Raw genomic sequence first — 56,537 nt, forward strand, 5'->3', positions numbered from 1 at the left:
GCCGGGTCGACCGGCTGACGAGCGCCGTCCCGGCCGGTCGCCAGGCTGCCCGAGATCGAGTGCACCAGGAACAGCTGGTCCCCCGGCGTCAATCCCACCTTGAGTGCACCGCCGGACACCGTCGCGGGGGTGCCGGAGAAGTCGGTGTTGAAGTCCGCTGCGCTGGTGAAGTCCCAGGCATCGCCGAACGCGTCGCTGGCGTAGTCGGCCGCCTCGGACTCCGTGGTCGCCGCGCTCGCCCGCACCGGCGCACCGACCACCGCGCCGAGGGTCAGACCGACCGCGACCGCGATCGCCGTGGCGACGGCCGCGGCTCGTCGCTGCCCCGGTGCGCGTGGCGCCAGCGGCTGGATGGAGGTGTCGTCGTGCATCTGTCGTCCCCTGCCTGGTCGTCCGGGGCCCGGTGACCGGGCGAACCGGTGGACAGACGACACGGCCGTTCCGACCCCCGGTTCGGGGTCGGCACGTCGGGAGCGCACGAGGTCGTCGACCGGAGCCTACGACGCCGTCCGCCGCAGCGGAAGGCGGACGGTCCACGGCGCGCAGTCGTGCGGTCCGGGCAGCCGCCGGACGTGGTGCGTCCTAGTGGAACCAGTCCTGTGCGCGGATGTCCCGGAGCGCCTGCCGGCGGGTCTCCGGGTCGAGGGTCATCACGTAGACGGTGCCGTCCAGGTGGTCGCACTCGTGCTGCAGGGCCTCGGCCATCAGTCCGGTCCCCTCGAGCTCCACCGGCTCGCCGTCGACGTCCACCCCGCGGACCCTGGCGTACGGGAAGCGCTTCGTCGGGTAGGCCAGGCCGGGCACGGACAGGCAGCCCTCGTCCATCAGCTCGGGCTCGCCGGACGTCTCGACGACCTCGGGGTTGAGGACGTACCCGACCTCCCCGTCGACGTTGTACGAGAAGGCCCGGAGCCCGACGCCGATCTGCGGCGCGGCGACGCCGGCGCGGCCGGGCTCCTGGACGGTGTCGATGAGGTCCTGCACGAGCTCGCGGACGCCGTCGGACCCGATGCGGACCGGGTCGGCGGGCGAACGGAGGACAGGGTCGCCGAACAGGCGGATGGGACGGACGGTCACGTTACTGCAGCACCACCAGGAGGTCGCCGGCGTCCACCTGCTGGGTCACCGGGATCGCGAGACGGCCGACGGTCCCCGCGACGGGTGCCGTGATGGCCGCTTCCATCTTCATCGCCTCGATGCTCGCCACGGCCTGACCGGCCTCGACGACGTCACCGACGGCGACCTTGAGCGTCACGACCCCGGAGAACGGGGCGGCGACGTGCTTCGGGTCGGACCGGTCCGCCTTCTCGGCGGCCTTGGTCTCGACGACGACCGACCGGTCGCGCACGGCCACCGGCCGCAACTGGCCGTTCATGGTCGCCATGACGGTCCGGATGCCCCGCGCGTCGACCTCGCCGATCGCCTCGAGCCCGACGAGCAGGTTCACGCCCCTGCCGAGCGGCACGACGTGCTCCTCGCCCGCCCGCAGGCCGTAGAGGTAGTCCACGGTGGGCACGACCGACAGGTCGCCGAACTCGTCGCGGACCTGCTGGAACTGCCGGGTCGGCTGCTCGAACAGCAGACGGTTCAGGGCCTGCTGCCGCGCGGTCCCCGGGGTGTCGAGCGCGGCACGCTCGTGCTCCGGCACCGGCGTCACGGCGATCCGGACGTCGCGGCCGGCCAGGACCTTCGACCGGAACGGCTCCGGCCAGCCACCGGGCAGGTCGCCGAGCTCCCCCGCCATGAACCCGATCACCGAGTCCGGCACGTCGTACTTCTCGGGGTGCTGCTCGAAGTCCGCCGGGTCAGCGTCGACCGCGGCGAGCTGCAGGGCGAGGTCGCCGACGACCTTCGACGACGGGGTGACCTTGGGCGGGCGTCCGAGGATCCGGTTCGCCTCGGCGTACCAGTCCTCGACCTGCTCGAACCGGTCGCCGAGCCCGAGCGCGATGGCCTGCTGGCGGAGGTTCGACAGCTGCCCGCCGGGGATCTCGTGCTTGTAGACGCGGCCGGTCGGCCCGGCGAGCCCGGACTCGAACGGTGCGTAGACGCGGCGGACCGCTTCCCAGTAGGGCTCGAGGTCGCCGACGGCACCGAGGTCGATGCCGGTGTCCCGCTCGGTGTGCGCGAGCGCCGCCACCAGGGCGGACATGCTCGGCTGGCTGGTCGTGCCCGCCATCGGCGCCGCAGCGACGTCGACCGCATCCGCGCCGGCACGGGAGGCCGCGAGGAGCGTCGCGAGCTGCCCGCCCGCGGTGTCGTGGGTGTGTACGTGCACCGGCTGGTCGAACCGTTCCCGCAGCGCGGCGACGAGCTTCTCGGCCGCCCCTGCGCGGAGGAGACCCGCCATGTCCTTGATCCCGATGACGTGCGCACCGGCGTCGACCATCTGCTCGGCGAGCCGCAGGTAGTAGTCGAGCGTGTAGAGGTCCTCGGCCGGGTCGAGGAGGTCGCCGGTGTAGCAGAGCGCCGCTTCCGCGACGGCCGTGCCGGTGGCGAGCACGGCCTCCAGGGCGGGACGCAGCTGACTGACGTCGTTCAGCGCGTCGAAGACCCGGAACACGTCGACGCCGGTGGCGGCGGCCTCGGCCACGAACGCGTCCGTCACCTCGGTCGGGTACGGCGTGTAGCCGACCGTGTTGCGGCCACGCAGCAGCATCTGGATCGGGATGTTCGGCATCGCCTGCCGCAGTGACGTCAGGCGTTCCCACGGGTCCTCGCCGAGGAACCGGAGGGCGACGTCGTAGGTCGCTCCGCCCCAGGCCTCGACGCTGAGCAGCTGCGGGGTGAGCCGGGCGACGTACGGGGCGACCGCGACGAGGTCCTTCGTGCGGACCCGGGTGGCGAGGAGCGACTGGTGCGCGTCCCGCATCGTGGTCTCGGTGACGGCCAGGGCGGTCTGTGCGCGGAGCGACCGTGCCCACTCGGCCGGTCCGACGCGGAGCAGCAGGTCGCGCTGCCCCTCGGGGAGCGGCGCGGTGAGGTCGGCGGTCGGCAGCTTCAGTGCCGGGTCGACCACGTGCGCGGCGGGCGAGCCGTTCGGCTTGTTCACCGTGACGTCCGCGAGCCAGTTGAGCACCTTCGTGCCGCGGTCCTTCGACACGTGGCCGTCGAAGAGCTGCGGACGCTCGCCGATGAACGCCGTGGAGACGTCACCGCGGGCGAAGTCCGGGTCCTCCAGGACGGCCTGCAGGAACGGGATGTTCGTGCTGACGCCGCGGATCCGGAACTCGGCGAGGGCGCGACGCGCGCGCGCGACCGCCGCCGGGAAGTCACGACCGCGGCACGTCATCTTCGCGAGCATCGAGTCGAAGTGCGGGCTGATCTGCGCACCCGTGGCCACCGTGCCGCCGTCCAGGCGGACGCCGGCACCGCCCGGGCTGCGGTAGGTGGTGATGCGGCCGGTGTCGGGCCGGAAGCCCTGCGTCGGGTCCTCGGTCGTGATGCGGGTCTGCAGCGCCGCGCCGTGCACCGACACCGTGTCCTGCGACAGCCCGAGGTCGGCGAGGGTCTCCCCCGCGGCGATGCGCATCTGCGACTGGACGAGGTCGACGTCGGTGACCTCTTCCGTCACGGTGTGCTCGACCTGGATGCGCGGGTTCATCTCGATGAAGACGTGCTGGCCGGCCCGCTCGCCCACGGTGTCGAGCAGGAACTCGACCGTGCCGGCGTTGACGTACCCGATCGACCGGGCGAAGGCCACGGCGTCCCGGTGCAGTGCCGCGGCGACGGCGGGGTCGAGGTTCGGCGCCGGGGCGATCTCGACGACCTTCTGGTTCCGGCGCTGCACCGAGCAGTCCCGCTCGAACAGGTGGATCGTGCCGGCGTCGGTGCCGGAGGCGTCGGCCAGGATCTGGACCTCGATGTGGCGCGGCCGCAGCACCGCCATCTCGAGGAACATCGTCGGGTCACCGAACGCACTGTCGGCTTCGCGCATGGCCTCTTCGAGCGCCGGCCGGAGCTCGGCGGGTGTCTCGACGCGGCGCATGCCACGACCACCACCACCGGCGACGGCCTTCGCGAACACCGGGAACCCGATCGCTTCCGCACCCGCGACGAGTTCGTCGACGTCGCGACTGGCCGGGGTGCTCGCGAGCACCGGGACGCCCGCGGCGATGGCGTGCTCCTTCGCGGTCACCTTGTTGCCGGCCATCTCGAGCACGTGCTCGCCCGGGCCGATGAAGGTGATGCCGGCCGCAGCGGCCGCGGCGGCGAGCTCCGGGTTCTCGGACAGGAACCCGTAGCCGGGGTAGATCGCGTCCGCCCCCGACTCGCGGGCCACCCGGATGATCTCCGAGACGTCCAGGTACGCGCGGACCGGGTGGCCGCGTTCGCCGATCAGGTAGGCCTCGTCGGCCTTCAACCGGTGCAGGGAGTTGCGGTCTTCGTACGGGTAGACCGCCACGGTCCGGGCACCGAGTTCGTACGCTGCACGGAAGGCCCGGATGGCGATCTCGCCACGGTTCGCGACCAGGATCTTGGTGAACACGAGGTCCCTTTCAGCCCGGGTTGAGGTCTCACAACCTTACTGGCGGTAACGTTGCTCATCGTGCATGTACTCAGCGTGAGCTCCCTCAAGGGCGGTGTCGGCAAGACGACGGTGACGCTCGGCCTGACGTCAGCGGCGTTCGCCAAGGGTCTGCGCACCCTCGTGGTGGACCTCGACCCCCAGTCGGACGTCTCCACGGGCCTCGACATCAACCTGACCGGTCACCTCAACGTGGCCGACGTCCTCGAGAACCCGAAGGAGAAGATCGTCCGCCAGGCCATCGCGCCGTCCGGCTGGACGAAGGGTTCCCAGGGCAAGATCGACGTCATGGTCGGCTCGCCCTCGGCCATCAACTTCGACGGGCCGCACCCGTCGATCCGCGACATCTGGAAGCTGGAGGAGGCGCTGGCGAACGTCGAGGCCGACTACGACCTCGTCCTCATCGACTGTGCCCCGTCCTTGAACGCGCTGACCCGCACCGCGTGGGCCGCCTCCGACCGGGTCTCCGTCGTCACCGAGCCCGGACTGTTCTCCGTCGCCGCCGCCGACCGTGCCCTCCGCGCGATCGAGGAGATCCGTCGGGGTCTCTCGCCGCGCCTCCAGCCCCTCGGCATCATCGTGAACCGCGCTCGGGTGCAGTCGCTCGAGCACCAGTTCCGCATCAAGGAGCTCCGCGACATGTTCGGGCCGCTCGTGCTCTCGCCGCAGCTGCCGGAGCGCACGTCGCTCCAGCAGGCGCAGGGTGCGGCCAAGCCCCTGCACGTCTGGCCGGGCGAGTCCGCGCAGGAGATGGCACGGAACTTCGACCAGCTGCTCGAGCGGATCATGCGCACGGGCAAGATCGGGCCGTACGCGGACGGCGCGGGCGCCATCGCCTGACGTTCCTCCGTCGCTCGGAGGGTCGCCCGCGGGCGGCCCTTCGTCGTTCCCGGGGGGGCCCCGGCGATGCCACGTCCTGGGGTGGTGGCCGGTGTCGGCCGCGATCACCTGCCGACCGGACGGAACCAACGCGGTCCTCCGCGCCTCCCGAGGTCGCGCAACACGCCGCGTGACCGCTGCCGACGTCGCACGAACTGTCGGCCCGCAGCCGTGGAGGCGGCAGAACACGCGACCTCGCCGAGCACACGCGGGACGGGAGGGGCGGGGCGCGGCAGTCAGGCGGGCGTCGGAACCGGGATGGTCACGACACGACAGCCGGGACGGTCAGGACGCGCGGGTGGCGCGGCGGGCGGCGAGCTCGTCGCTCGGGTCCTCCGCGGGGGTGGCGTCGAGCTCCACCAGGGAGGACTCGACCTCGCGCAGGACCTTGCCGACGGCGATGCCGAAGACACCCTGTCCGCGGGAGACCAGGTCGATGACCTCGTCGTCCGAGGTGCACAGGTACACCGAGGCGCCGTCGGACATCAGGGTCGTCTGCGCCAGGTCACTCACGCCGGCTTCACGGAGCTGGTTGACGGCGGTGCGGATCTGCTGCAGGGAGATCCCGGTGTCGAGCAGGCGCTTGACGAGCTTGAGGACGAGGATGTCGCGGAAGCCGTAGAGCCGCTGCGACCCGGAGCCCGCAGCACCGCGGATCGTGGGCTGCACGAGTTCGGTGCGGGCCCAGTAGTCGAGCTGTCGGTAGCTGATACCGGCTGCCTTCGCGGCGACGGTGCCGCGGTAGCCGTTCTGCTCGTCGTGCTCGGGCAGGCCGTCGGTGAAGAGCAGCCCGAGGTCGTACCGCGTCATGTCAGACGGGGTACCGGGGACATCGTTCCCACTCATCAGCTTGCCTTCCACGACGATCGAGCTCCCACCCGAAGCTTCAACAGCGGGTTGAGAGTTGTTCCGAGGTCCACGGTAGCGAGTCGGGCGGCGTGGAAGCGGGACATCCGCACCGGCGCGTCCGGCGTGTCGAGGATATGCCCCGGCACCGGCCGCCGTCGAGGGTCCGACCCGCCCGGGCCGCTCACGAGTCGAGCCGACCGATGGCCGCACGGATGAGTGACGAGCGGATGACCTCGAGGTGTCCGGCGATCTCCCGGGCGAGTTCGAGCGCCTTCGCGCGGGACGTGGCGTCACCGCGACGGGACACCGGCATGAGCGCGGACTCGATGAGGCCGACCTCGCGCTCGGCGGTGCTGCGGAAGGTGCGGAGGTGCCGGGGCTCGATGCCGGAGCGCTGCAGCTCGACGAGGGCCTTCAGCACACCGACCGAGTCCTCGCCGTAGGTGTCGGACGCCGGGATGAGCGAGGCGGACACCGCGTCGCCCACGAGCATCGGCGACGCCCCGGCAGCACGCTGCAGTTCGTCGCGGGAGTACCGGCGCTCGCGCCCGAGCATCGACGGCCGCGGCGCGTCGCCACCGCCCGGGAGGGTCGGTTCGCGTCCGGCGTCGAGGTCGGCCAGGTAGTCCTTGATGACCTTGAGCGGCAGGTAGTGGTCACGCTGCAGCCCGAGCACGATGCGCAGCCGGTCGACGTCGGCCGACGAGAACTTCCGGTAGCCGCTCTGGGTGCGCACCGGTGTGACGAGCTCGCGCTCCTCGAGGAAGCGCAGCTTGGAGCTCGACAGGTCGGGGAACTCCGGCTTCAGGCGGGCGAGGACCTGCCCGATCGTGAGCAGGTCCGGCGCCGGGGACACCGCCCGCGCCGCAGCGGAGCGGGGTGCCACTACGCGTTCGCCAGGCGCGCCAGGTCGACCCGGGAGGCGTAGAACGTCAGCCGGAACTTGCCGACCTGGACTTCGGAGCCGTCGACGAGCAGTGCTTCGTCGATGCGGACACCGTCGAAGTACGTCCCGTTCAGGGAACCGAGGTCCTTCACGCTGAACGACGTCCCGCGACGGACGAAGTCGGCGTGCTTGCGCGACACCGTCACGTCGTCGAGGAAGATGCTCGCGTCGGGGTGTCGGCCGGCCGTCGTGACGTCGGAGTCGAGGAGGAACCGCGCACCGACGTTCGGGCCGCGACGGACGACGAGCAACGCCGAACCCGACGGCAGCGCCGAGATCGCGTCGCGTTCTTCCGCTGTGACTCCGGCCTCGGGCGTGAGCGCCGCGGCGTTCTCCATGCTGAAGGTCAGCGTGGTGTCGACCAGCCGCTGTTCCGGACGTCCCGGCTGCGGGACCACTGGATCTGGCATCGTGGACCTCCTCCTCTTGGTCGCCCAGCGTATCGGAAACGAGCGCGTCAGCGAGAGCCCCGTCCCCAGGGGACACGGGAGGCTCCCCACCGGCGGGTGGGGAGCCTCCCGTCCGTCAACCGGCGGACCCCGCCGGGGCGGCCTTCCCGGACCCCACGTCGTGCAGGATCTCCTGGACCTCGGAGTCCTTGAGGCGCGTCCAGGGCGAGCCGTCGGGGTCGCTGGTCGAGGCCTCCGGGCTGTCGCCGGTGTTCCACCACTTCGCCTGGTACGGCGTGCCGTCGAACAGGACCCGGTCGCCGGTGTCGTAGGTCGTGGTGCCCGACCACGCCGGGTACGTCCCGGTCGGCAGGCTCACGGGCGCGACCGGCTTCTCACCCGGCAGCACCGGGCCGACGAGCTGCCACGGCGTCTCGTACGAGCTGAGCACGGCGTCGTCGGGCAGGTCACCGGAGGTCCACCACTTGGCCTCGTAGACGTTGTGGTGCCAGACGGTCTTCGTGCCCTCGAGGTAGGCCGACTCCTTGTCCCACACCGGGTAGGGGCTGGTCGACGGGTCGTCCGACGGCTGCGTGGTCGAGGACGGCTCGGCCTTGGTGACGTCGCCCGAAGCCGCGACGATGCCGCCGCCGAAGCCCTTGCCGAGCACGTCCGCGAACAGCTTGCCGTCCTGGTCGACCCCCGAGCACGAGTTCGACACGGTGGACAGGTTCACGTAGTTCGAGCCGCAGGTGGTGTCACGGTTGAGGGACCACATCGACATCCGACCGAGCCCGGTCTGGCGCGCCCAGGTGTTGAGCTTCGCGGCGTCGGACATCGTGAAGACCTCGTCCTGCACGTCGTTCTGGCCGATCATCGGCGTCGCGCCGATCTTGTGCCAGAGCGTGCCGTCGCCGAGCGGGGTGCCGGCGCGGGTGTACAGGATGCCGAGCTGGCGGTGCACCTGCTGCAGGGTCTCGACCGAGGCGGAGTACATGCTCTGACTCGAGCCCTTGCTGGTGCCGTAGTCCATCGTCATGGCGTTGACGCCGGCCAGGTCGACCCCGGCTCGCAGGAACTGCGACACCGCCTTCGTGCCGTCGGCGGTCAGGCCGCCCGGCGCGGCGGGCAGGGTGAGCCACACGGCGAGCGGGTGCCCGGCGCCGCGACGCTGCTCCTGCAGGGCGGCGACGGCCTCGGCGCGACGCTTGCTGGCGTCCGCCTTGGTGAGGTCGTCGCTCTCGATGTCGAAGTCGACCGTGGAGACGTCGTAGCGCTTGACCACGCGCTGGTACGCCGACACGAGCTTCTTCGGGTCGGTGCAGGTCGAGGCGAGTTCGTCGTTCGCCAGGCCACCGAAGGACACCCCGACGGCGCCCTTCTGCTGCTCCAGTCGGGCGATGCGGCGGTCCAGGTCGAGCTGGTCCCCTGCTTCCTCGAGCCCGTAGGCCGCGCCCCACGTCGGCGTGCAGGCCTCGTCGTGGTCCGCGACGACGAAGGACAGCATGACGTCGCGGCCCTTCGCGGACTTGACGTCCTCGAACGGGAACGTCGGGGTGACGGTGACGTCGGTGTAGGCGGCGAACCAGGGCTCCACCGTCTCGGATGCCTGGGCGCTCTGCCACCGGTCGACGCCGGCGTACCCGCCGACGGCGACCGCGAGGGCGACCACGGTGGCCAGGGTGACCCGGACCGGAGAGAGTCGTCGTGTGGTGCTCATGGTCAGGCCGCCGTCTTCTCGTCGTGCTGCACGGCGAGGCCGTGCCGGGTGCCGGTGGTGCCGGTCCCGAGGTGGTCGGTCCCCAGGTGTTCAGGGATGGTGGTGCCGCGCTGGCCGAAGTAGAGCACGGAGCGCCAGTCCTCGGTCGCGGGTGCCGCCGCCGGGACGAGACCGCGACGGACCGCCTTCGCGGTGGCGCGCTCGTCCTTCCGGGCGGCACGGCGTGCGGCGCGGGCGGACGGGTCGTAGAACATCCACCTCGTCGCCCAGATGAAGACGTCGACGACGGAGTTCCACAGGCCGATGTAGGCGACGATCGCGTACATCGCGAGCAGGGCGTTGAACGCGGCGAACACCGCGTTGCCCCAGTTCTGCGCGCCGAAGTCCCGCACGAACGTGAACACCGAGAACGCGACCATCGCGTACGGGGCCAGGACGTAGAGCGCCGGCGAGGCGGTGCGGTCCTTGACCTTCGGCGTCCGGGCGAACGGGATCTTCTTCGCGGTGAGTGCCTGCTGCACGCTCTTCAACACGCCGGCGACGTTCACCGGCATCAGGACGAGGTTGAAGCCGTAGATGCGCAGGATGTCGGTGCGCTTGTAGCCGCAGTACCGCAGGTCGCTCGCGAAGAGCCAGAAGTACGGCAGGGCGGCGAGCAGCACCATCGGGCTGAGCAACCGCGAGTCGTACGGGTACGCCAGCAGGAAGATCAGGCCGAGCGAGCCCCACGCGATGGACGCCATGTAGTTGACGCGGAGTGCCATCTCGACGACGCTCACGCGCTCACCTCGGGCCCGGCGCTCGCGCACCTGGCGGATGTACTTCGGCAGGATGAGCAGGCCGCCGTTCGCCCAGCGTCGCCGCTGCACGATCAGCGAGCCGAAGTCCGGCGGGGTCGCGCTGTAGGACAGCCGCTCCGGGTAGTTGACGAGGGTCCAGCCGTGCATGCCGAGGTCGACGCTCGACTCGGTGTCCTCGATGACCGTGCGGTCCTGCACGTACCGCTTCACCTCGAAGCCGCCGACGGTCTCGGTCTCCTCGATGTCGCGGAGCGCCCGGGTGCGGATGACCGCGTTCGCGCCGACCCAGAACGTGGCGCCGTACTTCGACATGCCCTGGTGCAGGATGTGCTGGATGTCGGTCGTGGCACCGGCGAGGCGCTCGATGCGGGTCGCGGCACCGCGGAAGGACGAGTACGGCGTCTGGGTGACGGCGACGCGCTCGTTCTCCGGCTGCTCGAGGAAGTAGACCAGGCGGAGGCAGTAGTCGCGGAGCAGCACCGAGTCGGCGTCGAGCGTCAGCACGTAGTCGGACGCGGGGACGACCAGGTCGGCGTCGGCCGGGTCGGTGACGGTGCGCAGGACGGTGCCGGACGCGGTCTCCTCGTGGCGGTAGGCGCCGCCGAGCAGACCGATGTACGAGTTCAGGTTCATCGCCTTGTTCGCCTCGTCCGAGAGGTTCGCGAAGCGCTTCCGCTCGAAGGTGGTCAGCTCGGCGGTGAAGGTCCAGGCCAGGCGACGCTGCAGCTCAACCGCGCGCGCCGAGGTCACGTCGGTGGACTCGGCGTCCCCGGCGTCGGTGATCGCGGCGTCGAGCGCCTCGGCCGTCAGGCGGAACTCGTCCGCCAGGCCGACGAGGACCTGGTCGGTGAAGAAGTGGTCGACGTGGTCGGCGACACCGTGCTCGCGGGCGTGGCGGCGGAGCCAGGCGTCTGCCCAGCGGTGGTGCGCGACCAGGGTGCGCACGGCCTCCACGGAGGCGTGCGGGGCGCCCGCGGCCTCGATCTCGGCGGAGAGCAGGGCCTCCTGGAACCGGCGGGACGGCGCGGCGAGCTGCGCCTGGATGGTGTCGGCGACGGCGCGGGTGCGTTCGAGCTTCGCGGCGGTCTCCGGGTCGTTCGGGAACGGCGAGTCGTCGACGAGCAGCACGATGCGGAGGTTCGGGTACTCCTGCAGTGCGGCGGACCACAGCGTGGTCGCGACGACCTCGGGCTCCTCGGCGTAGCTCGGGACGAGGACGGTGAGCGGCGACTCGTGCCCCTCGGCGAAGTGCCGGTCGAGCTCGGCGCGTGGGACGCGGACGTGGGTGGCGAAGCGCTCGAGTGCCCCCTGGCGGGCGACCAGGTGCATCAGGGCCGAGAAGGTCAGGAAGGTGACGACGACGGTGTACGAGATCGCCTCGGTGGTGAACCGGAAGCTCTCGGTGCCGGAGTCCAGGAACTGGCGGATCACGGTGTAGACGACGTAGGCCAGCCAGAACGCGATCGTCAGGATGATGGCGACCCGGCCGGAGACGAGCTTCCGGTCGGAGGGGCGGGCGTGGATCGTGTCGAGCGGCTGGGTCCGCCGCTCGGCACCCCACTGGCGGCGGCGCATCGGGGCGCCGTCGAGCTGTTCGGGCATGCTGTCCTTCGTTCGTACCGGACCAGCAGCCGTCGGGTGTGGGCGCTGTCGGGAGTCCGGTGGTCGTCGCTGACGGTACGGCGACGGCTGTCGACGTGCGGACCCTCGGACGGGGGGTTCCGGGCACCTCGTGCGGGATCCCGCAAGCCTGCGCGCGGACCCGCAGCGACCCCGCGTCCGGGGGTGACGCGGCGAGTCCGACTGCTGGCTGGGCACGGCCTGGAGGCACGCTGCACGACCTGAGACCGGCTGCGGCCAGGCGGTGGGCGGGTTTCAGCGCCCGCGGGCGAGCAACCAGAGCAGGTAGGGCGCTCCGACGAGTCCGGTGACCACGCCGACCGGCAGGGTCACGCCCGGCAGCACGAACTGCGCCGCGAGGTCGGACCCGAGGGTGACCACGGCACCGACGGCCGCGGCCGGGCCGAGGGCGATCCTGCCGCCGCCGACGAGTCGCCGGGCGATGGGCGCGGCCATCAGTGCGACGAACGAGACCGGTCCGGCGGTGGCGACGGCACCGGCGGTGAGGAGCACCGCGGTGAGCAGGAGCAGCACCTTCGCCCGGTCCGGTCGGAGCCCGAGGGACGCCGCGACGTCGTCCCCGAGCGTCAGCACCGCGAGCCGCGGTGACTGCAGGAGGGCGAGCGCCATGAGCACGAGGAAGCCGACCAGGAGCGCGCCGACGACGGTGCTGTCGACGGCGTTGAGGCTGCCGGAGAGCCACAGGAGCGCAGTTCCGGCCTGCTGCACGCTGCCGCTGGTGAGCAACCAGCCGGTCACGCTGAGGGCCATCGCGCCGACGCCGACGCCGACGAGGACGACCCGGTTGCCGGTGATCCCCCGCCGCCAGGCCAGCGCGGCGATGAGCACCGCGACGGCGACCCCGCCGACGAGCACCACACCGAAGAGCAGCACGCCGGAGGCGCCGAACAGGACGATCGCCACGAGGCCGGAGGCGCTGGCCCCGGCGGTGATGCCGATGATGTCCGGGCTGGCGATCGGGTTGCGGACGACGCTCTGCACGATGGCCCCCGCCGCACCGAGACTGGCCCCGACGAGGACGGCCGCCAGGACGCGCGGCCCACGGAGCTGCCCGAGCACGAAGTCCGAGACCGTGTCGCCGTGCCCGACGAGGGCGCCGAGGACCTGCGCGGGCGAGAGCGGGATGTCACCGACGCCGAGTCCGACCAGGACCAGGACGACGAGCGCGGCCACGGCGCCGACGAGGACGACGAGCTCCCGGCGGAGCGTGCCCCGCCGACGGTCCGCCACGGTGCCGCTCACAGTCCTCGCACCGCCCGGGACCGGACGAGGGCGATGAAGACCGGGGCGCCGATGAGTGCGGTGACGATGCCGACCTGCAGCTCCCCCGGGTACGCGACGACCCGGCCGATGACGTCGGCGACGAGCAGGAGCGCGGGGGCGACGACCGCGGACAGGAGGATCGTCCAGCGGTGGTCGGGCCCGGACAGTCGGCGGACGGCGTGCGGCACGGCGAGCCCGACGAAGGCGACGGGTCCGGCGGCGGCGACCGCGGAACCGGCGAGGAGCACGGTGACGACGGCGCCGACGGCCCGGACGAGCACGACGCGCTGTCCGAGCGACGCCGCGAGCTCGTCGCCGAGCGCCAGGGTGTTGAGCGAGCGTCCGAGGCCGACGGCGATGACGAGCCCGACGACGACCGGCGTCACGACGACGCCCGCGGTGCCGAGGTCCCCGCCGGCGAGGGCCCCGACCTGCCAGAAGCGGAGCTGGTCGAGCAGGCTGGCATTGGTGACGAGCACCGCGGTCGTGACCGACGAGAGCGCGGCAGCCGTGACGGCTCCGGACAGGGCGAGCCCGACCGGGGTCAGCCCACCGCGGGCGACGGCCGCGATGCCGTACACGAGCAGTGCGGCGAGGGCAGCCCCGGCGAACGCGAAGGGCAGGTAGGTGGCGGTGCCGCTGATGCCGAACACCGCGATGCCGACGACGACCGCGAGCGCGGCGCCGGCGTTGACGCCGAGGATGCTCGGGTCGGCGAGCGGGTTGCGGGTGATCCCCTGCATGACGGCCCCGGCGACGCCGAGGGCAGCGCCGGCGAGCAGCCCGACGACGGTGCGGGGCACGCGGTTGCCGAGCACGATGAGTCCGATCTCGTCGTGTCGCCCCGGGTGGAGGAGCGTGTCGACGACGACACCGAGCGGGATCGGACGTGACCCGACGGCGACGCTCAGCGCGCAGGCGACCGCGAGCACCACGACCGCGAGGACGGTGGCGAGCACCAGCCGGGACACGGGAGCGGGCGCGGGCGGCGCGACGGATCGGGATCGCATGGGAAGTGAGGCGAGCCTAACGGATGGCCCTCCGGGGGCGGGTCCGCGGGGCCACGGTGCCGCTGTCGGCAACCGTCGAGCAGCTGCTCGGCACCACCATGGTCGGTTCATAGGGTCGTCATGGGATCGAGGCCTGTACTGACATCCATCGGCGGCCGACGGGGCCGCGAGGACCGACCGGAGAGCACCGATGAACGAGACCCCGAACCCCACCCCGGACGACGAGCGTCGCGAGCCGGGGCACGTCCAGCAGCCGGAGCACACCCCGCAGCAGGAGCAGCCTGCGTCGTGGGAGCAGCCGGCGTCGTGGGAGCCGCCGCACGCGGACCGGTCGGCCCTCCGCCCAGCCTTCGCCTTCGACGGCTCCGGTCCGTACCTGTACGGGCCCGACGGCTCCGGTCCGTACGCCTACTCCCCCGACGGCCGTGGCCCGTACCTCGTCGGCAGCCCGGCGCTGGGTGGGACGCATCAGCACGGCGGGCAGTACGCCGGGCAGTACGCCGGGCAGTACGGTGGCGCGCAGCACGGCGCAGCGGACCCGGTGGCGCCGCATGGCTGGACCGGGGCGTTCGGCACGGCACCCGGCACGAACCGGCGCTCCCGGAAGCTGGCACTGGTGATCGGCTCGGGCATCACGGCGCTCGCGATCGTCGGCGCTGCCGGTGGCACCGCGCTCGGGCTGTCGTCGGTGCACACCACGACGACGTCGAGCCAGACCCAGGGCAGTTCCTCCCAGGGCACCACCACGACTCCGGGGAACGGCACGACCCCGGGTGACGGCAGCGGTACGAACGGCTTCACCGTCCCCGGCCAGGGGACCGACGGCTCGGGCACGGACGGGACCGGCGGCACCGGCAGCACCGGCAGCACCGGCAGCACGTCCGAGTCCGCAGCCACCCCGGCGACCGCCGCGCAGAAGAAGGGCGTCGTGACGATCGACACCGTGATCGGCTACGACCAGTCCCAGCAGGCCGCCGGCACCGGCATGGTCCTGACCTCCGACGGCACCGTCCTGACGAACAACCACGTCATCCAGGGCGCCACGTCGATCCGGGTCACCGACGAGACGACGGGCAAGCAGTACACCGCCGACGTCGTGGGCGCCGACGCGACGAACGACGTCGCGGTCCTCAAGCTGCGCGACGCCTCCGGGCTGTCGACCGTCACCCTCGACGACGACGGCGGTGCCTCGACCGGTGACACGATCACCGACGTCGGCAACGCCGAGGGCACCGGTGACCTGGTGGCCGCCGAGGGGACCGTGACCGCCACCGACCAGGACATCCAGGTGCAGAGCGAGTCGGGCACCGGGACCGAGTCCCTGACCGGTCTCCTGCAGCTCGCCGCACAGGTCGTCTCGGGCGACTCCGGCGGGCCGGTCCTGGACAGTGAGGGCGAAGTCGTCGGCATGGCGACCGCGGCGTCCTCCGGGACCGCCGACGTCACCGGGTTCGCGATCCCGATCAGCACGGCGAAGTCGATCGCGGACGAGATCCTGGCGGGCGACTCCTCGGGCACGATCACGATCGGCCTGCCGGCGTTCCTCGGTGTGCAGATCAGCAGCACCGCGACCGGGACGACCAGCGGCGTGCCGATCGCCGGCACCGTCGAGGGCTCCGGGGCCGCGAGCGCCGGACTGGCCGCGGGCGACACGATCACGAGTGTCGACGGCACCGCGGTCACGAGCTCGGACCAACTGACGGAGCTCATCAGCGGGCACGACGTCGGCGACCGGGTCTCGGTCGGCTACACGACGAGCGACGGCACCGCGACGACCGCGACCGTCACCCTGACGGCCGGTCCCGCCGCCTGACGCACCTGCAGCACGACACCCGTGCCTCCCCGCGCGGGTGTCGTGCCGTCAGGGGCGGTGCAGCGCGTCAGAGCGCTCGGGGGCCGCAGCTCAGCCGAGCAGCGCGCGGACGAGGGTCCGGTAGACGTTCGCCGACGCCTCCGCCGTGAACGCCGTCGTCCCGCCCTCGGTCCGGCCCACGCGGGCGAAGCCGATCCCCTCGGCCGAGACCACGACGAGCGGCCGGGGTCGGCCCGGGCGCAGCAGCGCCGACACCGTCCACGGGGCCGACCAGAACGCGGCCAGGGTCGGGTCCGCCGATGCGACGGCACCCGGCAGGTCGGGAGTGGACTCGCCGCCGGCCAGGCGTCGGTCGAGCAGGTCGCCGGGCAGGACCGGGGTGCGGAACGGCCAGGTCCACGTCGGGCGGATGCCGAGCCTCCCGGCCAGCAGTCCGACCACCCGTTCCGGTGGGACGGACGCGACCACGGACCGGCCGTCGGCACCGGTGTCGACGACGGTGCCGGACCAGGCCTGGAGGCGCGTCACCCGCCCGTCGTCGTCGTGCTGGTCCAGCGTGGTCGGCTGCACCCCGTCGGCCCAGGGGGCGAGGACGGTCGCCGTCTCGGGCGGGACCGTGCCGAACCGGCCGACCAGGTCGGCGGCGACGAGTTCGCGGCCGCCGTCGGTGCGGAGGAGGGCGGGGTTCCAGCGGCGCCCGGCGAGGTTCTGCAGGGTCGAGACGGCCTCGGCACCGAGGGACGGCCCGGTGAGGGTGGAGCCCGCGAGCAGGACGGGCAGGGGCTCGAGGGTGCGGGACTCACTGGCGGTGACCCGGTCGAGGACCCGGACGGAGTCGAGGACGGCGAAGACCGAGTCGTCCGTCGCGGTCATCCGGGCGAGTGGCCGCTCGACCGTCAGGTCGACGCGGTGGCGGCCCGTGACCAGGAGCAGGTGCGCGCCGGCGACGTCACCCTCCTCGTCGGGGCGGACGTACTCGACCAGACGCGCGGGCGCGCCGGCGGTGGTCCAGACGTCGCAGCCCACGAGGAGCAGCCCGTCGACCGAGCCCGGCAGCCGTTCGAGCAGCGAAGCGTTCTCGTCACCGATCGCCCGGTCGCTCGGGCGGGAGCGGACGGTGAGGACGACGTCGTCGCCCCGGACCCGGAGGTCGGCACCGGCGGACTCCTCGGTGCGCCATCCGGTCGGACGGACGAAGCGGACGCGGGCGGTGCGGTCCTCGGTCTGCCCGGCAGCGGCGGCGGGTGGGTCGGGGACGAGCATGCTGCGAGGCTACGTGCGCGCCCGTGGCCTGCGCTCAGCGGCTCGCCGGGGTGGCGCGGATCACCCGGTCGTCCGGCGCGGGCGCGGCGGTGGTGGCGGCGGGACGGGCTTCGCGGCGACGACGTCGGCACGTCGGACCGTGACCGGACCCCGACGGGTGGCGACGGTCACCGTCTCGGTGGTGCGTCCCGTCAGCTCGCCCAGGGCGTCACGGGCACCGTCCCCGTCGTGCGCGCGGACGACCAACCGGTCGCCCAGCGCTGCGGCGTCCAGCGCGGCGAGGGCCCGGGCACGCGCGATCTCGGCCTGCGACAGAGCGGCGGCCGGTGCACCGTCGAGGTCGAGGTCGGCGTCGGACATGCCTCGAGGGTACGGCCCGGGCTCCGCCCGACCGCCACGGCTAGGGTGGCCGGATGGACAAGGCCCGGGTGGACAGCTGGATCTGGGCGGTCCGGATCACCAAGACCCGGTCCGCTGCGACGACGGCGTGCAAGGCCGGCCACGTGAAGGTCAACGGCGAGCGGGCGAAGCCGTCCCAGCCGGTCGGACCCGGCGACGAGGTCCGCGTCCGGCAGGCCGGGTTCGACCGGATCGTCGTCGTGAAGAGCATCATCCTCAAGCGGGTGAGCGCGGCCGAGGCGGCGAAGCACCTCGAGGACAACACCCCGCCCCGCCTCCCCCGCGAGGAGGCCGGCTTCGTCCCGATCCGCGAACGAGGCGCCGGGCGGCCGAGCAAGCGGGAGCGCCGCGACCTCGAGAAGCTCCGCGGGTACTGACCGGCCCGACCGGGCAGGTGCGCCGACGACCAGGTGCGCCGGCGACCAGGTGCTCCGACGGATCAGACGAAGCGGACGGTCTGCTGCAGGCGGTCCCGGATCGCGAAGACGTCGACCGAGCCCTCCGGCGACCAGTTGCCGGCGAGCACCTGCACGAGTGCACCCCGTCGGACGATGAGCGCCGTCGGCTTCCGGGGCGTGCCGATGAGTTCGACGTCCTCGTCCACGGCGGAGTCCGGCACGACGAGCAGCCGCCCGGTGAAGCGCACGCGGGTCTGCTTCTGCACGGCTCGGGCCGCGCGGACGAGCTCCTTGACCGGGCGCTCCCCTGGCTCGAGGGTCTCACCGACGACCTCACCGTGCTCGATCGCGACCGGGCCACCCCAGTCGATCGACTCGACGGCCCAGAGCCCGGTCGGGGTGAGGACGGCGTGGTCGAGCTTGCCCTCGGTGCCGGCGTCCAGGTCGTGCCACACCGTGACGCCGATGCCCATGTCGGCGATGATCGCCGCGGTCGCCTCTTCCGCCAGCGCCTCACCGAGCAGCCGCCGGACGGACCGCGGTGCCGAGCGGACGAGGGCGGGGTCGTAGGGGTCCTCGATCGGGTCGCCGAGTCCGACCCACTCGCGTTCGGCGGCCAGGAAGACCTCGCGGGACCGGCCGCCGGGGTGCCCGTGTGACCGGGCCCGCGGGCGGGAGTCGCGACGCGCTGTCGGGGGTGCGTAGTCGTCCCGGCCGGATCCGCTCCTCCAGGCCGTCGAGCCGGACGGTGCCGACGACGGCGAGGACGAGCCGGACCGGACCGAACCGGTGTCGTAGGCGCGGCGAGCCGCCGGGGTGCCGATCCGCTCCCAGGCGATCTGCACCCGGCGGAAGCGCTGCGGGTCGCCGCCCAGGTCGGGGTGGCTCTCGCGGGCCGCGCGGCGGTAGGCGCGGCGCAGGGTCTCGTCGTCGGCGGTCACGGGGACGCCGAGGACTTCGTACGGGGTGGCGTCGGCCGGGCTGTCGGTCATGGCCGGAGGAACGCTACCCGACGCCGGGTCGGTGTCCGCCGCGAGCGGGCTGGGCGGGCGCTGAGCGGTGGCGCCGTTCCCGGCTCGGACCGACCGCGTCAGACCAGGGCGGCCGTGATCGCGTCCGCGTGCTCCTCGAGCCAGGCGACGTCGGCGCGGTAGAGCTCCGCGTGGCCGTGCGCCAGGTCGCTGACGAACTTCGGGTTGCCGGCGGCGGCCTCGGTCTCGATGGTCGTGACGAGGGACACCAGGCTCCCCGTCATCGTCTCGACCAGCACGCTCCGCGAGCGGGTGTCCAGGCCGTAGGCGCGGCAGAACTCGGCGGCGCGGGTCAGCCGGTCGGCGAACTCGGGCACCGGTGCCCCCTCGTCGGCGCTGCTGGTGAACGGGGCGAACCGGTAGACCGCACTCGCGACGTCCCACACGCGCGGGCCCGGGTGCGCGGTGTCGAAGTCGATCACGCCGACCGCCGCGATGCCGTCGTAGACGACGTTGTACGGGGCGAAGTCGCCGTGCACGATCGTCTCGACCGGCAGACGTCCGGCCTGCGACCACACGTCGGTCATGTCGTCGCGCGGGAACGAGGCCGCGGCGTCGTGGAGCTGCCGGAGCAGGCGTGCGGTGGTGACGAGGGCGGCCTCGCTCGCGACGTCAGCGGTCCAGGGGTACTCGCCCGCCTCGCCCGGCACGAACGTCACGGTCTCGAGTTGCTCGCCGAGCGAGATCGGGGCGGGCGCCGCGACGAAGCCCTGCTCGTGCAGGTGTGTCAGCAAGCGGTGCACGGTGGGGGTCCACGGCCCGGCAGGCCGGTGCACCCGGTCGTCGGCCTTGGTGATCCGTTCCATGGGGGAACCTCCTGAGCGTCGTCGTCGACGTGCTCGCCACTGTAGCGGCCGGAGCCCACTGTCGGGCGGGTCGCCGGGCGACCATCCGATCGGCGCGCCACGAGCGGCACCGGCAGGCGCAGGCCGGACAAGCCGGACTCAGTCGGGCAGGAGCTCCCGCAGCCAGCCCGGGCCCCGCACGGCGGCGCCCAGCGCCTGTACCCGGTCGCGCAGCCCACGGTCGGCGGTCACGACGACGACCGGGGCGTCGTCGGCCGTGACGGCGGACTCGACCACGGCGACGACCGCGTCGTCACCGGACGCCGCCGCCCGCTCGATCGTCACCGGCGGCAGACCGGGCCGCGGGGCGGACGGAGCAGGGACCGTGGCCGCGCTGCGGGCCTCCCCCTCGAGCACGACGGTCCACCGCGGCCACCAGGCGGTCGACGGCAGGTCGAGCGTGGACGCGGGGACGCCGACTGCGGCGAGCGCGCGGACCTGCTCGACGAGTCGGGCGGCGGCGCCCGCGCGGTCCTTCCACCAGCCGTCCGGGACGCTGCCGACGACGTTGGCGGCGTCGACGACGACGTGCGGGGTGCGGTCGAGCGTGGCGCGGAGGGCGGCCCAGGACCGGCCGAAGCCGGGGTGCAGGTCGAGGGACTCGACGTCGGCGACGGGCACCCAGGCCAGGGCGAGGCTCTCGCGGTCGGCCATCACCGGTTCGAACGGTCGGGAGGCGCGCCCCACGACGGTCGTGTACGTCCAGAAACCGAGGTCGAGGACGGCGGTGTGCCGGAGGTCGACGGCGTCGTCGGGGACACCGGCTTCCTCGGCGGACTCGCGGAGGGCGGCGGTGACGGGGTCCTCGTGCTGGTGGCGAGCCCCGCCGGGGATGCCCCAGGTGTCGCCGTGGTGGCTCCACTCGACGCGGTGCTGCAGGAGGACGCGGCCGTGTCCGTCGTCGACGAGCAGGCCGGCGGCGCCGAAGCGGCCCCAGGCCTTCGTGCCGTCCTCGCCGTAGGCCCAGGCGTCGCCGGGGTCGCGGGGACCGGAGGGGGGTCCGGGCGGCGGTCCTGCCGGGGTCGCGGTCCGTCGTTCGTCGTCCACGTCTCCACCCTTCCACAAACGCCCGTCGGGTGACCCGGGACGACGACGGGGATGCGTGTACGGTGTCGTCCGAGACACGGGGTGCCGCATCCGAGCGGCTGAGATCACACCCGTCGAACCTGCTCGAGCTCGTACTCGCGAAGGGATCGTCCATGGAGAACGCTGCGCCCACGACTGACTGGGCCCACCTGACCGCCGAACTGCTGGAGGCCGTCCGCACGCGGGCGCCGCTGGTGCAGTGCATCACGAACACGGTGGTGCAGAACGTCACCGCGAACGTGCTGCTCGCGCTGGGGGCGTCGGCCGCGATGGTCGACGTGCCGACCGAGGCGGGGCCGTTCGCCGGCGTCGCGGACGGGCTGCTCGTCAACACCGGCACCCCGCACGCCGAGCCGTACGCCGCGTCGCTCGAGGCCGCGGCCGCCGCGGTGGTCGCGGGGACGCCGTGGGTCCTCGACCCGGTGGCGGTCGGGTCGTTGCCGGTCCGGACGGCCCTGGCGCGGGACCTCCTCGCATTCCGGCCGACGGTCCTCCGGGGGAACGCGTCGGAGGTGCTCGCGGTCCTCGGCGCCTCGGCCGGCGGTCGCGGGGTCGACAGCATCGTCGGGACGGAGGACGCCCGCGACGCTGCGGTGACCGCCGTGCGGGAGGAGACGGTCGGGGCCGTGGCGGTGTCCGGGCCGGTCGACCTGCTGGTGGCGCCGACCGGGCTGGTGCGCGTGGCGAACGGGACGGAGCTCCTCACCCGGATCACCGGCGGTGGGTGCGCCCTCGGCGCGGTCGTCGCGGCGTTCGCCGCGGTGACTCCGGGACGGCCGCTCGACGCGGCCGTCGCGGCGACGGCGGTGCACACGATCGCGGCCGAGCTGGCGGCGCGGGAGGCCGGCGGCCCCGGTACCTTCCAGCCGCTGTTCCTCGACCGGCTCGCCGCACTGACGCCGGAGGACGTCGTCCGGGAGGCCCGGATCACCGCCGACACGTCGGCTGCGGTCCCCGGTGGCTCCGTCGGCGGTGCCGCCTGATGCCCGGCAGGGACGGGTTCGGTGTCTACCTGGTGACCGACACGGCCCTGGCTGCTCGGCACGGGCACGGGGTGCTCGGCGTGGTCCGGGCGGCGGTGGGCGCGGGAGTCCGGATCGTGCAGGTGCGTGACAAGACCGCTTCGGCGCGGGACCTCCTGTCGCTGACCACCGCGGTGGCCGACGCCGTGGGCGACCGGGCCCTGGTGGTCGTGGACGACCGGCTCGACGTCGCCCTGGCCGCACGGCACGCCGGGCACCGTGTCGCCGGCGTGCACCTCGGCCAGTCGGACGTCCCGGCGAGCGCCGCCCGAGCACTGCTCGGTCCGGACGCCCACGTCGGGTTGACGGCGAACACGACACGGCACCTGGTCGAGGTCGCGACGATGCCCACGGGTTCGGTGGACCTGCTCGGGGTCGGTGTGGTGCACCCGACGAGCACGAAACCGGACCACCCGCCGGCGCTCGGGGTCGCCGGGTTCGGGCGGCTCGCGGCCACGACGACGGTGCCGTGCGTGGGCATCGGCGGGGTGACGCTCGACGATGTGGGGCCGCTCCGGCAGGCGGGCGCTGCGGGGGTCGCCGTCGTGTCGGGGATCTGCGCGGCACCCGATCCGGGCGCTGCCGCTGCGGCGTTCGTGGCCGCGTGGGACGGAGCGGTGCGGTGAGCGGGCAGACGGGCAGAGCGACGTCCCCGCTGCCGCGGGTGCTGAGCATCGCCGGCACCGATCCGACGGGCGGCGCCGGGGTGCAGGCGGACCTCAAGTCGATCGCTGCCCAGGACGGGTACGGCATGGCGGTCGTCACGGCCCTGGTCGCGCAGAACACGCTCGGGGTCCGGTCGGTGCACGTCCCCGACACCGTGTTCCTCCGGCAGCAGCTCGACGCGGTGTCGGACGACGTCACCGTCGACGCGGTGAAGACCGGCATGTTCGGCACGGCCGAGGTGGTGCGGGTCGTCGTCGACTGGCTCCGCGAGCACCGACCGGCGTGGGTGGTCGTCGATCCGGTGATGGTGGCGACGAGCGGCGACCGCCTGCTCGACGCGGACGCCGAGTCGGCCATGACCGAGCTGTTCGCCCTGGCCGACCTGGTGACCCCGAACCGGGACGAGCTGCGGGTCCTCGCCCAGCTCGCCGACGCCCGGACGACCGAGGGGATCGAGGCCGCTCGCGCCGTCGCCCGACGGTGGGACGTCCGGGTGCTCGCGAAGGGCGGTCACGACGACGGTCCGTCCTCGGACGACGCACTGGTCTCCCCCGACGGCAGCGTCCGGGTCTTCCGCGGGCCTCGGGTCGCGACGACGAACACCCACGGCACCGGGTGCTCGCTGTCGAGCGCGGTCGCCACGCTCGTCGCCCGGCACGGCGACTGGGAGCTGGCGGTCGGGGCGGCGAAGACCTGGTTGACCGCGGCCCTCCGGGGCGCCGATGCCCTGCGGGTCGGGCAGGGCCACGGACCGATCGACCACAACGCCCTCGTGCGCTCGGCACTCCCGACACCGCGGCTGACCGAGGCCTGGTGGACCGATGCGGCCGAGGTGCTCGACGAGACGCTGGACTGCCGGTTCCTCCGGGGCCTGGCCGACGGCACCCTCGACCCCGAGGTCTTCGCCGGCTACCTGGCGCAGGACGTGCACTACCTCCGGGCGTACGAGCAGCACCTCGCCGCGGTCGCCGCCGGGTCGACCGGGGACGCCGCCGCGTTCTGGACGACCGCCAGCGAGGGCTGTGCCGCGGAGGCCCGCGACCTGCACCACCGTCGGCTCGCCGGGTCGCACGCCGACGACCCCGTGCACCCCGTGTGCGCCGGGTACCTCGCGCACCTCGCCGACGCGGCACGGGACGTCTCGGTGCTCGCTGCGGCGGTGCTCCCGTGTTTCCGGGTCTACGCGTGGGTCGGGGAACGGCTCGGCACGGCGCCGGTCGGGCACCCGTTCGCGGACTGGATCACGGCCTACGGGGACCCCGGGTTCGCAGCGTCGAGCGCGCGCGCCACGGAGCTCGTCGAGGAGCTCGCCCGGCGGGCCGACCCCGCGCTGCGCGGGCGGATGGCGCGCGCCTTCCGGCAGTCGGTGGCGCAGGAGCTCGCCTTCTTCCGGATGCCGGAACAGCTGGGCCAACCCGAACAGCCCGGCCACGCGGAGCAGCCGGGCGAGCCGGTCTGACGGAGGTGGGGCGGGCCTCCCGGTCGAGTGGTCGAACGGCTGGGTCAGGACGCTTCCGGCGAGGCGACCAGTCGGATGCCGTCCGCGCCGGGGGCGCGGCGGACCAGGGTGACCCGGATCTCCGATCCGTCGACCTTGCAGCGCATCCAGGTGTGGTCGGGCTGCCGGCGGCGGTCCGTCGGCGAGCCGGGGTTGAGCAGGCGCATCCCGTTCGGCGCGGTGGAGTCCCACGGGATGTGCGAGTGCCCGAACACCAGCACGTCGACGTCCGGGTGGTCCGTCTCGGCTCGACGCTCGCGACCGGTCGCCGCCCCGGTCTCGTGCACGACCGCGAAGCGCAGTGACTCGACGCGACGGGCGGCGACCAGGGGCAGGCGCTCCTCGAAGCCGAGGTCGTTGTTGCCACGGACCGCCAGCAGCTCGCGGGATCGGGCCTCGAGCAGGTCGACGGTCGCCAGGTCCACCCAGTCACCGGCGTGCACGACCAGGTCGGCGGCGTCGATGTCCGCCCAGAGCTCGGGCGGCAGGTCCTTCGCCCGCTTGGGCAGGTGGGTGTCCGACAGCAGGACGAGCGAGGTGCTCACGGCGTCGCCCTCACTCGTCGGGTGCGCGGGCCGGCATCGGCAGAGCGACCTCGTCCGCGGCACCGAGTCGTTCGAGCATGCCGGCGAGCAGGGCCACGTCGTCGTCGGACCAGTCGGCCAGGCGTTCGACCAGGGCGTCCCGGTGCAGCTGCACGGACCGGGCGAGCGCGAGGCGGCCGGCGTCGGTCGCCTCGAGCGGCTTGGCGTTGCCGGAACCACCGTCGACCGTGCGGACCAGGCCCGCGACGAGCAGACCCGACAGCTGCCGGGAGATCGTCGACCGGTTCAGGCGCAGGTAGCGGGCGATGTCGATCGCCATGCACCCCGGGTGCTGCACGACGAAGTCGACGAGCGACTGGTCGACGATGCTGAGCACGTCGTCGGTGCCGCGCGCACGGACGCTCGCGCGGCGGGTGATGCGGGAGAGCTCGGTGTACGCCCGTCCGATGTCCGCTTCGCGGATCCCGGGGCCCCTCGGGTCGGCCATGGTGTTCCAGTCTGTCGTCCGGCGTGGGCCGGAGGTCGGTCGCCCCTGGTCAGGGCGCGGTGCTGCGCGTCGGTCCCCGCATCACTGACGCGGGTCCCTCCGCCGACAGTGTCGACCAACGACAACCGGGTGTCCACCGAAGAGGGGACATGTGACCGGCTGCCGATGATCAGGGCTCAAGCCAGAGCGCCTGCGGCCCGGAGTGCGGCGATGTCGAGCTTGACCATGCCCCGCATCGCCTCGTACACGCGGCCGGCAGCCGCGTGGTCGCCGCCGGCTGCCATCAGCTCGCCCATCATCGACGGGGTGACCTGCCACGACAGGCCCCAGCGGTCGACCAACCAGCCGCACGCGACCGGGTGCCCGCCTTCGGCGATCAGGGCGTCCCAGATGCGGTCGAGCTCCTCCTGCGTGTCCACGTCGACCTGCAGCGAGAGCGCGTCGGTGAACGGATGCCCGGGGCCGCCGTTCATGGCCCGGTACGGCTGCCCCATCAGGGTGAACTCGATCACGAGCACGGACCCGTCCGGCGCGCGCCCGATCCCGTCGATGCGTGAGTCGGGGAACAGCTCCGTGTAGTACTCGGTGGCGTGCTGGGCCTGGTCGTCGAACCAGAGGAAGGGGACGATGCGGGGCATGGCGGGTCTCTCGGTGGGGTCAGTCCGCGACGCCGCGGCTGAGGAGGTCGTTCTTGTCGGGGTGCTCGTCGAACCACTGGCTGACGAACCAGCACATCGGGACGATGCGCTTCGTCGACGTCGTCTCGACGTCGGACACGGCGTGCTCCACGAGCTCGCCCGCGTACCCGTGACCGCGGTGCGCGGGCACCGTGTACGTGTGCGGGAAGGCGATCGCGTCACCGTTGACGCGGTAGTCGAGCACGCTCACCAGGGTCCCGTCGACGTACATGGCGTACCGGTCTCGGTCGGCCTCGTTCCGGAACTCGTGTGTCATGCCGCCATCCTGCACCGCCGCTCAGGGTCCGGTGTCGCCGCACGCCGAGGAACGCCAGACACGCGCAGCGGAGCACACCGACGGAATGACCACCGGGTCACCGTGTTGCACGGAGCATGACCACCATCGGAATCATCGGAGCAGGCAACATCGGATCCCAGCTCGCACGCCTGGCCGTGCAGCACGGCCACCAGGTCGTGATCGCGAACTCGCGCGGGCCGGAGACCCTCACCGACCTCGTCAGCGAGCTCGGTGAGCACGCCACCGCCGGCACCCGCGAGGACGCCGCCACCCGGGGCGAGATCGTCGTCGTCACCGTGCCGCTCGGCGCGATCGAGACGATCCCCGTCGAGCCGCTCGTCGGCAAGGTCGTCATCGACACGGACAACTACTACCCGCAGCGCGACGGCCAGATCGCGGCCCTCGACGAGGAGACCACCACCACGGCCGAGATGCTGCAGGACCACCTGGTCGGTGCGCACGTCGTCAAGGCCTTCAACCACATCGGCGCGGACCACCTCACCGAGCACGCCACCCCGGCCGGCACCCCGGACCGTCGCGCCCTCGTCATCGCTGGTGACGACGACGCCGCCAAGCACACCGTCGCCGACCTGATCGACGAGTTCGGCTTCGACACCGTCGACGCCGGCCCGCTCGCCGAGGGATGGCGCATCCAGCGGGACACCCCCGGCTACGGCCCGCGCCTGAACGCCGACGAGCTCCGCGAGGCACTCGCGAGCGCGAAGCGCTACCGCGACATGTGACGTCGACGCACCGCGCGCTCGACCCCCTCTGACTGGGGCTCTCGGCCGCTGTTCCTCCCGAGTAGAACTGACGATGGATCAATCCAGGGAGAGGAACAGCGGCCGTGGCGTCTCATCGCATGCCCGAGTCCGAGCGACCCCGCCGGGCGGTACCCGCATGGGTCACCGCTCCGCCGGAGGACGCCCGTCCTGCGGAAGCCGCGCTGACCGGGGCGAGCGCTGGCGCAGTCCCCACCGTCGCCACGATCCCCGCTGCGGGCACAGTCCCCGCCGTCGGCGCGGTCCCCGCCGTCGGCCTGGAGGCGCACCGCACCTCCGCCCCGCCGGTCCTGGACCCGAACGCGGTCGCCCCCGACTACCCGCCGGCGCAGGAGCTGTTGCCGCCGGCCCCGACGTCCCCGAACGTCGACACGATCCCCTTCGCTCCGCTCTCCGGCGCACGCGTCGTCGGTGCGTCCGCGGTCGGCGCCGCCGGCAGTGGTGTGACCGTCACCACCGCCGCCGCGGGCAGCTCCGCCGTCGGCCGCCACGATGCCGGCCAGCACGCGTCGCCCGGACGCCGCGACGCCGCTGCGGCCGCGGGGATGGCGTTGCCCGTGCCTCCCGTCGTCGGAGCCCACGCCGTCGGGAGCCGGCCCACCGGTGCTCCCCCCGTCGCCCCGGAGGTCCAGCGCCCGCCGCTCGGCCCCGTCGTCGCCGACCCGCCCGGTGAGCCCGCCAACTGGTACACGCCGCAGGCCGGCTCGCTCGCGGTCCCCGAGGCGCTCTCGCCGTCCGCTGAGGCCGGCCGCACCACGCCCGGGACGCCCGGCCCGCACGCCGACACCACTGCATGGTCAGCGCCTGTGCCGACCACGCCGCCGGTGCCGGCGATCCCCGTCGTGCCCGCAGCGGGTCAGCCGCGGTTCTCGGTGCCCGGCCTCGAGCACGTCGTCGTCGAGGGCGGCGAGCCCGAGCCCGTCGGCCCGATCGGGTACCGCACCCCCGCACGCTTCGCTCGACAGCAGGCCCGGGTCGTCCCGCCCGCCGTGACGGCTCCCCCGACGTTCGACGCCCTCATCGGCGCTCCGGCCCCGACGACGGCCACCGTCCTCGGCGGCCCGTCTCCGGTCGTCGGTGCGCCGGCCGTCCCGCCGCTCGCCCCGGTCCTGCCGTCCGTCACCCCGACCAACGCCCAGGCCTCGGTCAGTAGCGCTGCCGACACCGCTGCCGACGACACCGCTCCGCCCGTCGAGCCGACTCCGGCCCGGGAACACCGGAACGCTCGTGGGCGCGGCACCCCCGGCCGCCGTCCCTTCCGCTCCCGCCGGACCGTCGAGGAGCCGCCGAAGCGTCGTTCGACCGCCGTCCCGCTCCCCGCGCCCGCCGAGGCCGGGACCGTCGCGACCGCCACGACGGAGGGTGCGGCGAGCCTCCCGTCCGTCGCCCAGCCGTCCATGGCACGTGCCGGACGGTCACTCGGACCGACCCCGGGTGCCGTCCTCGGCGCCGTGGCCGGCCTCGGGACGATCGGGCTCGCGGCGTGGTGGTTCACCGCTCCGGCGACCGTGCACGCCGTCGGTGTGGTCCTCGGCCTGCTCGCGGTCCTGGTGTCCGTCGTGACGATGCGGAACCCGCTGACCACATGGCAGCGGCCGGTCGCCCTGCTGGGCGCGGTGCTCGGCACGGTCGGCACCCTCGTGCTCCTGTGGGCGGTGGCCTCGGCGCTCGGCGCTCCGCTGCCCGACATCACCGGCACCGGTACCGTCCCGGCGATCGCGCCCTGACCTCGGCCGTTCGCCCTCGGTCGGTCAGGCTGTGGGCGTTGGCATCGTGAACGTCCGGAGCGCGGACCGGAAGCGCTCGACATCGGTCCGCACCGGCATCGACAGCAGGAGCGTCGACGCCGAGAGCCGCACGGCCATCGTCTCCGACGTCGGCACGACGACCAGGTTGCGCAAGCCGACGGCCCAAGCGGCGACGAGGTCGCCGAGCACCCGGTCGTCGTAGCTGACGTCAGCATCGTCCGGCGACGCAGCCTCGAGCCACGCGTCGTACGCGTCGTGGACGTCCTCGTCGAGGACGGCGCTCCCCAGGTGCTCTGCGAGTTGCTGGCGCCACGAACTCGTCTGCCGCAGGAGTTCGAAGTCCTCCGCCCATGTGTCGGGGCGCGTCGCGAGTGCAGCGATCGACGAGGACCAGGCCGCGAGCCAGCTCCCGCGCTCGACTCCCACTGCGCTTCCCAATGCAGACGCGAGGAAGAGGAGCATGCACAACGTGTGCTCCCGCCGCTCCTCAGTGAGGAGCATCTCCGGTGGCCAGATCGACGAGTCCCCGAGATCATCCGCTTGCACGAGTCGCCTCCTTTCTCCGGCTTCGCGTCAGTCTCCGTCTCGAGGTCATCCCCAGTTGCTGGTTGCTCGTCCCGCGTGGCAGATCGCTCCGTTGGACAGCGTCGCGAACGACCCGACATCGATCTGACCGAATCCCGAACTCCACCCGTAGACGCTCTTGAAGTGCGTCGCACTCCAATGTGAGCCCGTCGTGAGGCCCGAGAAGGGCTCTGTGTACACCTTCCCGACACCGGTCGCTCCGGTCACACCCCAGTGATGTCCGAGGCTGGTTCCCTTCACCACGTAGCTCGTCTGGATGTTGATGCCCTGTCGCGCCTTGTTCTTCGTGATGGTCAGCGTCGCGGTCCCGCAGTTGCCGGACACGGTGTTCCGTCCCGCGCCTGTTCGACGCTGCTCCGCGATGGCTTCGGCGCTCACGGGGACGGAGATCAGGGCACCAGCAGCGCTCCTCTCGATCCGGTACCCGTTCTGCTCGGCGATCTGCGGGTCGAAGTCAACGATCGTCATGGCTTCGGTCTCGTTGCTCACCACGCCATCGGCGGTTGCTGGAAGCGGATTGGTCAACGCTGCAAGCAGCGCCGACAGCGCGATGACACCGGCGGTCGTCCGGACGTTGCGTGGAGCCAAGATTCCTCCTCGATCGATGTACGGAGATACTGGCATCCTGCATATGAGTACGCAACCCCTCCGATTCGTCAGACGGCGCGGACGACCCCGCGCGAGAGGATCGCGTTGGTGAGGGCCTCGATCGGCTCGCGCTGGACGGTCGGGTTGGCGATGAGGACGTAGTCGACCGCCGGCAGGTCGGGCAACGACAGCCGCTGCGACACCTTCACCAGGTCGGCGGGGATCAACGAGTGCGGGAACACCGCGACGCCGATCCCGGCACGGACGGCTGCCAGCACCCCGTTCACGTCACGGGTGTTGCAGGTGATCCGCCAGGTGCGGCCCGCCGCCTCGAGCGCGTCGATAGCCATCTGCCGGCTGATGCTCGGCGCCTGGTAGGCGATCAGCGGGACCGGGTCGTCGGCTTCGAGCGCGATGCCGTCCTGTGCCATCCAGACCATCTGGTCCGAGGCGACGCGGGTGCCCTCGGCGGACTCCCCCGCGGTCCGCTTGATGAACACGAGGTCGAGTTGGCCGGCGTGCACCCGGCGGAGCAGCGGTGCTGACTGGTTCACCGTCAGCTCGAGGTCCACCTGGGGGTGCAGCTTCCGGAAGTCGCGGAGGATGCGCGGCAGCTGCGTGATCGCCAGGTCGTCGGCCGCACCGAAACGGAGGCGGCCACGGGCGGCGACGCCGGAGAAGTAGGCGTCGGCGGTGGCGTGCGCCGCGAGGATCGTTCGGGCGAACCCGGCCATCGCGTCACCGTTGTCGGTCAGGCGGACGCCGCGGGTGTCCCGGGCGACGAGCGTCCGCGCCACGGTGGACTCCAGTCGGCGGACGTGCTGGGAGACCGTCGGCTGGCTGACGCCGAGCTGCACGCCGGCCTGCGTGAAGCTGCCGGTCTCGGCGACGGCCAGGAAGGTCTGGAGCAGGACAGGATCGAGCACGGGAGGCTCCTCATTCGACTTTGCTATGGAGTGATGCCGATCATAGGAGGATCGAATGGACCACCATCGATTAGTTTCGTGTGGGTACCGTTCCCACCCTCGACAGCCGGAGTCCCCCGCACCGTGCGATCGTCATCGACGACCATCCACCCGCCCACCGAGCCGCTCCCGATCAGCACCGTCCGCCCACCGTGGCGCCGGTCCTTCATCGCCCTGTCCGTGCCGAACTTCCGGCTGTTCACCGCCACCAACCTCGTCGCGATGACCGCCGGGTGGATGCAGCGCATCGCCCAGGACTGGCTCGTGCTGCAGCTCACCGGGTCGGTCGCGCAGGTGGGCATCACGGTCGCGTGCCAGTTCGCGCCGATGCTGCTGTTCGGGCTCCTCGGCGGGGTGTTCGTCGACCGCTACTCGAAGCGCGCGCTGATGATGATCACGCAGGGCGCGTTCGCGGTGCTGTCCCTGCTGCTCGCGGTCCTGACCCTGGCCGGGGTGGTGCAGGCGTGGCACATCTGGGTGATCGCGTTCCTGGTCGGCATGGTCACGGTCATCGACAACCCGGCGCGCCAGGTGTTCGTCACCGAGATCGTCGGACACCAGCACCTGCGGAACGCCATCAGCGTCAACTCGTCGGTGTTCCAGCTCGGCGGCATGATCGGCCCGGCGCTGTCCGGGATCCTGCTCGTCGCCGTGGGAGCCGGGTGGTCGTTCGGCATCAACGCGGTGGCGTGCGTCGCGGTGGTCGTGACGCTCGGGTTCCTCCGCGTGTCCGAACTGCACCGCACCCCGTCGGCTCCGCGGTCGAAGGGGCAGCTCGTCGAGGGCCTCCGCTACGCCGCCGCGAAGCCGACGATCATCGTGCCGGTGATCCTGGTGGCCTTCTTCTCGGTGTTCGCGCTGACGATGCCGGTGCTGCTCTCCGCCTTCGCGTCGAAGGTCTACGACGTCGGCGCCGGCGGCTACGGCCTGTTCAACTCCGCCGTCGCGGTCGGTGCGCTGACCGGCGCCGTCCTCTCCACCCGGCGCGCCGTGGTGCGGCTCCGCACGATCGTCGGCGGGGTGTTCTGGACCGGGGTGCTGCTCGTCGTCGCCGGGTCGACGCCGACCATCGCGCCGTTCACCGTGCTGCTCGTCGTCGTCGGCCTGTCGCAGCTGCTCTTCCAGACGGCGTCGAACTCGCTGGTCCAGCTGTCCTCGAACGTCGCGATCCGCGGGCGCGTGATGTCGCTCTACGTCCTCGTGCTGCTCGGCGGCCAGGCCATCGGCGGTCCACTGATGGGCCAGGTCGTCGACCACTTCGGCGCACACGTCGGGATGATGGTCGCCGGCGGTGTCCCGGCCACGGCGGCGGCCGTCATCGCACTCGTCCTGGCGCGGCGCGGCGGGCTGCACCTCGAGGTGCGCATGCGCCACCACCTGCCGCTGCCGGCCATCGTCGGCAACCGCTGACGCGCCTCCCGTCCGTCGGGTCCTCGACGCCGGACACCGGTGTCCGTCCGTCGCATCGCGCTTCCGCGCGGCGTGACCGACGAACACCGGTGTTCCGCAGAGCCCGCAGGGCCCGCAGAGCCGGTCGGCTCAGTAGGCGACGCCGAACCGCGCCTGGTGGTGCTTCGGCTGCTCGATCTCGTCGACGACCGCGATCGCGTAGTCGGCGCCCGAGATGTCCGAGTTGCCCTCGGCGTCGGTGAGGAGCACGTCGTCCGACGTGCGGTACGTGCCCCGACGCTCGCCGGGGTTGTAGCCGCCGAAGGCCGCGGCGGGGCTGACGTAGAACCAGTCGACCGAGGTGTCGCCGGCGCGTAGGGCCTCGAGGATCTGGCCGTGGCTCTTCGCCTCGGCCTTGAACGCGTCCGGGAAGTCCGGGGTGTCGTACAGGGCGGGGCCGCCCTCGGCGACGAGCATCGATCCGGCACCGCCGACGATGCCGAGCCGTGCACCCGCGGCGGCGGCTGCGTCGACGAAGTGCTGGAACTGGTCCTTGAGCTCACTGCCGTCGGACTGGACCGCGTGCAGGGAGACGATGAGGACGTCCGCGCCCTTCGTCACGTCGGACACGAAGGCGGCGTCGAACGCGTCACCCTGCGCGAGAGTGAGGTGCTCGGCGGCATCGAGCTTGGAGGTGTCGCGCGCGACGGCGACGACCTCGTGGCCGCGGGAGAGGGCTTCACGGACGATGGCGGAGCCGGCGTAGCCGGTGCCTCCGAAGACGACGATGGTGGACATACGAGCTCCTTCGTGGTGGTGGTGCCGACGCGGTGACGCGCCGTGCCACTCACTGTACGGGTGTTACTCTCTTTCGGTAAGCAGGCACCTCACGGTGCGTGCCCTGCCCGGGCGCGTCGTGCACCGTGCCCCACGGAAGGTCACCATGAGTGCGCTCGAGTACAGCCCCTACGCGGCGGACTGCCCCTCCCGACAGCTGCTGGACCGGATCGGGGACCGCTGGAGCGTCCTGACGATCGGCGCCCTGGCCGACGGACCCCGTCGGTACTCCGCCATCGCCACCCGTGTGCAGGGCGTCTCGCAGAAGATGCTCACGCAGACCCTCCGCGCCCTCGAACGGGACGGCCTCGTGACCCGGACGGTGTTCCCCGAGATCCCGCCGCACGTGGAGTACGAACTCACCGACACCGGGCGTTCCCTCCGCACGGTGCTCGTGCCGCTCGAACAGTGGGCGATCGACCACATGGACGGCGTCACCGAAGCGCGCTCGGGGTACGACGCGCGGGCCTGAGCCCGTCGCTCCTGGAATCGCGTCGGCCCGCCGGTGGTTGCGTGGAGGCATGCGATCGATCGTCTACTCCCAGCCCGGCACGTCCTCCGTCCTCTCCCTCGCCGACCGACCGGTCCCCGAGCCGGGCGACGGTGAGGTCCGCGTCCGCGTGGTCGTCTCCGGGGTGAATCCCACCGACTGGAAGGCGCGGCAGGGCGGCACCTACGGCGACGGCCTGCCGTTCCCCGAGATCACCCCGAACCAGGACGGCGCGGGCATCGTCGACGCCCTGGGCGCCGGGGTCGAGGGACTGTCGGTCGGCGACCGCGTCTGGCTGTTCATGGCCGCGGCCTCCCGCCCGACCGGCACCGCGCAGGAGTACACCGTCGTGCCCGCCACCCGCGTCGCACCACTGCCCGAGGGCGTCTCCTTCGACGTCGGCGCCTCGCTCGGCGTCCCGGCGATGACCGCCCACCGCGCCCTGACCGTGCACGAGGAGGGTCCCACCCGCCTCTCCCCCGGCGCCCTGTCCGGTCGCACCGTCCTCGTCGCCGGAGGCGCGGGTGCCGTCGGGCACGCCGCCATCCAGTTGGCGCGGTGGGCCGGCGCGACCGTGATCGCGACGACCAGCTCCGACGACAAGGCCGCCCTCGCCACCTCGGCCGGGGCGCAGCACACCGTGAACTACCGCGACGCCGACGCCGCCGACCAGATCCGCGCGATCGCCCCGGACGGCGTGCACATCGTCGTCGAGGTGTCGATCCCCGCGAACGCCGACCTCGACGCGGCCGTCCTGGCGAACCACGGCGTCGTCTCGATGTACGCCGACAACGGTGGGGACGCAGCATCCATCCCGGTGCGGCCGAACATGGGCATCAACGCCCGGTACCAGTTCCTGCTGCTCTACACGATCGGCGACGTGGCCCTCGCGGCCGCTGCCGAGGACGTCACCGCAGCCCTCCGCGACGGCGTCCTGCCGGTCGGCGAGGAAGCGGGTCTGCCGCTGCTGCGTTTCCCGCTCGAGGAGACCGCTGCGGCGCACGACGCCGTGCAGGGCGACGCGGTGGGCAAGGTGCTCATCGACGTCCAGGCGGAGTAGCGCCGGCGCCGGCACGCTGTGCCACACCGCTGCGCGGTCGCACTGCGGCACCTGGTGCGCTTCGGCGCCGCACAACGGCGACCGGTTCGAACCACGGACGTCCGCGGTTCGGATCGGCTTCCGTTGTGCCCGTTCGGTCCGCGCCGTGGTGCTGGGGAGGTCAGTCCCGCCGGCGCCTACCGGTCGCCCGCGCCAGCTGCGCCCGCGCCGCGGCCGTCGCCCGCTGCAGGTTCGCCGCGACGACGCGCGGGTCGTCGTAGTCCTGGTCGTCGCTGCCGGCGGACCGCGGGGGCGCCACCCGCGCGCGGCCGAACCGGGCCGCGCCGGACGGACTGAACGTCGTCATGGCGTCAGGGTACGTCGAGTGCCCGACAGCGGCTCGACACCCGCCTCGGGCACCGGCGGGAAGGCCAGCACACAGGCCGTCGCCACGTACTCGGCGATGACGGCGACGTTCCGCACGTCGAGGTCGGTGAACGCACCCGGCGCGGGACTGTCGACCGTGAGCATGCCGAACGAGTAGTCCTCGGACCGGACGACGACCGCCACGTAGGACCGCCAGCGGGGTGCGAACTCGGGGTCGTCGTCCTCGGCGTCGACGTCGGACTCCCGGTCCGGGACGACCCGGGGCGGACCACCCTGCAGGACCCACTCCAGGTTCCGGTCGCCGTACGGGGTGCCGGCGCGGAAGGTGCCCGCGGTGTCACCCGCTCCGCCGTGCCCGATCGGTTCGAGGGCGTCGAGCGCCGTCGACAGCAGGTACACGTTCGCCCGGACGTCGGGCACGTGCGGCAGCAGGTAGAACGCCAGTGCGGCCGCGGCCCGGTCGGCGAACCCGCCGAGTTCGATGCGCCGGGTCACCGGGTCGTGCGTCGCGAACCGGGTCAGCCGGGTCGCGATCTGCCCGAACCCGTACTGCACCGCCACCTCGTACGCCGCGAGCGCCGCAGCACCTGTGTCCTCCGCCGAGGCCCGTGCACGCGCGCCGCGACGCGCCCGGAGCACCTGCCAGACGACGACGGCGACGAACACCGCCAGCGCCGACACGACGAGCCACACGCGCTCGACCGGGACGCCGACGAGGTTGGGCACCTGGAACACCGCCGTCGGCAACGCCGCCGCCACGATCGGCAGCACCACGTCACCGGCGCGCCCGCGCCGTCCGTTCCCCTGTCCCACACGAGCACGGTAGGGCCGACCACCGACGGACGGGAGGCGCGGGGCGGGGGTGATCCGTGCCTCCCGTCCGGGTCGTGGTCGGGTCCGCCGAGCGGACGTGGTGCGCGTTCATCGCCGGACTTGGTATGCAGGAGGCATGACCGATGTTGCACAGCCCACGCCCACGCCCGGAACACGCGCCATCATCCTCGGAGGCGGTGGGGTCGCCGGCATCGCCTGGGAGCTCGGCGTCCTGTCCGCACTCGAGGACGCCGGGGTCGACCTCGGCGCCGCGGACCTGGTGGTCGGGACGAGTGCGGGGAGTGTCGTGGGGACGTTCCTCCGCGCCGGCGCGGTGCAGACGGCCTACGAGCAGCAGTCGAGCCCCCTGCCGACGACGTACGAGGAGCCGGCGGCCGTGGACGTGACCGCGGTCGAGCAGCGGTTCGCCGCCGCGATGCAGGGCGCCACGTCCGAGCAGGACGCCCGTGCGCGGGTCGGTGCTGCGGCCCAGGAGGTCACCACCGGCCAGAGCGACGACGAGCGCGTGGCCACCTTCCGGCAGACGCTGCCCGATGCCGAGTGGCCGGAGAAGCCCTACGCGGTGACGACGGTCGACGCGGTGGACGGGTCCTTCCGGGTGTTCCGCGCCGAGGACGGCGTGCCGCTGGAGCGTGCGGTCGCGGCGAGCTGCTCGGTGCCGATCGTCTGGTCACCCGTGCGCATCGACGGGCACCCGTACGTCGACGGTGGGGTGCGGTCGGCGACGAACGCCGACGTGGCCGCCGGGTACGAGCGGGTCCTGGTGATCGCGTGCAGCCCGGAGGGGCCGTCGCCGCTCGGGCCGTGGCTCGACCGGTCCGTCGCAGCCCTCCGCGACGCCGGGTCGCAGGTGGAGGTCCTGGTCGCCGACGAAGCGTCGCAGCGGGCCTTCGGGACCAACTCGTTGGCACTGTCGACGCAGCGGCCCTCGGCGGAGGCCGGGCGGGCCCAGGCGGACCAGGTCGCGGAGCGGGTCGCGTCGTTCTGGGCGTGAAGCGGTGACGGGTCAGACGAACGCGGCCTGACCCGTCACGGCGCGACCGACGATGAGCGTGTTGACCTCACGCGTGCCCTCGTACGAGTAGATCGCCTCGGCGTCCGCGAAGAACCGGGCCACACCCTTGTCGAGGACGATGCCGTTGCCGCCCTGCACCTCACGGCACCAGCCGACCGTCTCGCGCATCCGGGCGGTGGCGAAGGCCTTCGCCATCGCGGAGTGCTCGTCCCCACCCAGTCCCTGGTCCTGCAGGGCCGACGCCTGCGTGCAGAGGGCGATCGACGCGGTGATGTTGGCGAGGGACTTCACGAGCAGGTCCTGGATGAGCTGGTGCGAGGCGATCGGCTTGCCGAACTGCACACGCTCGCGGGCGTAGCGCAGTGCCGCCTCGTACGCACCGACCGAGATGCCGACGGCCTGCCACGCCACCTCGGTGCGGGTCAGGCGGAGCACCGTCGCGGTCGACCGGAACGAGTCGGCGTGCTGCAGTCGGCGGGCTTCGGGGACGCGGACGTCCTCGAGTGTGATGTCGGCGTTCTGCACCGAGCGGAGGGCGATCTTGTCCTCGATCTTCGTCGCGGTGAAGCCCGGGGTGTCCGAGGTCACGAGGAAGCCCTTCACCTGACCGTCGGCGACGTCCTTCGCCCAGATCACGACGACGTCGGCGAACGTGGCGTTGCCGATCCACCGCTTCGCGCCGTTGAGCACCCAGGTGTCGCCCTCGCGACGGGCGGTGGTCCGCAGACCGCGGGCGGAGTCACTGCCGGACAGCGGCTCGGTCAGGCCGAAGGCGCCGACGATCTCGCCGGAGGCCATCCGGGGCAGCCATTCGCGCTGCTGCTCGTCGCTGCCCGCAACCGCGATGGAGTTCATGGCCAGGCCGGACTGCACCCCGATGAAGGTCGCGACGCCGGCGTCGACACGGCCGAGTTCGAGTGCCGCCCAGCCGCGGTAGACGGCGGAGTTCTCGAACTGGCGGACCAACGGGACCCCGGGGCCGTACATGCCGAGCTCGGCGAGCGGTGCGATGACCTGCTTCGGGAACTCGGCGCGGGCCCAGTACTCGTCGGCGATGGGTGCGACGTCACGCTCGAGGTACTCGCGGAGCTTCCCGAGGGAGGCGCGTTCCTGGTCGGTCAGCTGCTCCTGGAACCGGTAGAAGTCGGATTCCAGCAGGGGCGTCTGCGCAGCCGTCGTTGACATGACCCCAACGATGCATCATTCTCGAAAACGTTGCAAGACGGGTACGACGACTCGGGGGGGAACCGTGAGCAGGCAGGCACTCGGCGCGCTCGGCTCGGCTCTCGTCCCGAGTGCCCTCGCCGCCCGACTGGAGGCCCACCCCGACTCCCAGCGTGCGTTCCGTGCCGCGCGCCACAGCTTCATCGACGGCGCCCGTATCGACATGGGGGCGCTCGCGTCGTCGCTCGGGGTCGACCGCACCTCGCTGTTCCGCTGGGTCGGGAACCGCGACCAACTGCTCTCGGAGATCCTCTGGTCGCTCGCCGTCCCCACGCTCGACGCCGCCGGCCGTGCCGCAGCCGCGTCGGGAGCAGCGCGGATCGTCGACGTCCTCGACCGGTTCACGGCGGACCTGATCCGGGCGCCGTACTTCCGGGCGTTCCTGACCCGGGAGCCCGCTCGTGCACTGCGCCTGCTCACGACGACGGACAGTGACGTCCAGCGGCGGTTCGTGGCGGTCGTCGCCTCCCTGATCGCCACGGAGCAGCACGCCGGCGCGTTCGACCCGGCACCGCTCTCCCCCGAGGAACTCGGACGGCTGCTCGTGCGTGTCTCGGAGTCGTTCACCTACGCGGACCTGATCTCCGGCGAGACGCCGGACCCCGAGCGGGCGCGCACGACGTTCGAGTACATCCTGCGTCCCACCCGGTGAACGGGCGGAGCGACCGGACAGCTGACCGCCCGCTACCGGAAGCCGTTCTCCTCGAGGAGGTACCGCGGCAATCCGTGTCCGGTGCAGCGGTCACGACGGCGGACGCCCCGGAGGACGTCACGCACGTGCTCGCCACACCCGGTCCAGGTGGACTTCCCGCACACCGGGCACTGCGCTGACTCACACATGCACCCGTTGTAGCGACACCGACCCCGGAGCGCTCCGAGGCCGGCGTCGATCGGCTACCCGCGCTGCCGTCGGCGACAGCAGTCGTCAGATGAGGTCGTCGGACAGGTGGTTCGGCGTGCCGAACCGATGCGCCGTGATGGACACCGCCTGCTCGCGGAGGAACGGCAGCATCTCGATGCGTCCGGCCTCGGTCACCGGCTCGGCGTACACGGCGAGGTCCGGTCCGCCGTTCGTTCCGACGGCGAGCGCAGCGGCGTCCCCGGCGATGAGTCGGACACGCGTGGACGGGCCGGCAGCGATCCGGGCGGCGAACGTCTCGTCCGACTCGGTCTGCCGCACGGACTCGACGAGCGGGAGCCCGCGGAGCGCGGTGGCCACCGCTTCCGGGAGCGCGGCGGCCGTGGAGACCTGGACGGAGGTGCCCGCACGGAGCGCCGCGGCGACGACCCGTACGAGGCCGTCGACGTCCGACTCACCCTCGGCAGGCGAGGCCAGGCGGACGTGGACGCCCGGGAACGGCAGGTACCGGAAGACGTTGCGCTCGGCGGAGAGTGCGGACACGTCGGCTGCGGTCCCGAATTCCGAGGTCCACGCGAGTTCGTCGGACGCGATCGCACGGTCGACGGACTCGGACGCCACACCCGTCGCCCGGACGAAGGCCGACACGTCCGACGACGGCGTCGAGCCAGCGCGGGCGACGGCGGGCTCCCACGAGCCGAGGCCGACCAGGTAGTTCACGCCACCGGCCTTCGTGCCCGCGCCGACCGCGGACTTCTTCCACCCACCGAACGGCTGGCGGCGGACGATCGCGCCGGTGATGCTGCGGTTCACGTAGAGGTTGCCCGCCTGGATGCGACGGAGCCACGTGCCGATCTCGCCCGGGTCCAGGGAGTGCAGACCCGAGGTCAGGCCGTAGTCGACCTCGTTGACGATGTCGATGGCTTCGTCCAGGGTCTCGGCGGTCATGACGCCGAGGATCGGGCCGAAGTACTCGGTGCGGTGGTAGTCCGAGCCCCGCCGGACGCCCTGCCGGACACCGGGGCTCCAGAGCTTCCCGGTCTCGTCGAGCTGCTTCGGCTCGACCGCCCAGGACTCCCCCGCACCGAGCGTCGTCAGGCCGTCGAGCAGCTTGCCCGATGCCGGTTCGATGATCGGCCCCATCTGGGTCGTCGGGTCGGTCGGGTAGCCGATGGTCAGCGAGGACACGGCGTCGAGGAGCTGGTTGCGGAAGCGCTTGGACTTCGCGACCGAGCCGACCATGACGACGAGCGACGCGGCCGAGCACTTCTGCCCCGCGTGGCCGAAGGCCGAGGCGACGACGTCCTTCACGGCGAGGTCGAGGTCCGCCGACGGGGTCACGATGACGGCGTTCTTGCCGGACGTCTCGGCGAGCAGCGGCAGGTCGGGACGGAAGGACCGGAACAGCTCGGCCGTCTCGTACGCGCCGGTCAGGATCACGCGGTCGACGAGCGGCGACGCGATGAGGTCCTTGCCGAGCTCGGACTCCTCGACGTCGAGGAACGCCAGGACGTCGGCCGGTGCACCGTGCGCGTCGAGGGCGGTCTCGATGACCGACGCCAGGACGGCACCGCTGCGCGCGGCCGGCGGCGCGGGCTTCAGCACGACGGCGGACCCGGCTGCCAACGCGGCCAGCGTCGACCCGGCCGGGATCGCCACGGGGAAGTTCCACGGCGGGGTGACCAGCGTCAGGGCCACCGGGGTGAAGGAGGCGCCGTCGACGGTGTCGAGGGAGGCCGCGAGTTCGCCGTAGAAGTGCGCGAAGTCGATCGCCTCGGACACCTCCGGGTCGGCCTGGTCGATGGTCTTGCCGGTCTCCGACGCCATCACCTCGATGAGGGCGGCGCGGTTCGCCTCCAAGGCGTCGCCGACGGCGTGCAAGACCGCGCCGCGGGCGGCACCCGACCACGAACCCCAGGTCGTGCCCGCGGCACGGACGCGCCGCAGGGCGGACTCGAGGGTCGAGGCGGAGGTGATCCGGGCCTCCCGGACGGCCGAGACCCCGAGCGTCGACGAGGCGATGCGGGCGGTGATGCCGGCGCCCCACTCGCGGACCGATCCGACGGACGGGTCACTGTCCGGCGTGTTCTCGAAGTGGCCGGGCGCCGGGCGGTCGACGGCGGCGTACCGGTCCGCGACGCGGTGCGGTGCCGGGGCGTCGAGTCCGCCGGGCAGGGCGAGCGGTGCCAGCGAGTCGCGGAAGCGGGCTTCCTCGCGGGCGAAGAGCGTCGGGGAGGACGCGAGCGAGAACACCGCGGACATGAAGTTGTCCTGCGACGCGCCCTCTTCGAGACGGCGGATCAAGTAGGCGATCGCGACGTCGAACTCCCCCGGGTGCACGACCGGCGTGTAGAGCAGCAGCGAACCGACGGTCTTCTTCACCGCGGCGGCCTGCCCCTGCGCCATGCCGAGGAGCATCTCGAACTCGATGCCGTCCCGGACTCCGCGCTGCCCGGCCAGCAGCCAGGCGTGCGCGACGTCGAACAGGTTGTGCCCGGCGACGCCGACCCGGACGTTCGCGATGCGCTCCGGCGTCAGCGCCCAGTCGAGCACGCGCTTGTAGTTCGTGTCCGAGTCCTGCTTGGTGTGCCAGGTCGCGAGCGGCCACCCGTGCACCGACGCCTCGACCTGCTCCATCGGCAGGTTCGCGCCCTTGACCAGGCGGACCTTGATGTCGGCTCCCCCTCGGGCACGACGGGCGGCGGACCACTCCTGCAGGTGCTCCATGGCGGCGAGCGCGTCGGGCAGGTAGGCCTGCAGCACGATCCCCGCTTCGAGGTCGGCGAACTGCGGCTCGTCGAGGAGCTTCGTGAAGACCGCGATGGTGAGGTCGAGGTCCTTGTACTCCTCCATGTCGAGGTTGATGAACTTCCTCGGCGATGCCGCTGCGGCGCGCTCGAACAGCGGGCGGAGCTGCTCGACGATGTCGTCGACGGCGTGGTCGAACGCCCATGGCGAGTGCGGATGGACCGTCGAGGAGACCTTGATCGAGACGTAGTCGACGTCGTCACGGCTGAGGAGCGCGTGGGTGCCGGCGAGACGCCGTGCGGCTTCGCGTTCGCCGAGCACGGCTTCGCCGAGCAGGTTCACGTTGAGGCGGACGCCGTCCTGCTTGATCCCCGCGATCGCGGGGCCGAGCTTCGCGTCCGTCGCGTCGACGATGAGGTGGCCGACCATGTTCCGCAGCACCCGTCGGGCGATCGGCACGACGACGGTCGGGAGGCTCGGTGCCAGTCCGCCACCGAGGCGCACCAGTCCGCGGAGCGCGGCGGGCAGGAACCCGGGTGCGTCCGGCGCGATGGCGCGGAGCTTGCGGGCCGCGACGGCGAGGTCCTCGGGGCGGACGACGCCGTCCACGAAGCCGACGGCGAAGGCGAGGCCCTTCGGGTCGGCGAGGACGCCAGCGAGCTGCTTCGCGGAGCCGTCGACGGGGTACGTCTCGGCCTCGGCGAGCCACTGTCGGACGAGCGCGACGGACGCGTCGGCGAGGTCGTCGTGGACGGTCGGGGCGGCAGCGTCGGAGCGCGGCTGGACGTCGGTCATGGGGACAGTGTGACGGGCGCTCTTTCGGTAGCGGAAGCAACCGTTCCTGATGCATTCCGTTCAGCTCAGCTACGCTTTCGACATGCTCGACGTCCGTCGCCTGGTGCTCCTCCGCGAGCTGTCGATCCGGGGCACGGTCGCAGCCGTCGCCGAGGCGATGAACTTCACCCCGTCGGCGGTGTCGCAGCAGCTCGCCGTGCTCGAGCGCGAGGCCGGCGTCCAGCTGCTCCGCCGTGCCGGGAGACGCCTGCAACTCACGCCGCAGGCCGAGGTGCTGGTAGCGGCAGCGGGCGAGGTGCTCGACACCCTGGAGCGTGCGCAGGCCTCGGTCGAGTCGACGCTGACGAGTGTGCAGGGGCGCATCCGGGTCGCGGTGTTCCAGTCGGCCGCGCTCGCGCTGATGCCGTCCGCGCTCCGCACGATGGCGCTCGAGCACCCCGACGTCCGGGTCGAGATGGTGCAGCGCGAACCGGAGACAGCGCTCAACGAGACCTGGGCTAGGGACTTCGACATGGTGATCGCCGAGCAGTACCCGGCGCACGCGGCACCGCGGTTCCCGGGCCTCGACCGGCGCGACCTGACGACGGACCCGGTGCGGTTGGCGCTGCCGCCGGTGGCGACGGCGCTCTGGCCGGTGGCCTCGCTCGAGGAGGCCGCGACGCTGCCGTGGGTGATGGAACCACGTGGTGCAGCCTCCCGGCACTTCGCCGAGCAGACCTGCCGACGTGCCGGCTTCGAACCCGACGTCCGGTACGAGACCGCCGACCTGCAGGCGCAGATCCGGCTCATCGAGTCCGGCAACGCGGTGGCCCTGATGCCGGACCTGGTCTGGGCCGGCCGGTCGACGAGTTGCCGACTGCTCGAGCTGCCGGAACCGGGACGCCGGACGCTCTTCACGGCGCAGCGCATCGCGAGCGCCGAGTCCCCGGCGGTGTCGGCGTTCCGGGCGGCGCTCGAGCGGGCGGCCGGCGCTCCCCGATCCTGAGGGCACCATGTCGGGAAATCCCCGATCATGACGGGTTTCCGAGCACTTTTTCCGTGACGGTTTCGTGACCATCCCGGACGGTTCCGCGACACTTCTGCGCCGTACGCTCTGGCCACGGGCCAGCCACTGGGCGGCCCGCTCGCACGTCATCCCAGGGGGGAACCCAATGCACAAGACCTGCCTGTCGCCGATCCACCGGATCGCGGCCATCGGCTCCGCCGTCGCCATCGTCGCGGCGTCCTCAGCGTTCGGCATCGGCGTCAGCGTCAGCAGCGCCTCCGCTGACGAGTCGGTGCCGGACACGAGTGTCGTGATGTCCACGGGCGCCGACGCGGCCACCGGGGTCGGCGCGACCACCGGGGTCGGCGCGACCACCGGGGTCGGCTCGCCAGCGACCGGTCCGACCGATCCGGCGGTCGGCTCGACCTCGGGTGCCGACGCTGCGCCGGGAGAGACCGGCCGCGATCACGGTGTACCCACTCCGGCAGCCACGCCCGCGCCGACAACGACACCGGCTGCACCGGCTGCACCGGCTGCACCGGCTGCACCGACCGTCCCTCGCGCAGCAGCGACGACCACGACCGTCACGCCGGTGGCCGTCACGCCGGTGGCCGTGACGCCGACCGCAGCCGCCGCCCCGTCCGCGACCGCAGCCGGCACCGTCGCGATCACCGGGACGGCCACGACCTGGCACACGCTCCGCGCCGTGACCGACGGCTGGCCTGCCGGCACGACCTTCGCCTACCAGTGGACCCTGTCGGGGCCGGTCGTCGGGACGCGCGTCATCGCCGGCGCCACGAGCGACACGTACGTGCTCGGCCACCCGGACGCGACGAGCGACCTGACCGTCGCGGTCACCGGCACCGCACCGGGCGAGGACCCGACGACCGTCACCAGCGCCCCGGTCCACGCGGACTTCAACGACGAGACGACGTTCACCGGCGCAGGTGTCCGCGAGCTCACGGCTCATGCCGGCGAGACGATCTCGGTGCCGATCCAGGCGCTGACCGGCGACCAGGGAAGCCTCCGGTACGGCGTGAGCTCGTCGGCCGACGGTCCGATCGACGCCGCAGCCCTCCCCGCGGGGCTGACACTGTCCAGCGACGGCGTGCTCTCCGGGTCCACCACGACGGCCCAGGTCGTCGACTTCTGGGTCCTGGCCCGGACCTCCCAGGAACCCGCGGGAGCGCCCGGGCAGCACGTGCAGCTGACGGTGGGCCTGGCGGCGGACACGCAACTACGAGCCTTCGTGACGGACTATGACCCGCCGCACTCCCGCTCCTGGACGGTGTCGGCCGACGGGACGACGGAGTACCTCGACGCGCTCTCGGACGACCAGGCGCCGGCGTCCACGCCCATCACGTCGACGGTGGGCTCGACCATCACCGTGAACACCGGCCTGGTCGACCGCTACGGCAACCGCCAGCCGATCCCGGTCATCGACGACGACTGGGCTTCCTCGGTCGCCGGTGACACGCTCGGCAAGTACGACCCGGGCACGGCGGTCACGTTCTCCTCGCCCGGCGTCCGGACGCTCACGGGGACCGCCCCCGACGGCCGGACGATCAGCTTCACGGTCGGCGTGGCGGCGACGGCAACGACTGCCACCCCGACGACCCCCGCGGCCGCCGGTGGCACCGCGTCCGGAACGGGCAGCCCCGGCAGTGGCTCGGCGCCGTCCGGCCACCTCGCCTTCACGGGTGCCGACGAGACCGGGCCGATCGCCTGGGCCCTCGGTCTGCTGGCGGCCGGAGCGGCGCTCCTCGTGGCACGGGTGCGTCGACGTCGAGCCTGAACGAGCAGCTGGAGGGGCGTGTCCGAGTCGGGCACGCCCCTCCAGTGCGCCCCGGGGCACCCCGGGGCACCCCGGGGCACCCCGGGGCACCCGTCGGAACACCGGAGCCAGCTCCATCCGACCGAGCGGCGCGATCCTGAGGGCACCATGTCGGGAAATCCCCGATCATGACGGGTTTCTCGGCACGTTTTCCGTGACGGTTTCGTGACCGTGTCGACCGGTTCCGCGGCCTCTGCGGACCCTACGATCTGGCTACGGGCACGCCATCGGGCAGCCCGGCCACACGTCATCCCAGGGGGGAACCCAATGCACAAGACCTGCCTGCCGCCGATCCACCGGATCGCGGCCATCGGCTCCGCCGTCGCCATCGTCGCGGCGTCCTCAGCGTTCGGCATCGGGGCGGTCAGCGCCTCGGCCGACGAGCTCGCACCGAACGCTGCCGTCGGGACGTCCACCAGCGTCGACGCACCGGCCGACGGCCCGACCGCCGACTCGGCTGCGGGCCCGGCGAGCGCTGCTGCGGGCACCCCGGCCGCGACGACCCCGCCGGCCCCGACGGCCACGCCCGCAGCGCCGACGCTCCCGGAGGCTGCTGTCCCGGCCACCGTCGCCCCCGCTGCGGCGACGCCCACGCCGAGCGCGGACGCCCCGACGGCGACCCCTGCCGGCACGGTCGCGATCGTCGGCACGACCCGCGCCTGGCAGACCATCTCCGCGGACACGGCCGGCTGGCCGGCGGGCACGACCTTCACGTACCGGTGGGACTTCCACCACCCGGTCCTCGCGAACCGCGACCAGGGCACCCAGCGGACCTACGTCGTGGACCCGGAGCAGGCCGACGGCACCTTCACGGTCACCGTCACCGGCACGGCTCCCGGCATGACGCCGACGTCGGTCACCAGTGCACCGAGCAGCACGGTCGTCGTCGAGGACTCCGACCGGCGGTTCATCTACGGCCAGCGCGTCGTCCCGGTGACCAGCGGTGAGCCCTTCTCCGTCGACCTCGCTCCCGTTGACAACCCCGACCTGTCCTTCTTCGTGAACGGCTCCATCAGCGGCACCGCGGACCCGAGCGTGCTGCCCGCGGGCGTGACCCTCTCGGAGGACGGGGTGCTCTCCGGGACCCTCGAATCCTCGACGCCGCTCCGCGACCAGATCTGGGTCCACGTCACGACGCCGTACCACCCGGGCGGTGGGCTGTCGGAGCGGATCCTGCTGTCCGTCGCCCCGGCGGAGGACGACGGCGGGCTGTCCTTCACCGGCGGCACGACCGAGGACCACGCCGTCCAGCTCCTCGCGCAGGCCGGCAAGGCGTTCTCGCACACGTTCCAGGCTTCCGGAGGGCCCGTCGACGAGCCGGTGCGCTACTCGATCGTGCGGCCGGACGGGCAGCCGTTCCCGGCCTCGGACATCGGCGCCTCGTTCCCGGCGGGCATCACGCTGGACCCGACCACCGGGGTGCTCAGCGGCACGGACACCCAGGCGGCCCACTACACGTTCGCCGTCGTCGCGACCTCCGGCGAACAGACCGCCACGCAGTACGTCGACCTCCGCACGGCCCCCGCTCCGGCGGTCGGTGCCCTCGTGACGGTGACCCGCCCCGGGGACCTGCGGGAGCAGCGCACCTGGACGATCCAGCCCGACGGCTCGGTGGAGACCACCTGGTTCCCGAACGGACCGCAGCACGACATCGAGCGGACGACCGGTGGCCGCCCGACCGTCCCGCAGGGCGGCACGCTGCGGATCGCAGCGGCGCCGGTCGACGCCTTCGGCAACATCACGGTCCCGCTGGACGGCGACTGGGACGGCAGGACGCCCGACACCGTGACGAGTGACGTCGCTTCGGACGTGGTCGAGCGGGCCGGGTGGAACGCGGACGTCACGTTCCCGCACGCGTCGACGCACACGTTGACCGTCACGAGCCAGGGTGTCTCGACCACGTTCCCCGTCACCGTCGTCCCGTCCGCCGGCACCACCGGCACCGGCACCGGCACCACCGGCAGCCTCGCCTTCACGGGCGCCGACACGACGGGTCCGATCGCCTGGGGCCTCGGCCTGCTCGCGTCCGGTGTGGCGCTGCTCACCCTGCGCGCACGGCGTCGTCGGGCCTGAGCCACGAACGACGAGGGGCGTGCCCGACCCGGACGCGCCCCTCGTCCGTGTGCGCCGAGTGCCGTGTGCGCCGAACTCCGTGCGCGCCGAGCGCCTTGCGGGAAACCGCACACTCCCCCCAACTCGGGTCACATTCGGATATTCGGAACCGATCGGTTCACCCTTTACCAATACGATCCGACCACGTCGGGGATTCTCGGCTGATTCATACGTTCCGGCATCTGACCGGACATGGACCCTGGGGGAACCCGTGCACCGCAGCACCGCCTTCGTCCGACGCGCTTGCGCCGTCGGCACCGCAACTGCTCTGATCGGCCTGACGACCGGTCTCGGCGTCATGACCGCTACCACCGCGTACGCCGCCGAGGCTCCGGCCGACACCGCCGCGACCGCGCCGGCCGTCTCGGGTGGCGACTCGACCGCCCCGACTGCTCCGGGCCTCCCGGCCGACGCGGGGACGGCCGCCGGCGCGCCCACCGGCACCGCGCCGACCGCTCCGCCGGTCGCGGACCCGACGAGCCCCGCACCCACGGCGACGCCGGCCCCGACCGCTGGCGATGCACCCACCGGCACCACGCCGACGGCTGCCGCGCCCACCGCTGCGGCTCCGGTCGCCCCCACGGCAGTCTCGACCGCCACGGTCAAGCTCTCCGGTACCGCCAAGGTCGGCTCGACGCTCGTCGCGACGACCTCCGGCTTCACCAAGCCCACCTCGTTCTCGTACCTCTGGTCCGTCGGCGGCGTCGCCACCGACATAGACGACGGCAGCTACGTCGTCCAGCCGGGCGACGTCACGAAGGTCGTCACCGTCACGGTCACGAACACGCTGCGTGACGACTCCGTCGAGGTCGCGTCCGCGAAGTCGGCCGCCGTCACCCAGGACCCGGTGTTCGTCGACGCGGCCGGCAAGCCGGTCACCGCCGGTCTCGACCCGGACGGGGAGCGTTTCGCGCTCGACACCACCGCCGGCGAGGCGTTCTCGTACACGTTCCGGGCCACGGGATCGCCGGCACCGACCTTCGCGCTCGCCTGGGCCTACCCGGATGAGGCCGAGGACGACGGCGAGGAGCCCGAGGGCACGCCGGACGACCAGCTGCCCGACGGCATCACGTTCGACGCAGCGACCGGCGTCCTGTCCGGTACGACCGAAGACGCGCTGTACAGCGAGTTCGCCGTCACCGCGACCAGCGGCGGTACGACCGTCACGCAGTACGTCGAGCTGAACGTCGACGCAGCGGCTGCGGCCGGCGTGCAGGTCTTCTCGGCCGACCGCGCTTCGTTCCTCCAGTATGTGAAGAGCGGCGTCGACGACGACGGGCCCACGGACGGCACGCTGACGAGCTGGATCATCGATGCACGTGGCCACGTCACGACCGAGATCGAGAAGTACCACTTCGCGTCCGACAGCTGGGAGAGCGAGACGACCGACATCGACGGTGGCCGTCCGACCGTCAAGCAGGGCGGCACGCTCCTCGTCAACGGCGACCTGGTCGACCGGTTCGGCAATGCGGTGACCGACGAGGACGGCAACTCGCCGGAGCTCGCCATCACCTCGGACATCGCCTCCGACGTCGTCCGCGAAGACCCCGACCTCGGTGATTACGGCAACTTCCTGAACGTGACCTTCCCGCACGCCTCGGTCCACAACCTGACGGCGGCCGCCGGCGACTTCGCGACGAGCTTCGCCGTCGAGGTCGTCCCCACCGCGACCGCCCCGGTCTCGACTCCCCCGGTGGTCACGCCCCCGGTGGCAGCCGCGCCGATCGGCACCGTCCCGGTCCGCACCGCCGCGCACGCGCATGGCCGCCTGGCCTACACGGGTACGGACGCGACCGACTCCCTGCCCTGGGCGCTCGGCATGCTCGCCGCCGGTGCGGCACTGGTGGGCCTGCGCACCGTCCGCCGACGCGCGCAGCGCTGATCCGGACGGGAGGCTCCTCCCGCGGCCCCGTCGATCCCTCCACGGATCGGCGGGGCCGTTCCGTCGTCCACAGGTCGGTGACGCGCATCTCCCGGACCGGACGGCGCGGCTAGCGTTGGAGCCATGCCGAGCCTGCTGCACATCGATTCCTCCGCCGACCTGTCCCATTCCCGCTCCCGCGCCCTGACCGCTGCCTTCGCGGCTGCATGGCGAGCCCGCGGCCCGGAGTACACGGTCGTCCGCCGCGACCTGCACGTGGACCCGCTGCCGCACCTCGAGACGTCGGCGCTGCACTGGGCTGCAGCTGACCGCACGGCAGAGGAGTCCGTACCCGACGCGGCCGAGCGGCTACGCCAGGACGTCATCGACGAACTGCTGGCCGCCGACGTCGTCGTGATCGGTTCACCGCTGTACAACTACACGGTGCCGTCCAGCCTCAAGGCCTGGCTCGACCGCGTGCACATCCCCGGCGTGCTCGTCCCCGGCCCCGACGGCACGCCGCAGCCCCTCGCCGGGCGTCCCGTCGTGACCGTCGTCAGTCGCGGTGGCACGTACGAGGCGGGGACGCCGACGGAGCACTGGGACCATGCGTCGCCGGTGCTCGACATCATCCTCGGCACGGCACTCGGCATGAAGGTGCACCCCGTCGTGGTCAGTGCGACCCTCGCCGACCGGCTGCCCGGACTCGCACCGTTGGCCGAGCACGCCGCTGCCGAGTTCGCGGATGCACGGGTGGTCATGGAACGCCTGGCGACGACGCTCGGCTGACTTCCCGAGCAGCTGACGTGTGCTCAGGCTCGGCGGAGTTCTCCGGCGCGTCCGAGCAGGTCGGCGTGGAACACCGTCTGGCTCAGGGCGCTCGCCAGAAGATAGCCGGACATGGACTCGATGCCGCCGCTGAACGGCACGCGTGACGCCACCTCGAACACCGTCGGGCGGTCCAGGGTGTCCAGCGCGTCGGCGACGTGGCGGGTCCGCTCGTCGCGGTGCGCGGCCAGCACCCGAGCCCGGGCGACCACGTCGTGGAACCGGTACTCGTGGCCCGGGCAGACCTCCAGCCCGGCGTACGGCTCGAGGGCGGCCAAGGAGTCGAGCGAGTCCCGCAGGGGGTTCGAGTCGGTCCGCCCACCCAGGCCGATGCCGGAGTTGATCCTGGGCAGGACGTGGTCGCCCGTGAACAGCAGGCCGTCCCGCTCGTCGACGAAGCAGACGTGGCCACCGGTGTGGCCCGGGGTCCACAGCACACGGAGGTCCCGGCCTGGGATCGGCAGTCGCTCGCCGTCATGGAGCAGCAGGTCGGCGAACGGCGCCTCGACGGTCCCCTGCCCGAGCTGCCGACCGGAGCCCCACACCGCCAGGACACCGTCCAACCGGTCGTCGGGGACTCCCCAGGTCCGGGCGTCCCGCTCGTTCTGCTCGGCATCGGCACGGGCGTGCTGGAGGGCACGGACCTCGGCCGGGTGCATCGCGATCGGGGCTCCTGAACGGCGACGGAGCGCAGCGGCGGCGCCGAGGTGGTCGGCGTGCAGGTGGGTGACCGCGACCAGGGTGACGTCCTCCACCCCGCGTCCGATCGTCCGGAGGCCCTCGGTCAGGACGTCGAGTTCGCCGCCGTCGCTCCAGCCGGGGTCGATCACCGCGAGCGCCCCGTCGTCCCCGGCGACGACGTAGACCAGCGTGGCGTCGGGCACACCACCGCGGAACGGGACCGCGAGCGTCCAGATGCCGGGGCGGACCTCCTCGACGGGTGGCAGCTCACCTGCGGCGAGCGCCGCGGCCTGCACGGGGCTGACGGGCGACGGGTTCGACACGCGACCAGCGTAGTGAGCACGGGCCGAGCGGGCGGGGCGGCCGCGCACCGTGCCTCCAGGCCGTCGTCGGCGACGAGCGCGTAGACAGGCGGCATGGAGACCATCGCGCCCATGCTCGCCAAGGCCGTCGCCGCCGTCCCGGATCCGGACAGCGTCACCGGCGGACTGCGGTACGAGCCGAAGTGGGACGGCTTCCGCGGCATCGTGACGATCGACGGCGACGACGTCGAGATCGGCAGCCGCGGGGCGAAGCCGCTCACCCGCTACTTCCCCGAACTGGTCGAGGCGTTCCACGCGCAGTTCGGCGGCCGCCCGGGCCGGGTCGTCCTGGACGGCGAGGTGATCGTGCGGTCCGGGGAGCCCGGGCACGAGAAGCTCGACTGGGAAGCGCTGTCCCAACGGATCCACCCGGCGGCTTCACGCATCGCGAAGCTCTCGGTCGAGACGCCGGCGCAGTTCGTGGCGTTCGACCTGCTGCACGTGGACGGGGAGGACCTGACCTCCCGCCCGTTCGACGACCGACGGGCGGCCCTCGAGTCCCTCGGCGCCGATCTGACCGATCCCCTCTTCGTGACCCGGACCACGCTCGACGTCGAGACGGCCCGTCGATGGCTCACGTCGTTCGAGGGCGCAGGCCTGGACGGGGTCGTCGCGAAGCCGCGGCAGCGTCCGTACGAGCCGAACAAGCGCACCATGCTCAAGGTCAAGCACCACCGCGAGGCCGACGTCGTCGCGGTCGGCTACCGGGTGCACAAGAGCGGGACGGGCGTCGGCTCGCTGCTGCTCGGGCTGTACGACGAGGACGGTGAACTGCGGATGGTCGGCGGCGTCTCGGCGTTCTCCGACAAGCGTCGGCGTGAACTGGTGGACGAACTCGAACCGCTCGTCGAGCGGGACGCGGACGGGAGGCCCGTCACCGGTGACGGCGAACGGTCGCGGTTCTCGTCGGGTCGCGACACGTCGTTCGTCCGGCTCGCGCCGGAACGGGTGCTCGAGGTCCGGTACGACCAGATGGAGGGTGACCGCTTCCGCCATACGGTGCAGTTCGCCCGGTGGCGGCCAGATCGGCAGGCTCGCTCGTGCGGGTTCGACCAGCTCGAGGTGCCGGCGGCGTACGACCTCGACGACGTCCTGAGCTGACATTGCCCGCCCCCACGAACGGGGGTGGAGTTGTCCATTTGGCGCTCGCTCGTCATCAGTAGTTAGCCGAACTAGTGATTGTGTGGAAGCATTCGAGACATCAGGGAAACGGTGGTTCTCCACCCCCTCGAGATCATGGATCGGAGTGGACATGAGCAACGAGATCCTCGTTCGCCGAGCACAGCGCAACCCTCTCAGCGAGGTCCGCGAAGCACGTCACCAGCGTGCCCTGCAGACCAGCGCGATCATCAGCGGGATCGCAGGCGTCACCGCCGCCGCGCTCGCCTTCGTCACGATCGGCCTGGGCGCATGATCGTCCTCGACGGCATCACGCAGGGCAACCGCCGGACCTGGTCCCGCCTGACCCGGCTGCACACGGCGACGGTCGGGTTGCCGCTGCAGACCTCCCGCGTCGACGACGACGACCTGCGCCGCGAGGACTCCTCCTCGCTCATCTGAGCAGGTCCTCCCGGACGAGCTGGTGCGCGCTCAGGCCTTCTTGGCCCGTGACGGCTGCACGCGCGGCGGCTCGCCCGGCATCTTCGGGAAGTCGGGCGGGAACGGCAGTTCGCCGAGACCATGCTCCAGGTCGCGCCGCCACCACTCGAGCAGTGGGTCGATGCTCCGGGGTTCGGCTGACATCGACTCCCACGGGTCCCCGGTCGTGTCGAGCCTCGTGGGCACGGTCAGGATCGTGAACGCCGTCGGGTCGGCGTCATCGAGTTCGTTCCAGGCCAGCGGCGTCGACACCGCCGCGTTCGGCAGCGCGCGCGGGCTGTAGGCGCCGGCCATCGTCCGGTCGCGGTTCGCCTGGTTGAAGTCGACGAAGATCCGTGAGCCGCGCTCCTCCTTCCACCAGGCGGTCGTGACCTGCTCGGGCATCCGCCGTTCGAGTTCGCGGGCGGCGGCGATCACCGCGTGTCGGACGTCCAGGAACTCGTACGCCGGCTCGATCGGGGCGAAGACGTGCAGTCCACGGTTGCCGCTGGTCTTCACCCACGCCTCCAGTCCGACCTCGGCCAGGACCTTCCGCAACTCGTGCGCGGCGGGGACGGCGTCGTGGAAGTCCGTGCCCGGCTGCGGGTCCAGGTCGACGCGGAGCTGGTCCGGGTGGTCGCTGTCCTCCGCTCGGGAGGCCCAGGGGTGGAACACGACGGTGTTCATCTGCGCTGCCCACACCGCGACGGCCGGTTCGTCGATCACCAGCTGCGGGTGGCTCCGGGCGCTCGGGTAGGTGACCGTCACCGCCCGCACGTACTCGGGAGCGCCCTTCGGCGGGTTCTTAGAGAAGAACTGCTCCCCGTCGACGCCGTCCGGGAACCGCTGCAGCGAGATCGGTCGGTCGCCGTTGGCACGGACGAAGCCGTCCCCCACGGCCACCAGGTACCGAGCCAGATCGAGCTTGGTGATGCCGAGGTCCGGCCACAGCACGCGGGACGGACTGGAGATCCGGACCTCCCGCTCGCCGTCGGGTCCGGGCACGGTGAGCGTCGTCGCCGGTGTCGCCATGCAGCGGAACCTACTCCGACGACGGGAGCACGGGACGGACCGGGACCGGACCCGGCAGGATGGACCGGTGACCGCGTACCTCGGGGTGGACCTGGCCTGGGGCCTCGGCACCGAACGACGTGCTCCGAACGAGACCGGTCTGGCCGCGCTCGACGGGGACGGCCGGGTGACGGACGCCGGTTGGGCCCGCGGTGTCGACGAGGTCACCGCCTGGATCGCCGAACGGCTCGGCCCCCGGACCCTGATCGCAGTCGACGCGTCGCTCGTCGTCACCAACCCGACGGGTGTCCGCGAGGCCGAACGCCAGGTCGGGCAGCGGTACGGCCGGTGGAAGGTGGCCGCGAACCCGACCAACCTGGCCTCGGCCGCGAGCGCCGGGGCGCGGATGCTCGACCGGCTGACTGCCCTGGGCGTGACCTACGTCAGTGACACCGCTGCCATGCGCGCCCGGACCGTCCCGGCGGTGTTCGAGTGCTACCCGTACACGACGCTCGTCGGGGTGGAGGAGTTCGGCTACGACGACGAACGGCCCCGCTACAAGCGGCTCGACACGTCCGTACCCCCGGCCGTCGCACGGCAGCGCCGGGCGGAGGCGTTCGACGAACTCGTCCGGCGCATGCGCACCACGGTGTTCGACCCACCGCTCGACCTCGACGCGCACCCGCTCACCCGCGACCTCCGCGACCCGTCCGTGCTGCACGGGCCGACGCACAAGCACCGCGAGGACCTGCTCGACGGCGTCCTCTGCGCCTGGACGGCCTCCTTCTGGGAGCGACACGGTGACGAACGGGTGCAGGTGCTGGGTGGCGATCCGGGCCTCCCGTCCGACCCGCTCGACGCGCAGGGCCGGTTGCCGGCCCTCGTCGCCCCCGCGCGCCGGACGCAGCGTCCCGCTCGCTAGGCTGGGCCGGTGAGCACCACGACCGAACCGTTGCGCATCGGGCTGGTCTCGTTGCACACCTCCCCCGGCGACGAACCCGGATCCGGTGAGGTCGGCGGCATGAACGTCGTGGTCCGCCACCAGGCCGAAGCCCTGGCAGACCGCGGTCACCAGGTCGACATCATCACCCGCCGCTCGGCGCCGACGCAGCCGGACTCCGTCGCCCTCGTGCCCGGCGTGTGCCTGCGGTTCCTGTCGGCCGGTCCCGCCGAGCCGGTCCCCAAGGGCGAGCACGACGCCTTCATCGAACCGTTCCGCCGGGGCCTGACCGCGCTCGGGCCGTTCGACGTCCTGCACTCGCACCACTGGTTCTCCGGCGCCGCGGCCCTGCCCGTCGCCCGCGACCGCGGCGTGCCGCACGTCCAGTCGTTCCACTCGATCGCCGCTGACAGCGCGACACCGCTCTCCGAGGGTGAGCGCCCGGAGTCCGCTGGTCGGATGGCCGGCGAAGAACGCCTCGCGCGCGAGTCCGACGCCGTGGTCGTCGTCAGCGAAGCCGAGGCCCACACGGTCCGCGCCCGACTCGGCGGCGACCCCGCGCGCGTCTGGATCGTGCCGCCGGGGGTCGACGGGTCGGTGTTCCGACCGGCCAGCATCGGCGCACGCCGGGCGACCGCCCCCTACGTGGTCGCCGCGGCCCGCGTGCAGCCGCTCAAGGGCCTCGACCTGGCGATCGAGGCCATCGCCGGGATCGACCAGGAGGCCCGCCCCACCCTCGTCATCGCCGGGGACGCCTCGAGCGAAGCGGGCGACCACGTGACCGAACTGCGTCGGCTCGCCGAGTCGCGGGGCATCGCCGACCGCGTCACCTTCATCGGACCCCAGTCGCGTGCCGACCTGGCGTTCCTGTTCCGCGGAGCAGCGGCCGTGCTCGTGCCGTCGCACTCCGAGACGTACGGCCTGGTGGCGCTCGAGGGCTCCGCATCCGGGGTGCCCGTCGTGGCCGCCGCCGCCGGAGGCCTCCGCGAAGCCGTGGTCGACGGCGAGACCGGGGTGGTCCTCGAGTCCCGCGACCCCGCGGTCTGGGCATCGGAGATCCAGCGCATCCTGACCGAGCCGGAGTACGCCGCTGCCCTGGCCTCGGCCGGGCGGGAGCACGCCGAACGTCTCAGCTGGGAGCGGTCGGCGGCCGGACTCGAGCAGGTCTACCTGCGGGTCCTCGGGCGCTGACGGAGCTGCTCGTGTCGGACTCGGTGCTCGACCCCGCGCTCGACCTCACCGCGTTCTGGGACGCCCTCAACGGCGTGCCGACCGCTGCCGATGCCGAGGCGCTGTTCGTCGCCGGCGGTGCTTCGGGCCCGGGCTCGCCCGCGGCCGGTGCGCTGCGGCGAGCGAACCTCGACCGCTACCTGCGGCGCTTCGGGCCCGCCGCCGACACGATCCTGGTCGCCGAGGCACCCGGCTGGCGCGGCATGACGAACACCGGCATCCCGTTCACGAGCATGCGGGAGTTGCAGGACCCCGACGGGCTGTTCGCCGACGTGCCCTTCTCGCTGCCGCCCGAGCCGACGGCCCCGTGGGAGGCGTCCTCGCGGGTCGTGCACGCTGCGCTGCGCGGCTGGCACGGCCCCCTGCCGGTGCTCTGGGCCGTGTTCCCGCACCATCCGTTCGTCGCCCCGGACCGGCTGACGAACCGGACGCCGCGTCCGGCCGAGGTCCGCGACGGCGCCCCGGTCGCGCTCGCGCTGGCCGAGGCGGTGGGTGCCCGGCGGTTCGTCGCGGTCGGTCGGAAGGCGCAGGGAGCACTCGCGAGCGCCGGCATCGACGCGATCGCGGTCCGGCACCCGGCACAGGGCGGTGCGACCCAGTTCACCCAGCAGTTGGCGGCACTGCGCTGACGCAGCCGGTCGCCGTGCCGGTCAGGCCGACCGGACCTCGACGCCCTTCGCGGCGAGCGCGTCGGACACGTGCGCCGGCAGCGGAGCCGCCGCGTAGACGACCTTGAGCGACGGCAGGTCGACGAGGTCGTCCCAGTTCTGCGGGTCG

At 72.7% G+C, this 56,537-nt stretch carries 54 protein-coding genes and 1 riboswitch (2 of these 55 running past the window's edge); of the genes, 24 read left to right on the top strand and 30 right to left on the bottom strand.

Going from position 1 to position 56,537, the window contains the following annotated elements:
- From DEJ24_RS05560 to DEJ24_RS05570, 3 genes are all read right to left on the bottom strand, one after another.
- Positions 1 to 371 carry the 5' end (the start) of a hypothetical protein gene (locus DEJ24_RS05560; RefSeq protein WP_111077646.1) on the bottom strand. It extends 1,531 nt beyond the left edge of the window, so only the first 371 of its 1,902 coding nucleotides appear in the window; the start codon lies at positions 369 to 371; its stop codon lies off the left edge, out of view.
- 211 nt (positions 372 to 582) lie between these two features.
- Positions 583 to 1,077 (bottom strand): peptide deformylase, encoded by a 495-nt coding sequence (def, locus tag DEJ24_RS05565; protein WP_111077647.1) that lies wholly within the window; start codon positions 1,075 to 1,077, stop codon positions 583 to 585.
- 1 nt (position 1,078) lies between these two features.
- Positions 1,079 to 4,489 (bottom strand): pyruvate carboxylase, encoded by a 3,411-nt coding sequence (locus tag DEJ24_RS05570; RefSeq protein WP_111077648.1) that lies wholly within the window; start codon positions 4,487 to 4,489, stop codon positions 1,079 to 1,081.
- A gap of 60 nt (positions 4,490 to 4,549) precedes the next feature.
- On the opposite strand from DEJ24_RS05570, the gene DEJ24_RS05575 reads away from it, so the two are divergent.
- Entirely contained in the window at positions 4,550 to 5,368 is an 819-nt protein-coding gene (locus tag DEJ24_RS05575; RefSeq protein ID WP_111077742.1) for a ParA family protein, read from the top strand.
- A gap of 324 nt (positions 5,369 to 5,692) precedes the next feature.
- Here the strand turns inward: DEJ24_RS05575 and DEJ24_RS05580 are convergent, their stop codons facing one another.
- From DEJ24_RS05580 to DEJ24_RS05610, 7 genes are all read right to left on the bottom strand, one after another.
- A complete protein-coding gene (locus DEJ24_RS05580; RefSeq protein WP_110825505.1) occupies positions 5,693 to 6,253 on the bottom strand; it encodes a MerR family transcriptional regulator in 561 nt (186 codons plus the stop codon).
- A 184-nt stretch (positions 6,254 to 6,437) separates the two neighbouring features.
- Positions 6,438 to 7,142, bottom strand: coding sequence for a MerR family transcriptional regulator (locus tag DEJ24_RS05585; RefSeq protein ID WP_111077649.1), 705 nt, complete (start codon positions 7,140 to 7,142; stop codon positions 6,438 to 6,440).
- Complete coding sequence (locus tag DEJ24_RS05590) at positions 7,142 to 7,612, bottom strand: FHA domain-containing protein (RefSeq protein WP_110903079.1); 471 nt, start codon at positions 7,610 to 7,612, stop codon at positions 7,142 to 7,144. Before DEJ24_RS05590 ends, DEJ24_RS05585 begins: the two co-directional genes overlap by 1 nt.
- Before the next feature lie 115 nt (positions 7,613 to 7,727).
- Entirely contained in the window at positions 7,728 to 9,311 is a 1,584-nt protein-coding gene (locus DEJ24_RS05595; protein ID WP_111077650.1) for a chitinase, read from the bottom strand.
- Positions 9,312 to 9,313: 2 nt separating this feature from the next.
- Positions 9,314 to 11,713 (bottom strand): glycosyltransferase family 2 protein, encoded by a 2,400-nt coding sequence (locus tag DEJ24_RS05600; protein ID WP_111077651.1) that lies wholly within the window; start codon positions 11,711 to 11,713, stop codon positions 9,314 to 9,316.
- A gap of 273 nt (positions 11,714 to 11,986) precedes the next feature.
- Positions 11,987 to 12,994, bottom strand: a complete 1,008-nt coding sequence (locus tag DEJ24_RS05605) for an iron chelate uptake ABC transporter family permease subunit (protein ID WP_258374733.1) — start codon at positions 12,992 to 12,994, stop codon at positions 11,987 to 11,989.
- Complete coding sequence (locus DEJ24_RS05610; protein ID WP_111077652.1) at positions 12,991 to 14,025, bottom strand: iron ABC transporter permease; 1,035 nt, start codon at positions 14,023 to 14,025, stop codon at positions 12,991 to 12,993. Before DEJ24_RS05610 ends, DEJ24_RS05605 begins: the two co-directional genes overlap by 4 nt.
- 190 nt (positions 14,026 to 14,215) lie before the next feature.
- On the opposite strand from DEJ24_RS05610, the gene DEJ24_RS05615 reads away from it, so the two are divergent.
- Complete coding sequence (locus tag DEJ24_RS05615; RefSeq protein ID WP_111077653.1) at positions 14,216 to 15,838, top strand: S1C family serine protease; 1,623 nt, start codon at positions 14,216 to 14,218, stop codon at positions 15,836 to 15,838.
- A 90-nt stretch (positions 15,839 to 15,928) separates the two neighbouring features.
- Here the strand turns inward: DEJ24_RS05615 and DEJ24_RS05620 are convergent, their stop codons facing one another.
- The gene (locus DEJ24_RS05620) at positions 15,929 to 17,101 is read right to left on the bottom strand and encodes a hypothetical protein (RefSeq protein ID WP_111077654.1); all 1,173 of its coding nucleotides are present in this window, start codon (positions 17,099 to 17,101) and stop codon (positions 15,929 to 15,931) included.
- A gap of 60 nt (positions 17,102 to 17,161) precedes the next feature.
- Positions 17,162 to 17,461 carry a hypothetical protein gene (locus DEJ24_RS05625; RefSeq protein ID WP_258374593.1) on the bottom strand — a complete coding sequence of 100 codons (300 nt, stop codon included), beginning with the start codon at positions 17,459 to 17,461 and terminating at the stop codon, positions 17,162 to 17,164.
- A gap of 53 nt (positions 17,462 to 17,514) precedes the next feature.
- On the opposite strand from DEJ24_RS05625, the gene DEJ24_RS05630 reads away from it, so the two are divergent.
- Positions 17,515 to 17,877 carry an RNA-binding S4 domain-containing protein gene (locus tag DEJ24_RS05630; protein WP_110903073.1) on the top strand — a complete coding sequence of 121 codons (363 nt, stop codon included), beginning with the start codon at positions 17,515 to 17,517 and terminating at the stop codon, positions 17,875 to 17,877.
- Positions 17,878 to 17,939: 62 nt separating this feature from the next.
- Here DEJ24_RS05630 and DEJ24_RS05635 read toward each other — a convergent pair whose 3' ends face one another.
- From DEJ24_RS05635 to DEJ24_RS05645, 3 genes are all read right to left on the bottom strand, one after another.
- Positions 17,940 to 18,890: a DnaJ domain-containing protein gene (locus tag DEJ24_RS05635; RefSeq protein ID WP_111077655.1), complete on the bottom strand. Its 951-nt coding sequence runs from the start codon at positions 18,888 to 18,890 to the stop codon at positions 17,940 to 17,942.
- Positions 18,891 to 18,988: 98 nt separating this feature from the next.
- The gene (locus DEJ24_RS05640; RefSeq protein ID WP_111077656.1) at positions 18,989 to 19,735 is read right to left on the bottom strand and encodes a phosphotransferase enzyme family protein; all 747 of its coding nucleotides are present in this window, start codon (positions 19,733 to 19,735) and stop codon (positions 18,989 to 18,991) included.
- Between the two features lie 138 nt (positions 19,736 to 19,873).
- Positions 19,874 to 20,821: an NUDIX domain-containing protein gene (locus DEJ24_RS05645; RefSeq protein WP_111077657.1), complete on the bottom strand. Its 948-nt coding sequence runs from the start codon at positions 20,819 to 20,821 to the stop codon at positions 19,874 to 19,876.
- Positions 20,822 to 20,888: 67 nt separating this feature from the next.
- Positions 20,889 to 20,985: riboswitch (TPP riboswitch) on the top strand.
- On the opposite strand from DEJ24_RS05645, the gene thiM reads away from it, so the two are divergent.
- The 3 genes from thiM (at position 20,974) to thiD (ending at position 24,007) form a co-directional block, all read left to right on the top strand.
- The gene (thiM, locus tag DEJ24_RS05650) at positions 20,974 to 21,843 is read left to right on the top strand and encodes a hydroxyethylthiazole kinase (protein ID WP_111077658.1); all 870 of its coding nucleotides are present in this window, start codon (positions 20,974 to 20,976) and stop codon (positions 21,841 to 21,843) included. Its footprint overlaps the riboswitch before it by 12 nt.
- Positions 21,843 to 22,508: a thiamine phosphate synthase gene (thiE, locus tag DEJ24_RS05655; RefSeq protein WP_111077659.1), complete on the top strand. Its 666-nt coding sequence runs from the start codon at positions 21,843 to 21,845 to the stop codon at positions 22,506 to 22,508. The genes thiM and thiE overlap by 1 nt, the downstream gene beginning before the upstream one ends.
- Positions 22,505 to 24,007: a bifunctional hydroxymethylpyrimidine kinase/phosphomethylpyrimidine kinase gene (gene thiD / locus DEJ24_RS05660; RefSeq protein ID WP_258374734.1), complete on the top strand. Its 1,503-nt coding sequence runs from the start codon at positions 22,505 to 22,507 to the stop codon at positions 24,005 to 24,007. The genes thiE and thiD overlap by 4 nt, the downstream gene beginning before the upstream one ends.
- 44 nt (positions 24,008 to 24,051) lie before the next feature.
- Here thiD and DEJ24_RS05665 read toward each other — a convergent pair whose 3' ends face one another.
- The 4 genes from DEJ24_RS05665 to DEJ24_RS05680 form a co-directional block, all read right to left on the bottom strand.
- Positions 24,052 to 24,591: a metallophosphoesterase gene (locus DEJ24_RS05665; protein ID WP_111077660.1), complete on the bottom strand. Its 540-nt coding sequence runs from the start codon at positions 24,589 to 24,591 to the stop codon at positions 24,052 to 24,054.
- 10 nt (positions 24,592 to 24,601) lie between these two features.
- Positions 24,602 to 25,078 carry a MarR family winged helix-turn-helix transcriptional regulator gene (locus DEJ24_RS05670; protein ID WP_110903065.1) on the bottom strand — a complete coding sequence of 159 codons (477 nt, stop codon included), beginning with the start codon at positions 25,076 to 25,078 and terminating at the stop codon, positions 24,602 to 24,604.
- Between the two features lie 176 nt (positions 25,079 to 25,254).
- Positions 25,255 to 25,716: a VOC family protein gene (locus tag DEJ24_RS05675; RefSeq protein ID WP_111077661.1), complete on the bottom strand. Its 462-nt coding sequence runs from the start codon at positions 25,714 to 25,716 to the stop codon at positions 25,255 to 25,257.
- A 19-nt stretch (positions 25,717 to 25,735) separates the two neighbouring features.
- Positions 25,736 to 26,032: a GNAT family N-acetyltransferase gene (locus DEJ24_RS05680; protein WP_110903063.1), complete on the bottom strand. Its 297-nt coding sequence runs from the start codon at positions 26,030 to 26,032 to the stop codon at positions 25,736 to 25,738.
- A 116-nt stretch (positions 26,033 to 26,148) separates the two neighbouring features.
- On the opposite strand from DEJ24_RS05680, the gene DEJ24_RS05685 reads away from it, so the two are divergent.
- Complete coding sequence (locus DEJ24_RS05685; protein ID WP_111077662.1) at positions 26,149 to 26,796, top strand: NADPH-dependent F420 reductase; 648 nt, start codon at positions 26,149 to 26,151, stop codon at positions 26,794 to 26,796.
- A gap of 104 nt (positions 26,797 to 26,900) precedes the next feature.
- Entirely contained in the window at positions 26,901 to 28,562 is a 1,662-nt protein-coding gene (locus DEJ24_RS05690) for a hypothetical protein (protein WP_146245934.1), read from the top strand.
- A gap of 24 nt (positions 28,563 to 28,586) precedes the next feature.
- Here the strand turns inward: DEJ24_RS05690 and DEJ24_RS05695 are convergent, their stop codons facing one another.
- The 3 genes from DEJ24_RS05695 to DEJ24_RS05705 all read right to left on the bottom strand — a co-directional run bounded on the left by DEJ24_RS05695 (position 28,587) and on the right by DEJ24_RS05705 (position 30,682).
- A complete protein-coding gene (locus DEJ24_RS05695; protein WP_111077664.1) occupies positions 28,587 to 29,129 on the bottom strand; it encodes a hypothetical protein in 543 nt (180 codons plus the stop codon).
- Between the two features lie 45 nt (positions 29,130 to 29,174).
- Positions 29,175 to 29,636: a hypothetical protein gene (locus DEJ24_RS05700; RefSeq protein WP_111194678.1), complete on the bottom strand. Its 462-nt coding sequence runs from the start codon at positions 29,634 to 29,636 to the stop codon at positions 29,175 to 29,177.
- A gap of 188 nt (positions 29,637 to 29,824) precedes the next feature.
- Positions 29,825 to 30,682, bottom strand: coding sequence for a LysR substrate-binding domain-containing protein (locus DEJ24_RS05705; protein ID WP_111077666.1), 858 nt, complete (start codon positions 30,680 to 30,682; stop codon positions 29,825 to 29,827).
- A gap of 123 nt (positions 30,683 to 30,805) precedes the next feature.
- Between DEJ24_RS05705 and DEJ24_RS05710 the strand changes: the two genes are divergently transcribed.
- A complete protein-coding gene (locus tag DEJ24_RS05710) occupies positions 30,806 to 32,131 on the top strand; it encodes an MFS transporter (RefSeq protein ID WP_111077667.1) in 1,326 nt (441 codons plus the stop codon).
- Positions 32,132 to 32,260: 129 nt separating this feature from the next.
- Here DEJ24_RS05710 and DEJ24_RS05715 read toward each other — a convergent pair whose 3' ends face one another.
- Positions 32,261 to 32,908, bottom strand: a complete 648-nt coding sequence (locus DEJ24_RS05715) for an NAD(P)-dependent oxidoreductase (RefSeq protein WP_111077668.1) — start codon at positions 32,906 to 32,908, stop codon at positions 32,261 to 32,263.
- A 145-nt stretch (positions 32,909 to 33,053) separates the two neighbouring features.
- On the opposite strand from DEJ24_RS05715, the gene DEJ24_RS05720 reads away from it, so the two are divergent.
- Positions 33,054 to 33,419, top strand: a complete 366-nt coding sequence (locus DEJ24_RS05720; RefSeq protein ID WP_110903057.1) for a helix-turn-helix domain-containing protein — start codon at positions 33,054 to 33,056, stop codon at positions 33,417 to 33,419.
- 49 nt (positions 33,420 to 33,468) lie between these two features.
- A complete protein-coding gene (locus DEJ24_RS05725) occupies positions 33,469 to 34,497 on the top strand; it encodes an NADPH:quinone reductase (protein WP_111077669.1) in 1,029 nt (342 codons plus the stop codon).
- 160 nt (positions 34,498 to 34,657) lie between these two features.
- On the opposite strand, the gene DEJ24_RS05730 is transcribed toward DEJ24_RS05725, so the two are convergent.
- Together DEJ24_RS05730 and DEJ24_RS05735 are read right to left on the bottom strand one after the other, a co-directional pair.
- Positions 34,658 to 34,843, bottom strand: a complete 186-nt coding sequence (locus tag DEJ24_RS05730) for a hypothetical protein (RefSeq protein ID WP_111077670.1) — start codon at positions 34,841 to 34,843, stop codon at positions 34,658 to 34,660.
- On the bottom strand, positions 34,840 to 35,676 hold the full coding sequence (locus DEJ24_RS05735) for a GAF domain-containing protein (protein WP_146245935.1): 837 nt from the start codon (positions 35,674 to 35,676) through the stop codon (positions 34,840 to 34,842). Before DEJ24_RS05735 ends, DEJ24_RS05730 begins: the two co-directional genes overlap by 4 nt.
- A 136-nt stretch (positions 35,677 to 35,812) precedes the next feature.
- On the opposite strand from DEJ24_RS05735, the gene DEJ24_RS05740 reads away from it, so the two are divergent.
- Positions 35,813 to 36,691 (top strand): patatin-like phospholipase family protein, encoded by an 879-nt coding sequence (locus tag DEJ24_RS05740; protein ID WP_111077672.1) that lies wholly within the window; start codon positions 35,813 to 35,815, stop codon positions 36,689 to 36,691.
- A 12-nt stretch (positions 36,692 to 36,703) separates the two neighbouring features.
- Here the strand turns inward: DEJ24_RS05740 and DEJ24_RS05745 are convergent, their stop codons facing one another.
- A complete protein-coding gene (locus DEJ24_RS05745; protein ID WP_111077673.1) occupies positions 36,704 to 37,897 on the bottom strand; it encodes an acyl-CoA dehydrogenase family protein in 1,194 nt (397 codons plus the stop codon).
- A 64-nt stretch (positions 37,898 to 37,961) separates the two neighbouring features.
- Between DEJ24_RS05745 and DEJ24_RS05750 the strand changes: the two genes are divergently transcribed.
- Positions 37,962 to 38,588, top strand: a complete 627-nt coding sequence (locus DEJ24_RS05750; protein WP_258374735.1) for a QsdR family transcriptional regulator — start codon at positions 37,962 to 37,964, stop codon at positions 38,586 to 38,588.
- 273 nt (positions 38,589 to 38,861) lie between these two features.
- Here DEJ24_RS05750 and DEJ24_RS05755 read toward each other — a convergent pair whose 3' ends face one another.
- A complete protein-coding gene (locus tag DEJ24_RS05755; protein WP_111077674.1) occupies positions 38,862 to 42,338 on the bottom strand; it encodes a proline dehydrogenase family protein in 3,477 nt (1,158 codons plus the stop codon).
- Between the two features lie 82 nt (positions 42,339 to 42,420).
- Here DEJ24_RS05755 and DEJ24_RS05760 point away from each other — a divergent pair, with 82 nt between their 5' ends.
- From DEJ24_RS05760 to DEJ24_RS05780, 5 genes are all read left to right on the top strand, one after another.
- Positions 42,421 to 43,323, top strand: a complete 903-nt coding sequence (locus DEJ24_RS05760) for a LysR substrate-binding domain-containing protein (protein ID WP_111077675.1) — start codon at positions 42,421 to 42,423, stop codon at positions 43,321 to 43,323.
- A gap of 166 nt (positions 43,324 to 43,489) precedes the next feature.
- A complete protein-coding gene (locus DEJ24_RS05765) occupies positions 43,490 to 45,118 on the top strand; it encodes a hypothetical protein (protein WP_111077676.1) in 1,629 nt (542 codons plus the stop codon).
- A gap of 306 nt (positions 45,119 to 45,424) precedes the next feature.
- The gene (locus DEJ24_RS05770) at positions 45,425 to 47,230 is read left to right on the top strand and encodes a putative Ig domain-containing protein (protein WP_111077677.1); all 1,806 of its coding nucleotides are present in this window, start codon (positions 45,425 to 45,427) and stop codon (positions 47,228 to 47,230) included.
- Between the two features lie 250 nt (positions 47,231 to 47,480).
- Positions 47,481 to 49,151 (top strand): putative Ig domain-containing protein, encoded by a 1,671-nt coding sequence (locus DEJ24_RS05775; protein WP_111077678.1) that lies wholly within the window; start codon positions 47,481 to 47,483, stop codon positions 49,149 to 49,151.
- A gap of 123 nt (positions 49,152 to 49,274) precedes the next feature.
- Positions 49,275 to 49,919: an FMN-dependent NADH-azoreductase gene (locus tag DEJ24_RS05780; protein WP_111077679.1), complete on the top strand. Its 645-nt coding sequence runs from the start codon at positions 49,275 to 49,277 to the stop codon at positions 49,917 to 49,919.
- Between the two features lie 23 nt (positions 49,920 to 49,942).
- Here DEJ24_RS05780 and DEJ24_RS05785 read toward each other — a convergent pair whose 3' ends face one another.
- Complete coding sequence (locus tag DEJ24_RS05785; RefSeq protein ID WP_181436530.1) at positions 49,943 to 50,962, bottom strand: MBL fold metallo-hydrolase; 1,020 nt, start codon at positions 50,960 to 50,962, stop codon at positions 49,943 to 49,945.
- A gap of 93 nt (positions 50,963 to 51,055) precedes the next feature.
- On the opposite strand from DEJ24_RS05785, the gene DEJ24_RS05790 reads away from it, so the two are divergent.
- From DEJ24_RS05790 to DEJ24_RS16810, 3 genes are all read left to right on the top strand, one after another.
- Entirely contained in the window at positions 51,056 to 52,102 is a 1,047-nt protein-coding gene (locus DEJ24_RS05790; RefSeq protein WP_111077680.1) for an ATP-dependent DNA ligase, read from the top strand.
- 151 nt (positions 52,103 to 52,253) lie between these two features.
- A complete protein-coding gene (locus tag DEJ24_RS16805) occupies positions 52,254 to 52,415 on the top strand; it encodes a hypothetical protein (RefSeq protein ID WP_166779260.1) in 162 nt (53 codons plus the stop codon).
- Entirely contained in the window at positions 52,412 to 52,561 is a 150-nt protein-coding gene (locus tag DEJ24_RS16810) for a hypothetical protein (RefSeq protein ID WP_181436531.1), read from the top strand. Before DEJ24_RS16805 ends, DEJ24_RS16810 begins: the two co-directional genes overlap by 4 nt.
- A gap of 30 nt (positions 52,562 to 52,591) precedes the next feature.
- On the opposite strand, the gene ligD is transcribed toward DEJ24_RS16810, so the two are convergent.
- On the bottom strand, positions 52,592 to 53,611 hold the full coding sequence (gene ligD / locus DEJ24_RS05795) for a non-homologous end-joining DNA ligase (protein WP_111077681.1): 1,020 nt from the start codon (positions 53,609 to 53,611) through the stop codon (positions 52,592 to 52,594).
- Between the two features lie 67 nt (positions 53,612 to 53,678).
- On the opposite strand from ligD, the gene DEJ24_RS05800 reads away from it, so the two are divergent.
- The 3 genes from DEJ24_RS05800 to DEJ24_RS05810 are packed head-to-tail and all read left to right on the top strand — an operon-like array spanning position 53,679 to position 56,389.
- Complete coding sequence (locus tag DEJ24_RS05800; RefSeq protein ID WP_181436532.1) at positions 53,679 to 54,512, top strand: DUF429 domain-containing protein; 834 nt, start codon at positions 53,679 to 53,681, stop codon at positions 54,510 to 54,512.
- A gap of 9 nt (positions 54,513 to 54,521) precedes the next feature.
- Positions 54,522 to 55,721: a glycosyltransferase gene (locus tag DEJ24_RS05805; protein ID WP_111077683.1), complete on the top strand. Its 1,200-nt coding sequence runs from the start codon at positions 54,522 to 54,524 to the stop codon at positions 55,719 to 55,721.
- An 11-nt stretch (positions 55,722 to 55,732) separates the two neighbouring features.
- Positions 55,733 to 56,389, top strand: coding sequence for a uracil-DNA glycosylase (locus tag DEJ24_RS05810; RefSeq protein ID WP_258374736.1), 657 nt, complete (start codon positions 55,733 to 55,735; stop codon positions 56,387 to 56,389).
- A 21-nt stretch (positions 56,390 to 56,410) separates the two neighbouring features.
- On the opposite strand, the gene DEJ24_RS05815 is transcribed toward DEJ24_RS05810, so the two are convergent.
- Positions 56,411 to 56,537 carry the 3' portion of a DUF6892 domain-containing protein gene (locus DEJ24_RS05815; RefSeq protein ID WP_110903040.1) on the bottom strand. The gene runs 308 nt beyond the window's last position, so 127 of the gene's 435 nt are visible here — the last part of the coding sequence; its start codon lies beyond the right edge, outside the window; the stop codon is at positions 56,411 to 56,413.

Origin of the sequence: Curtobacterium sp. MCPF17_001 (genome assembly GCF_003234615.1) — a bacterium.
GTDB lineage: Bacteria > Actinomycetota > Actinomycetes > Actinomycetales > Microbacteriaceae > Curtobacterium.

Bases quoted from the DNA above. Each gene is read 5' to 3' on its own strand.
- DEJ24_RS05580 (WP_110825505.1), bottom strand. From the start codon at position 6,253: ATGAGTGGGAACGATGTCCCCGGTACCCCGTCTGACATGACGCGGTAC.
- DEJ24_RS05590 (WP_110903079.1), bottom strand. From the start codon at position 7,612: ATGCCAGATCCAGTGGTCCCGCAGCCGGGACGTCCGGAACAGCGGCTG.
- DEJ24_RS05595 (WP_111077650.1), bottom strand. From the start codon at position 9,311: ATGAGCACCACACGACGACTCTCTCCGGTCCGGGTCACCCTGGCCACC.
- DEJ24_RS05600 (WP_111077651.1), bottom strand. From the start codon at position 11,713: ATGCCCGAACAGCTCGACGGCGCCCCGATGCGCCGCCGCCAGTGGGGT.
- DEJ24_RS05610 (WP_111077652.1), bottom strand. From the start codon at position 14,025: ATGCGATCCCGATCCGTCGCGCCGCCCGCGCCCGCTCCCGTGTCCCGG.
- DEJ24_RS05615 (WP_111077653.1), top strand. From the start codon at position 14,216: ATGAACGAGACCCCGAACCCCACCCCGGACGACGAGCGTCGCGAGCCG.
- DEJ24_RS05620 (WP_111077654.1), bottom strand. From the start codon at position 17,101: ATGCTCGTCCCCGACCCACCCGCCGCCGCTGCCGGGCAGACCGAGGAC.
- DEJ24_RS05625 (WP_258374593.1), bottom strand. From the start codon at position 17,461: ATGTCCGACGCCGACCTCGACCTCGACGGTGCACCGGCCGCCGCTCTG.
- DEJ24_RS05630 (WP_110903073.1), top strand. From the start codon at position 17,515: ATGGACAAGGCCCGGGTGGACAGCTGGATCTGGGCGGTCCGGATCACC.
- DEJ24_RS05635 (WP_111077655.1), bottom strand. From the start codon at position 18,890: ATGACCGACAGCCCGGCCGACGCCACCCCGTACGAAGTCCTCGGCGTC.
- DEJ24_RS05640 (WP_111077656.1), bottom strand. From the start codon at position 19,735: ATGGAACGGATCACCAAGGCCGACGACCGGGTGCACCGGCCTGCCGGG.
- thiM (WP_111077658.1), top strand. From the start codon at position 20,974: ATGGAGAACGCTGCGCCCACGACTGACTGGGCCCACCTGACCGCCGAA.
- thiE (WP_111077659.1), top strand. From the start codon at position 21,843: ATGCCCGGCAGGGACGGGTTCGGTGTCTACCTGGTGACCGACACGGCC.
- DEJ24_RS05670 (WP_110903065.1), bottom strand. From the start codon at position 25,078: ATGGCCGACCCGAGGGGCCCCGGGATCCGCGAAGCGGACATCGGACGG.
- DEJ24_RS05675 (WP_111077661.1), bottom strand. From the start codon at position 25,716: ATGCCCCGCATCGTCCCCTTCCTCTGGTTCGACGACCAGGCCCAGCAC.
- DEJ24_RS05680 (WP_110903063.1), bottom strand. From the start codon at position 26,032: ATGACACACGAGTTCCGGAACGAGGCCGACCGAGACCGGTACGCCATG.
- DEJ24_RS05685 (WP_111077662.1), top strand. From the start codon at position 26,149: ATGACCACCATCGGAATCATCGGAGCAGGCAACATCGGATCCCAGCTC.
- DEJ24_RS05700 (WP_111194678.1), bottom strand. From the start codon at position 29,636: ATGACGATCGTTGACTTCGACCCGCAGATCGCCGAGCAGAACGGGTAC.
- DEJ24_RS05715 (WP_111077668.1), bottom strand. From the start codon at position 32,908: ATGTCCACCATCGTCGTCTTCGGAGGCACCGGCTACGCCGGCTCCGCC.
- DEJ24_RS05720 (WP_110903057.1), top strand. From the start codon at position 33,054: ATGAGTGCGCTCGAGTACAGCCCCTACGCGGCGGACTGCCCCTCCCGA.
- DEJ24_RS05725 (WP_111077669.1), top strand. From the start codon at position 33,469: ATGCGATCGATCGTCTACTCCCAGCCCGGCACGTCCTCCGTCCTCTCC.
- DEJ24_RS05730 (WP_111077670.1), bottom strand. From the start codon at position 34,843: ATGACGACGTTCAGTCCGTCCGGCGCGGCCCGGTTCGGCCGCGCGCGG.
- DEJ24_RS05740 (WP_111077672.1), top strand. From the start codon at position 35,813: ATGACCGATGTTGCACAGCCCACGCCCACGCCCGGAACACGCGCCATC.
- DEJ24_RS05745 (WP_111077673.1), bottom strand. From the start codon at position 37,897: ATGTCAACGACGGCTGCGCAGACGCCCCTGCTGGAATCCGACTTCTAC.
- DEJ24_RS05755 (WP_111077674.1), bottom strand. From the start codon at position 42,338: ATGACCGACGTCCAGCCGCGCTCCGACGCTGCCGCCCCGACCGTCCAC.
- DEJ24_RS05760 (WP_111077675.1), top strand. From the start codon at position 42,421: ATGCTCGACGTCCGTCGCCTGGTGCTCCTCCGCGAGCTGTCGATCCGG.
- DEJ24_RS05765 (WP_111077676.1), top strand. From the start codon at position 43,490: ATGCACAAGACCTGCCTGTCGCCGATCCACCGGATCGCGGCCATCGGC.
- DEJ24_RS05770 (WP_111077677.1), top strand. From the start codon at position 45,425: ATGCACAAGACCTGCCTGCCGCCGATCCACCGGATCGCGGCCATCGGC.
- DEJ24_RS05780 (WP_111077679.1), top strand. From the start codon at position 49,275: ATGCCGAGCCTGCTGCACATCGATTCCTCCGCCGACCTGTCCCATTCC.
- DEJ24_RS05790 (WP_111077680.1), top strand. From the start codon at position 51,056: ATGGAGACCATCGCGCCCATGCTCGCCAAGGCCGTCGCCGCCGTCCCG.
- DEJ24_RS16805 (WP_166779260.1), top strand. From the start codon at position 52,254: ATGAGCAACGAGATCCTCGTTCGCCGAGCACAGCGCAACCCTCTCAGC.
- DEJ24_RS16810 (WP_181436531.1), top strand. From the start codon at position 52,412: ATGATCGTCCTCGACGGCATCACGCAGGGCAACCGCCGGACCTGGTCC.
- ligD (WP_111077681.1), bottom strand. From the start codon at position 53,611: ATGGCGACACCGGCGACGACGCTCACCGTGCCCGGACCCGACGGCGAG.